This window comes from Enterococcus sp. AZ197 (assembly GCF_050556405.1).
Classification (GTDB): Bacteria; Bacillota; Bacilli; order Lactobacillales; family Enterococcaceae; genus Enterococcus; species Enterococcus faecalis.
On the sequence record NZ_CP187873.1, the window covers coordinates 2,103,602 to 2,161,272 of the forward strand.

A 57,671-nucleotide genomic window follows, 5' to 3' on the forward strand; every position below is an offset into this window, starting at 1 on the left:
TTGTTTTAAGATTGAGCTATTGTAGCCACCAACTAACCCTTTGTCAGAAGTGATAACGATATAGCCTGTTTTTTTGACAGGTCGTTGTGCTAACATCACATGATAGTTCCCTTCACTAAGAGAAGATTGTTCTGTTTCACGTAATTCACTTAACTGAGCAGCTACTAAATGCGTAACGACACTACGAATTTTTGAAGAATATTCTTGAAAGCTTTTAGAGGCGCCTTCTGACTTGGTCAATTTGGCTGCAGAAACCATTTGCATCGCTTTGGTAATTTGGCTTGTCTTTTTTGTTGATGCAATGCGTTGTTTGATTTCGTTTAATGAAGCACCCAATGTCGCTCACCTCTCTTATGCGTTATCGATTTTTTCTAAAGCTTCTTTGGCTGAATCTCCGCTATTGTTTGCCGCTGCAAACATTTCAGAAAACTCTGTAATCGCTGCATCTAATGCATCAGTATCTGGTAAGTCTTTCGTTGTACGAATGGTTTCCAATAAGTCTGCATGTTTGCCATCAAAATAATCGAATAAATCTTGTTCAAAGTGTAAAATTTTATCTACGCTCACGCTATCTAAAAAGCCGTGTGTTAACGCATATAAAATTAAGACTTGTTTTTCTACAGGCAGTGGCGCATGTAGTTTTTGTTTTAAAATTTCTACCGTACGACGACCACGGTTTAATTTAGCTTGTGTTGCCGCATCTAAATCAGAGCCAAATTGTGTAAAGGCTTCTAACTCACGGTAACTAGCTAAGTCTAAACGAAGCGTTCCGGCAACTTTTTTCATTGCTTTGATTTGCGCTGATCCTCCGACCCGAGAAACAGATAACCCAGCATCAACGGCTGGACGAGTGCCTGCATAGAACAAGTCGCTTTCTAAGAAAATTTGTCCATCAGTGATTGAAATAACGTTTGTTGGAATATAAGCAGAAATATCGCCTGCTTGTGTTTCAACGAATGGTAAGGCTGTCATTGAACCGCCACCTAATTCATCACTTAATTTAGCTGCACGTTCTAATAAACGTGAGTGTAAATAGAAGACATCCCCTGGATAAGCTTCACGACCTGGTGGACGGCGTAATAGTAGAGAAAGTTCACGATAAGCCACGGCTTGTTTTGATAAGTCATCAAAAATAATTAAGACATGTTTGCCGTTATACATGAATTCTTCACCCATTGCAGTTCCTGCATATGGTGCAATGTAAAGTAATGGTGCTGGTTGTGAAGCCCCTGCAGTCACAACGATTGTATAATCTAAGGCACCAAATTTACGAAGTGTTTCTACTTGGTTACGAACAGTAGATTCTTTTTGACCAATCGCTACATAAATACAAATTACATCTTGTCCTTTTTGGTTAATAATTGTATCAATTGCAATCGATGTTTTCCCTGTTTTACGGTCTCCAATAACTAATTCCCGTTGTCCACGACCAATTGGTACGAGGGCATCAATGGCTTTTAAGCCAGTTTGCATTGGTTCAGCAACAGATTGACGTTGCATAACACCGGGAGCTGTTGCTTCCACAGGACGTGTTTTGTCTGTTTTAATTTCGCCTAAACCATCTAATGGTTGACCTAATGGATTAACAACACGGCCAATCAAAGCTTCCCCAACGGGTACTTCCATGATTTTGCCTGTGCGTTGTACTTTATCTCCTTCACGAATGGTTTCAAAATCGCCAAGGATAATAATCCCTACATCATTTGTTTCTAAGTTTTGTGCCATTCCGTATGAACCGTTTGAAAACTCAACAAGTTCTCCACTCATGGCATTTTCTAAACCGTGGGCGCGGGCAATTCCGTCACCGACGTAAGTGACTGTTCCAACTTCTTCAACAGCAAGCTGTTGTTGATAGTTTTCGATTTGTTCTTTAATCAAGGCACTGATTTCTTCTGCTTTGATAGCCATTCAATTCACCTCTTTGTAGTCCTAAAGATTATTTTAATAACTTCTGCTGCATATGTTCTAATTGTTTGCGGATGCTGCCATCGATTACTTGATGGTTTGCTTCAATAACCACTCCGCCGACAATTGACGGGTCAATTAAATTGACTAAATGCGCTTGTTCATACCCTAATAATTGGGCAGCTTTTTCTTCCATTGCTTGATGTTGTTCTTTTGATAAAGGAATGGCTGTTGTCACTGAACCCAAAATTAGTCCTTGGTGCTCATCATAACGTCGTTCATATTCATCAATCATCAAGAGCAGATCGTACATGCGACGATATTCGTAAACCACTCGCAAAAAGTTTTGCATCATTTCACTAAAACCTGTTACTAGTTTTTCCATGATGCTGTCTTTTTCATAAGGCTCTAAGCGATCATCACTTAAAATATCGCCAATACCAGGTACTTGGTGATAGACTTCGCGAAGCGTCAATAATTCTTGATAAATTGCTTCAGCTTGGTTCTTTTCAACTGCCAACTCAAACAAAGCCTTGCCGTAGCGTTTACCAACTGTATATTTATCTAGTTTCATTTGCTTTACCTAAACTTTCAATATAAGAATCAATCAATGCTTCATGTGCATCTGGTGTTAATTCTTTATTTAAAATTTTGGCTGCAATTTGAAGAGAAAGATCTGCCACTTCATTTTTTACTGAAGACAATGCTTCTTCACGTTCTTGAGAAATATCTGTCCGAGCTTTTTCGCGTAAGCGAGTAACTTCCGCAGTTGTTTCTTTTAATGTTTTTTGGCGAGTCTGTTCTCCACTTTCTTTCGCGTTTTTAATAATTTCAGCTGCTTCTGATCTGGAAGAAAGTAATTGTTGTTGACGTTCTTTTTCCATTTTCGCTGCTGCTACGCGAGATTGTTCTGCAGAGTCTAAATCGTTGGCAATTTTTTCTTCACGTTGTGTCAAAATATCTACGATTGCTCCCCATGCATATTTCTTTAATAAGAGCATCAAGATTAAAAATGCACCACTGACAACAATCATCGTGCCTAGTGTGGTACTAGGAGCCGTTTCACCGACTACCAATGTAGTAAGTAGCATGAAGTCTCAACTTCCTTTCCTGCAAAAATCGATTTAGCTTCTTCAACTGCTTTATCACCAGCTATTGAAAAGACTAAAGATAGAAGAAAGCAGTGACGGTCCCGATAATAATCAGCGTCCTGCCTCCATTTTATTGCTTATCTGAATAAAAGTAATAAAGAAACAACGACACCTAAAATTGGCACAGCTTCGATTAAAGCGACCCCGATAAACATTGTTGTTCTTAATTGACCAGACATTTCTGGTTGACGAGTCATTGACTCGATTGTTTTTGAAATAACTTGTCCGTTACCGATAGCGGCTCCGATAGCTGAACCGAAAATTGCAATTGCTGCTGCGATAAAATTTAATCCTTCCATTGTGTAAAATCCTCCTAAAAGATAATTTTTGTCCTTCGTATTTCTTGATTATTCTTCTGTTTCAATTTTGTGTGACATATAAACCATTGAAAGTGTCACAAAGATAAACGCTTGGATACATCCAATAAAGATTGAGAATGCTACCCAAATCATTTCTAGCGGAATTGCTAGTGGGATAACCCATAATCCGACGCTTGCTACGGTTCCAGCAATTAAGCCCAATAGAACTTCGCCGGCAAAAATGTTTCCGTACAAACGCAAGCCTAATGTTAATAGATTCGTGAATTCTTCCATTAATTTTACCGGTAGTAAGAAACCAACGGGTCTTAAATAACTATTAACTAGATAGCCTTTAAAACCAAAGCGTTTCATACCAAAGAAGTGTGTTAAGACAATCATCATCATCGCTAACGTTAAGGTTACGATTGGATCGGCGGTTGGACTTTTCCAAACGCTGAGATCGTCGCCCACAACGATTTTTGTAACGAGACCCAAGATGTTTGAAACAAGTACAAACATGAAGAGGGTAAACGCCATTAAATGAAAATTGCTCACTTCTTTACGAGGTAAATTGTCTGTAATGATTCCACGAATAAAATCCACTAACCATTCGATGACCGTTTGTTTGCCTTTAGGTCGTAGCTTCATATTTCTCGTACAAGCATAGACAAAGGCGAAAACAATGATACACGTCAACAGCACCATCAAAACAATGGTTCCATCAAACCAAATTGGTCCGATATTGAAGAGTAATTTCTTCTCTTCCAAATCAATTCACCTCTTTTCCAACAATCTTTCAGAAGTTTCATCCTACTCCTGAGTGATAATCCCTGGCAAAGCTATCGTACCACCACTTGTTGATAATTTACAAATAGTTTACTTTTAAAATTTCATGTGTTGAAAATTGGTTGGAAAACCTTTTCCATAAACCAATCTAATGCAGGGTGGTACTGCTTTCCGAAGCGATTAAAAAATGAATCATTTACATTCATTTACTCAACACTTACCAGATTTTACACCTAATCCGAAGAAAGGCAAGCAAATATGCGAAAAAGAATAAATTTACATTTTTAACGTCGGTTATTTTTTAATGTTCGGCTGATTTGTCGGTCAACTTCCTTACGTTTCAAGTCTTCACGCTTGTCGTACTGCTTTTTCCCTTTAGCTAAACCAATCAAAACTTTGGCATAGCCGTCTTTAATATAGACCTTCAAAGGTACTAATGTGATACCTGTATTTTTGGTTTCGCCGATTAACTTATTAATTTGTTTTTTGTGTAATAATAATTTTCTGGTACGTAATGGGTCATGATTAAAAATATTGCCCTGTTCATATGGACTAATATGAACATTATACAAAAAGGCTTCTCCGTTTCGAATTCGTGCAAAACCATCTTTTAAATTGATACGACCATTTCGAATAGATTTGATTTCTGTTCCTTGTAAAACAAGCCCAGCTTCAACCGTATCGATAATTGAATAATCATGTCTAGCTTTGCGGTTTTGTGCGATTAATTTTCCTTCCCCTTTTGGCATAAGCGACCTCCTCTACTTCTTCTTTTTCCCTTTTTTATTTTTTTGTTTCATTGCTTCTTTATAAAAAGGTTGTTTTTTGCCTTTGCCTTTTTTCTTATTTTTCTTTTTCTTACCATCAAATGATTCATCTTTTTTATTTCTTCGTTGATTATTTGAACGAGTTGAAGAATTGGCTTTACCTTTTTTACGTCCTTTTGGTCCTTCGACTGGCGCGACTTCCTCAGCTGAAATCAATTCAAAATCAACTTCTCTTGTTTCTGGATCAGCTTTTTCAACACGGATTTGAACTTTCTGACCAATTTTCAAAGTCATTCCCGTCCGTTCACCAACTAACGCCATATGATTTTCAATAAAGTGGAAATAATCTTGTTTTAAGTTGTTCACGTGAATCAAGCCTTCTATTGTATTAGGCAGTTCCACAAAGATACCAAATTTTGTGACTGAGCTGATGATCCCGTCATACGTCTCTCCCACTTTATCTACCATAAATTCGGCTTTCTTCATGGCGTCCACTTCACGCTCTGCATCAACTGCGCGACGTTCCATACTTGAACTATGGTTGGCAATTTCTGGTAATGCTTCGTTCCATTTTTCTTGATTTTTTTCAGATTGATCTTGGCTATAGCTGCGAATCAAACGATGCACAATTAAATCTGGATAACGACGTATTGGTGAAGTGAAATGCGTATAATATTCAGCAGCCAACCCATAGTGTCCGTAGTTGTCTTCTGAGTATTTCGCTTGTTGCATACTTCTTAGCAACATCGTATTGATAACCACTTCTTCTGGCTTATTTTCAACTTGCTCTAAAACTTTTTGTAAATCTTTCGGTGAAATGTTTTCTTTTGTTCCTTTAACAAGAATGCCAAGTACTGCAGCAAAATCAAAGAAACGTTGCATTTTTTCTTCTTTTGGTTGTTCATGAATCCGATAAATAAATGGCAGTTTTAAGTCATGATAATGACGTGCCACAGTTTCATTCGCTGCCAACATAAAGGATTCAATTAATCGTTCACCCACGCCACGCGTGCGTAAAAGAATATCTTGGGGATGACCATTTTCATCAACTAGGACTTTGGCTTCACGATCTTCAAAAGAAATCGCACCACGGCGCATACGCATCTCTTCTAATATATGGTGCAGCTTGCCCATCTCTTTAAACATGGGAACTAGCTCTTTGTAGCGTTCTAACGTTTCAGATTTTTGCTCTTCTAAAATTTCATTGACTGCTGTATAGGTCATTCGCTCCGTTGTTTGGATTACACTTTGGAAAATTTCATGCGAAATAACTTCTCCTTCTGGTGTAATTTCCATCTCACAACTCATGGTTAAACGTGGAACATGTGGGTTTAGCGAACAAATCCCATTCGATAATCGCTGCGGAATCATTGGCACAACTCGGTCTGTCAAATAGACACTTGTACCACGTTCATACGCTTCCATATCCAATTGGCTTCCTTCAGTTACATAATAAGAAACATCTGCAATATGCACCCCTAAAAAGAAATTGCCATTTGCTAACTTTTGTACCGTTACTGCATCATCTAAATCTTTCGCATCTTCTCCATCAATCGTCACAATCAACTGATCACGTAAATCCCGACGACCGACTAAATCGCTTTCTGCAATAGTTTCTGGTACTTGGTCCGCTTCAGCTAAAACTTCGTCAGGAAATGCTGTGGGAATTCCATGAGCCACCACGATTGATAAAATATCCATTCCTGGATCATTTTTATGACCAATCACTTGTTTGACTAGTCCTTCCATACTCGTTGGATATTCTTGATCTGGATAATAGGTAATTTCAGCAATGACAATGCTACCATCTACTGGCTTAATCCCTTCAGGTGCAATTGATACAGTATACTGATTCAATTTCTTATCTTTGGGAATCATGTAGCCATACAGTCCCATTTCTGCCATTTCTTCTTCACTATATGCCACAAATTCTCCGACAACTTGGCTCACTGCTCGCTCTTTAATTTCTTTGACTTTACCTTCTGCGCCGCGATCTGAAAAAGGATCCGCATGTTGGATCACGTCAATTAAAACCGTATCTCCATCCATTGCAAAGTTCGTTGCCTCTTTCGGAATATAAACATCTGGTTCTTCAGGATCGATGGTTACAAAACCAAAGCCTCGTTCATTCGCACGAAACGTTCCTTCTATTAATAAGTCTTTCATTGGTAACAGGACTTTGCCTTTTTTGTTGAAACTAACTGACTTTTCTCGTTCCATTTGTGCAATGGTTTGCACTAAAATTTTAAAATCTGAACTTTTTTCTAAATTCAAGCCTTGTGCAATTTCTTCCATTGAAAAGCTTTTCTTTTTTTGGCTTTCCATGAAATGTAAAATTTGCTCTTTAATTGTTTGTTTTGTCATTATTTCTCCTCATTCCAAGGTAGTGTTGCTAAAAATTGCACCACATCTTGCTCTAATTGTTTGTGTTCTCCACTCACCGTAATGACATGTCCGCTGTTTGGGTACCATTGTAAGGTCACACGTGCTTGTGTTAGTGCTTGGGCCGTTTGATAGACGCCCATTGGCTCAATCATTTCATCTTTGCCAGCTTGCGCTAAGAAAAGAGGTGCGTGGATTTTGTTTAGTTTGTCAGCCGTCTGACTAGCAATCGTTTCAATCGCTCCTAATTGTTGTTTGACTCGTTGCTCAATCGATTGCAACCGGCTTTGTTGTTCCTCTGCAGGAACTTCTGCGATTTTCATCACGTTTTCTGCGTATAATACAAAATTTTCTGGGACTTTATTTTCGACAGGGTAGATCGGTGAACAGAAAAATCCACCACCAATTAATCCTGTTAATTGTTCCGTTAATGCATGCATACTGAAAATCCCGCCCATTGATAAACCAAAAATGGCAATTTCTTGGTAGCCTCTTTCTCTCAAAAAAGCGACTGCTTCTTGTGTATCTTGCCACCATTGTTCCGTTGTTTGATCTAAAATATCTTCAGGAACTAGCGTGCCATGTCCTGAAAAATTAGGCGAATAGACAGTATAATTTTCTTTTTCTAAACGTCTGCTTAACATCCGTACATCATTACTGCTGCCAGAATAAGCGTGTAATAAAAGGACCGCCCGTTTTCCTTTTTCTGAAAATAACGGCTTCGGTAAATTGATTTTTTTTGCCACTTCGCTCACCTCAGCTTCATTCTATCATATTCTCAAAAGAAAACCTTCCGAAATGATAAGTTTCAAAGACTTTTTCAGAAAGAAAAAGAACAGAAAAATAAGTGTCCGCACTCATCTCTCTGTTCTAAACTTGTCATTTTAAAAGATTACGTACTTATTTTGAAGATAAGAACGCCAAAACAAATAATAAAATCATCCAAATTGCGCCAAGAACTGCTGTTGAGCGTTGCATAACAGCTTCAAAACCGCGCGCTTTTTGCTTCCCAAATAATTTATCTGCACCGCCAGTGAAGGCACTTGCTGCACTGTTTTGTTTGCTTGGTTGCATCATAACAGTAATGACGATTAAAACAGATAAAATGATGACCAACGTTAAGATTAGATTATACATGCGTTAATTCTCCTTTTTATACAAATATGCGAAATTCATCTACTTTAATGTAGCATATTTTATCTGTAAACACCAGTGAAATTTAATGTCTTTCCTTATTTGTCTCTAATAGCAACAGCCGCAAGTAGGAATCAGATTTCTACTTGCGGCTGTTGCTAACTTATTTTTTATTTTCTCAACACGTCTCCGTATTCAGGTTTAGTATCAAATTCTTTTTTAGCAAATGGACATAGCGGAATAATTTTTTTATGCTCTTTTCTCGCTTTTTCAACACCGGCTAAAACAAGTTTTTCAGCTAATTTTTGTCCACGATAAGTTGGATCAACAAACGTATGGTCAATAATCATCATGCTTTCGCCAGCATCTGACCAAGTCATTTCACCAATTTCTTGGTTTTCATCGTTATATAGAGCAAAACGATTGTTTTCTTCTTTAATTTGCATATTCGTTCCCTGCTTTCCGAATATATTTTAGAGCACCACTTGGACATGAATCTACCACAATCATGTCATTTTCAACACTTCCGTTATCTGGAATAATCCATGGTTTCCGACCAACTTCAAAGACTTCTGGATTTCCGCGAACACAATTACCAATATGTTCACAAATATCTTTATTATAAAAGATATCAATTCCTTCCCCCGTATATTTACGGTAGCCTTCTTTTAATAGTTGTTCTTCCGTGACTGGTTGCCCCTCTATTTGGTTTCCTTTCATTGCACAATCTCTCCCCTGTAACTTATTAATATTAAAAACGTACCTTTATTTTACCACTAAGCTGGACATTCAGGCAATTAATTGTTCCACCTTACTGGCCAATTCGACGAGCTCGCAAAGCAGATAAGATTGACACAGTGTCCACAACTTCTTGTAGCATAGCCCCGATTAGCGCTGGAATAATCCCGGTACTAGCAATTAACATTAGTAAAACGCAGATAAAAATTCCGATTAACACAGATTGTTTGGCAATTTTCATGGTATCTTGGGCAATTTCGACCGCTTGGCTGACTTTACTTAAGTCATCTTTTAAAATAACAACGTCAGCAGTTTCACTAGCCGCAGTAGCTCCATGAGCGCCCATAGCAATACCTACGTCTGCAGCGGCAAGCGAAGGTGCATCATTTACACCATCTCCTACCATGATGACTGGATGATTTTCTTTAGGCAATTCTTTTAGAATAGTTAACTTATCTTGTGGTAAACATTCCCCATGTACTTCGGTAATTCCTACTTCTGCAGCAATCGTTTCTGCGACGGATTCTTGATCCCCCGTCAGCATTAAAATTCGTTGAAGATGTAATTGGTGTAATTTTTCCATAGTCTCTTTTGCTTCTGGGCGTACAGTGTCTGTAAAAGTAATTCGGCCTAAATATGTGCCATTACGTGAAATATGAATAGTCGTTTTATCAATTTTTTCAGTTTCTTGAGACTCTTGTGTCACAAAATTCTTTTTACCTACCCGTATCTCAGCACCATCCACAAATGCCTTCACGCCAGCACCAGAAACTTCCGCTAGATCTGTAATATTTTTTAATGGGACATCTTGCTTTCTGGCATAAGCAACAATTGATCTAGCTAAAATATGACTTGATTCTTGTTCCACGCTTGCTGCCAATCCCACTAATTCAGCAGCAGTTATTTCAGCATTGATTGGTTGGACTTGATCAACAGAAAGTTGTCCTTGCGTAATCGTGCCTGTTTTATCAAACGCAATCGTTTTTGCAGAAGCTAATTTTTCGACCATCGTTCCCGATTTAATAACGACCCCATGACGACTTGAACGACCCATCCCTGCCACTAAAGCAATTGGGGCAGATAGAATTAAAGGACACGGCGAAGCAACAACTAAAACTTCCGCAAAACGTGTCGGACTTTTCGAAACAAACCAAGCAACACCTGCAATTAGGTAGGCAACTAGTGTAAAAGGTACCGCATAGCGGTCTGCTAAACGTACAAAATGAGCTGGACGTGCCGCAGATTCTTTCACTAAGTTCACAATTGTTTGATATTGACTGTCTGCTACAGTTTTTTCAGCAACCATTTTCAAAGAGCCATCACCATTCACGGAACCCGACATTAATTCATCCCCAGGATTTTTTTCAATTGGTTTTGATTCTCCTGTTAATGAAGATTCATCGACTGTTGATGTCCCGGTTTTTACCAAGCCATCAACTGGAACTAGTTCCCCTGGTTTTACTACTAATTCATCGCCAACATTGATTTCCTCAACAGTAACATCTTCTAAATTTTCGCCATTCAAGCGATGAGCTTTTTGTGGCGAGTTATCCAATAATGACTTCAGCTCTTGGTTAGCTTTTCCAGCAGCATAGTCTTCTAATGAATCACCACCAGTCAACATAATTAAAATCATCAAACTGGCCCAGTATTCTCCCACAGCTAAGGTTGCAACGATAGCGGTAATCGCTAAAATATCGACACCATATTTTCCTTCACGTAAGGTTTGAATCATTTCCCAGAACATCATTAACGCCATTACAGAACCTGTTATTAAAATAATACCATACGCCCAATTCGGCTGATGTAAAATAAATTCAAATAATAATGCCAAAACTCCTGTTATAATTGTAATCCCCAATTTTGTTACATGCTTCATCTCTTTTTCTCTCCCATCATTCACTTTACATTATTGAGCGTACCTTTTCTGTTTTGAAAAAGAAAGTGAAAACGCCTAAATGAAAACGACTTTCATTATCATAGGATAGTTGCTGTAGCAACGTTTACTTTCTAAAAAGTAGTTATGTAAAAAAACACAGACCATCGTTCATTCGCCGATGGTCTGTGTTTTTATTTCCAAAAATCATCAAAAATTGTAATGGGTAAATGCCGTTTGTGTTGTCCTTTTTTATACCAGTTTTCAATTGTTTGTTGATCTGTTTCCGAGACTTTTTTGCCTTCCAAATAGTCATCAATGGCATCATACGTGACACCTAAGGCAACTTCATCTGCAACTAACGGTTTGTCATCTTCTAGATCAGCTGTTGGTATTTTTAAATACAAGGCTTCTGGTGCCCCAAGTTCTTTCAGCAAAGCTTTTCCTTGGCGCTTATTTAAACGAAATAACGGTAAAATATCCGCTCCGCCATCACCATATTTGGTGAAGAAAGCTGTCACATTTTCGGCTGCGTGGTCTGTGCCAATTACTGCGCCAGCATTTTCGCCAGCTACTGCATATTGTGTAATCATACGTTGACGTGCTTTCATGTTCCCTTTATTAAAATCGCTAATTTGAACGCCAGCGTTTTCTAGCGAACCAACCATTGCATCCACTGCTGGTTTAATATCCACTCGTAAAGAAACATCTGGCTGGATAAAGGCTAGCGCGGCTTGTGCATCAGCTTCATCTGCTTGCTCACCGTAAGGAAGGCGAATCGCAATAAATTGATACGACATATCTCCTGTTTCTTCGCGCATTTCAGTCATCGCTAATTGTGCTAAGCGCCCAGCCAATGTTGAATCTTGTCCGCCACTAATTCCCAAAACAAAGGTTTTTAAAAAAGGATGTTTAGTTAAATAAGCTTTCAGAAAATCAATACTTTTACGAACTTCTTCTTTTGGATCAATTGTCGGTAAAACACCTAACTCTTGAATGATTTTTTCTTGAAGTGTTGTCATTTCTAGGCCTCCTTATTCACCGTTTCCGTTAAATGTTTAACGTCTTTACGCACTTTTTCCAATAAATTCATTTTGTGGTTCCAACAATCTGTTGAAAGGTCCACTGGATATTTTTGCGGATTCAAGTCCCGCTTGTATTCTTCCCAAAGTGAATCTAAATTTTCTTTTGCATATTGTTTAATTTCATCTAAAGTTGGTAATTCATACACACGTTTTCCTTCAACGAAAATATCTTGGAGTACTGGCCGTGCTTCAAAATCACGGACATACTTATTAATAAAGGTATGAACGGGATGGAACATATAAATTTCTTCTTCTTGGCGAGGATCTTCGTTCCAAAGTGTCACATAGTCCCCTTCTGACTTTTTATCAGATTTACGTGTAATGCGCCAGACTTGTTTTTTTCCTGGTGTTGTCACTTTTTCAGCATTGCTAGATAGTTTAATGGTATCTTTCATTTGACCATCTTCACCTTCAATTGAAACTAATTTAAACACCGCTCCTAAAGCCGGTTGATCATAGGCGGTAATCAGCTTGGTACCAACACCCCATACATCAATTTTTGATTTTTGCATTTTTAGATTCAAAATCGTATTTTCATCTAAATCATTCGATGCATAAATTTTTGCTTCAGTAAAGCCAGCTTCGTCCAGTTGTTCACGAACTCGTTTAGAAATATAAGCCATATCGCCACTATCAATCCGCACACCTAGGAAATTAATTTTATCACCCATTTCTCGAGCTACTCGAATTGCGCTTGGCACTCCCGCTTTCAAAGTATCATACGTATCAACAAGGAAAACGCAATCCCGATGTGTTTTGGCATACGCCATGAATGCTTCATAATCATTTCCATACGACTGAACCAATGAATGGGCATGAGTCCCACTAACCGGAATACCAAAAATTTTACCAGCACGAACATTACTTGTCGCGTCCGCCCCACCAATATAGGCGGCTCTTGTGCCCCAAATGGCAGCATCTAATTCTTGTGCCCGGCGTGTTCCAAATTCCAATAAAGGATCATCGCCTATCACGGATTTAATTCGAGCCGCTTTTGTCGCAATTAATGTTTGGAAATTCACCATATTTAGCAAGGCAGTTTCTACCAATTGACATTGTGCCAAAGGACCTTCAATTTGAATTAACGGTTCATTATTAAAAACCAAATCCCCTTCTAAAGCAGAGCGTACAGTACATTTAAATTCAAAATTTGCTAAATACGTCAAGAAATCTTCTGGATATTCTTCAACTTCTCGGAGATATGCAATATCAGATTCTGTGAACGTTAAATTTTCGAGATAATTGACTAAACGTTCTAAACCTGCAAAAATTGCGTAGCCATGATTAAAGGGCATCTCTCTAAAGTAACATTCAAAAACAGCATGTAAATCTGCTCTCCCTAATTCCCAGTATGTTTGCATCATATTGATTTGATACATATCTGTATGCAATGTCAAACTATCATCTGCATATGTATAGTCCATCGTTTTCTACCTCTATTCTTTGTATTAAAAACTTGTTTATATTATAACAAAAAAATTTTTTTTAGCCTAAAATCTGCTTAGACCTCTTTTTCTTTAAAAATGAAAAATTTACTGAAGAAATAATTTAAAATCACTACTACAACTTGTGTAATCATTTTCGCCCAAAACGATGAAAAATGAATGCCATCAATTAGGAGAATCATTAAACCCATATCAGCCACAAAAGATAAAATTCGGTACCAATAAAATAAGCCCATTTCTTTAAAAAAACCAGCTATGCTTTCATGCTTACTTGCGAATACCCAATATTTATTCGTGAAAAAGGCAAATAGAACAGATAAAAACCAACTAATTGTGTTACTTATCTTGTAATCCAGCCCTAACACATTTTGACAAACAAAAAACACAACTAAGTTGACGACAGTCGTTGCACCACCAAAAAATAAATAAGCCAGTACTTCTCGGTATTTACGAAATAATTCTTTCAATTTTCACGCATCCTTTCAACTAATCATTTTATCAAACTTCGGCAAGAAAACCTATCTATTTTGTGTAAAGACACAATTCTCTTGCTAATTTTACTATTTATTAAGTATTTATGAAAAACATAATAAGAGTAGAGGAAAAGTTCATCCATGAATGAACTTACCCTCTACTCTTACTCTAATAATATATTGACTCCATCGACCGATAAGTTAAATCAGCATTAGTCCTTTAGCTTAGGAAGTGCTATCGTTTGTCCTTCGGTTAATACAGAATACGTTAAGTCATTTGCCTGCTTGAGGGCGGTTAAGGAATAGCCCGTTTTTTTTGCAATTTTTGCGAGTGTCTCTCCTCTTTTTACTTCATAATACTCAGTAGACTCTGTTTTTGAGTCATTCGCTTTACCATTTGATTGCTCTGCTGTTTTCAAAGCATTAGTCACCGATTTACTGATTATTAGTGATTGAAGTAACGCTTGTTCTTTCGGTTCTAGAGAAGTCGCCGCTGTATGCTGAGGAATCGTGATCTTTTGGCCAATATAAAACATTTCTTGAGTCTTTGAATTTTGCTTTAAAATGGCTGTTGCTGACACACCAAACGTCTGGCTAATGGTGGCGAGAGAATCTCCTTTGCTTACTTCATAGATGACTGCTTCTTTTTTTAGCTGTTCTTTGACTGCTTCCTTATCAAACGAAGGTTTCTTTTCTTCTGCCAAATTAGTCACTACTGGTTTCTTCTTTTCTTGATCGTATTCAGTTAATTGATAGGTTTCAATCAACGCGTTTAATTTTTTATCGTAATATGTATCCGTTGCATAACGACCTGTTAAAAATTTTGTTGCCTGCTGATAATTCGTCGTGTTTGCTTTCAAAACGCCGTGATAAAACGTTGGATTACCCGCCAGCCCATTGATGATTAATTTACTATAGTCTGTTAATGACTCTTTATAGGAAGGATACTGACGAAAATCGGCATGAATGGTGGTCATCTTCCCTTTACCATCATCTTCTTGTGTGGAAAAGCTGACACTTTGACCTTGATAAGCGCCTTTAATGCCAAACAAATTATAATTTGGCGGCGCCGCTAACGCACTATTGCCCGAGCCACTTTCTAAAATAGCTTGAGCTATCATGACAGAAGCGTATAGACCATGTCGCTGACCAATAACTCGTGCTTCTTCACCGATTTTTATAATAAACTCAGAAGTAGAAGCATTCTCTTGGACAAAAAAATTTGCCTCGGCTTGTTGTTGAATTCCTGCTTGCTTTTCCTTTTCTTGACTATTGTCTACCTCTGAATGTACCAACGGCTCTTTGGTCTTTTCAGTTAATGTAGAATTTTGTGGTTCCTGATTATGAGGCGGCTTTTCAGTGAGTGCTTTACGCTCTTCAGACGCTGGTTGCTCACTTTGTAACGATTCGGTTGGTTTAGTACTAGCAATTGTCTTTTCTTGTGGCGGTAAACTATTTTCAGATTCTGAAGGTTCCACATTATTTTCCTGATGGTCACTGCTGTCATTTTGTATCGAACTTTCTTGTTGTTCAGACGAACTTATTATTGTTTCGTTCAGCGTTGAAGAAGTAAGGGTTCCTTGATCTTGATTGGCTTGGTCCGCTCTTTTTTCTTCCAGCGATAGCTGTCGACTTTCGTCCCTCGTTTCGGTCTCTTCTTGAGCGATTAATGGTTCCGAATTGTAGTAACTGGCGCCCGCATAAATCCCTAAAATTCCAATACATACCAACTTCAAATATCTTGCCTTTCTTTTTTTCATCGCATTTCTCCTTCATTTACCTCTTTATTTCTGCTAATAACTGCTCTATCTGTCGGTACGTTCCTGTTGATTCATTCTTGATTGTCAGCATTTGTTCACAATAAGCTTGGTACTCTCTTGCCACTTGCTTCATGCGTGTTAAAGTTGCTAAACGTTGTTCCATTTCTTCATGAACTGTTGCAACTTGTTGGTTGGCTTGACTAATTGTTTCTTTTGCTTGACGTTTGGCTTCTAATAACACTTCGCCAATTTCTTTTTGAGAAAGCGTAACGGCTGTGTCTAAATTCTCTTCACTGGTCTGTCTCTGTTGCATCTTTTCTTCAGACAATTGTTTCTGTAAAGAAGTGATAGTTGTTTCTTTATCACTTAATGTTTCTTTAACATGTTTAAGTTGAACATCTTTTTCGACTACTTGTTTTTGTAATGCTTCCACTTCATTGGTTTGCATTAATAATTGCTCCGTTAACTTTTTAATGGATTGCTGATATAGTTGATTTTCTTCTTCTAGTTTTTCAACAAAAGAAAATGACTCTTCTGACAGTTCAGTCGGCACTTGTTGCTGGACCTGTTTTACTTTTGCGGATTGCTCTTTTGCATAAACAACCTCGTCATCAAAGCTTGCTTCCTCTGTTACCTTTGGTTGTGCTTTCATCGATTGTTCATTTTCAAAATCCGGCATCTTCTCATACTCCTCATCTTCATTGTTTTTAGTCAAAAATTGCAACATTTGTTTCTCCTCCTTCGTACCTTTTACACCGTTAACATATAGCCTTTTGAGCGAATTGTTTTGATATATTGTGGTTTGTTCACATCTTGTTCAATTTTTTTACGCAAATGGAAAATCACATTAGCGACACGATATTTTCGTTCATTCGCAGTATCTTTCCAGACATTTTTGTAGAGTTCTTCATATGTAATTGTTTGTCCTGCGTGTTTGTATAAATACTCTATTGTGAAAAATTCCAATTTTGTTAAAAGAATTTCTTCTCCACTTCCCAAGCAAACACTCAAATTTGGCGCAATTAAATACAATCTCTCAGAAAGATTCTTAGTAACTGTTTGTTCCTCGTTTGCAATAGCTAATTTAGGATAAAAACGTCTTTTTACACGTTGCAATAAATTACTCATGCTTAACATGCATTCTTGACGATCATAAGAATGATCAAAAACGCCATCTGCACCTAATTGTAAATAAATAATTCGATTGACTTTACTAATTACTTCTGTCCGAGAAAATAACCAAATCGGTAAATCTGACTGCTTGCGAATCGTCATTAATAACTCACAACAAGTATTTACTTGCTGGTGGTCAGTAACTTCAATCACTAATCCATCAATATGGTGCAAATGAAGAAGTATATTTGTTCCTTGGATGATCTGACATTCTACTTGATTACTAACAAACCAATTTTGACAGTATTCTTTTGTTTCAATTGTCAAAGGAACGACACCAATTGTATATTTTTCCATTTTTCCACCTCAATCTTCCTAATATTCCCCTTCAAAATATAATAATTTTTATTTATATTCTATTAATAAATAAAAATTACCAACTACTAGTTTTCAAAAAATGATTGTTATTACTAAATTTTATCGAATAAAAACAAGGCTGTCTAGCTAAAACGAAGCCTTTAAATTATCATCTTTTTTGTTAATTGAGTAAATATTTGAGAAAACACCATAAGCAAAGATATTATTTAGATTATTTATTCTTTATGTAAAAAAAAGCTTACGATTTTTCAATCGTAAGCTTTTAGAATACTTTTTTATTTTTACATCATACCGCCCATGCCCATTGATGGATCCATCATAGGAGCTGGTGCAGCTGGTTCTGGTTTGTCTGCAACAACTGCTTCAGTTGTTAATAATAAAGCTGACACAGAAGCTGCATTTTGTAAGGCAGAACGAGTTACTTTTGTTGGGTCAACAATACCGGCTTCAACCATGTTTACCCATTCACCGTTAGCTGCATTGAATCCGATACCTAAGTCAACATTTTTTAGTTTGTCAACAATCACTGATCCTTCATAACCAGCATTTTCAGCGATTTGACGGATTGGTTCTTCTAATGCACGAACGACAATCTTGATCCCTGTTGCCACATCGCCTTCAGCTTCTAGCGCAGCGACTTTACCAATTACATTGACAAGTGCGGTACCACCACCAGAAACCATGCCTTCTTCTACAGCGGCACGTGTTGCGTTTAATGCATCTTCAATTCGTAATTTTAATTCTTTTAATTCTGTTTCAGTTGCAGCACCGACTTTAACGACAGCAACCCCACCAGCTAATTTAGCTAAACGTTCTTGTAATTTTTCACGATCAAAATCAGACGTTGTTTCGCCGATTTGGTTTTTAATTAAATGAACGCGGGCATCAATGGCTTCTTTTGAACCAGCACCTTCAACAATTGTTGTGTTATCTTTGTCGACAACTACTTTGCTAGCATTTCCTAAGTTTTCAATAGTTGTGTCTTTTAACTCTAACCCTAAGTCGTCAGTGATTACTGTACCACCTGTTAAAATAGCAATATCTTCAAGCATCGCTTTGCGGCGGTCACCAAATCCTGGCGCTTTTACTGCGACAACATTAAATGTACCACGGATTTTGTTCAATACTAATGTTGGTAGAGCTTCCCCATCAACATCATCCGCAATGATCAATAGTGGACGGCTTTGTTGTAGAATTTGTTCTAATAAAGGTAAGATATCTTGAATATTTGAGATTTTTTTGTCGGTAATTAAGATATATGGATTTTCTAAAACAGCTTCCATTTTATCGTTGTCAGTAACCATGTATTGAGATAAATAACCGCGGTCGAATTGCATTCCTTCAACCACATCTAATTCTGTTTCAATCCCTTTTGATTCTTCAATGGTAATTACGCCGTCGTTACCAACTTTTTCCATTGCATCAGCAATTAATTGGCCGACTTTTTCAGAACCTGATGAAACAGCAGCGACTTGTGCAATCGCTTCTTTTGAATCAACTACAGATGAAATATTGTGTAATTCTTCTACTGCTGTTTTTGTTGCTAATTCAATCCCACGGCGAATACCTAATGGGTTAGCTCCAGCAGTTACGTTTTTTAAGCCTTCACGAACAATGGCTTGTGTCAAAACAGTCGCTGTTGTTGTTCCGTCACCAGCAATATCATTCGTTTTAGAAGCAACTTCTGAAACTAATTTTGCGCCCATGTTTTCAAAATGATCTTCCAATTCAATTTCCTTAGCAATTGTTACTCCATCGTTAGTAATCAATGGTGAACCAAATGATTTTTCTAAAACAACGTTACGACCTTTAGGGCCTAATGTCACTTTCACTGTATCTGCTAATACATCTACTCCGCGTAGCATTGCTGCACGTGCATCTTCTGCAAATTTAATCTCTTTTGCCATGATTTCTTCACCTCATAATTTTTTTCTTCTATTATATTATTCTGTAAAAGTTGTTTATTATTCAACAGTGGCAATAATGTCTTTGGCTGATACAATTAAGTATTCTACGCCTTCGTATTTCACTTCTGTTCCTGAATATTTTTCAAACATTACTGTGTCACCAATTTTTACTTCCATCGGAACTTTTGTGCCATTTTCAAGCACACGACCTTCACCTACTGCGATAACTTCACCTGTTTGTGGTTTTTCTTTTGCAACGGATGCAAGAACAATTCCTCCAACAGTTTTTTCTTCTTCTTTCGCGACTCTAATTACGACGCGATCGCCTAATGGTTTTAACACAATAAATCCCTCCAAATAAAAAGTTTTCGCTTATTTTAGCACTCGATACATAAGAGTGCTAACTCACACTATTTATAATACTCATTTCACTCTAAAAATGCAAGTCTTTTCTCTCTTTTTCTTGTCAATTATAAGATACGCATTTTTTATTGAGTATTCTTTTTTCATGGAATGTTTTTCCAATCCTTTAATTCATGGTAAAATAAATTGACTACGATTGGAGGCGAATAAAATGAAACAACGTTTACTTACAGCACTAATAGCAACATTCGTTTATTTTGTGATAGCGAATTTAGGAAATCTTGTTTTCAGTGTCACAGAAGGAATTGTTTCGACACTTTGGGAATCTCTTTTCTTTTTCTTATTCGTTTTTCTTTTATTAGGATATCGCAATAATCGTAAAAAATAATTATAGAAAGGATTAACCATGACCTTAAGAAAATCAAGTTTATTTATTTTAGTCACATACATTATCGCTTTTTTCGGGCCGTTACTTTTTTCGGGTATTTCCCCCAATGCAGCGATTAATGTGACAACTGCTCTCTACATTATTGGCGCCCTTGTAATGATTGGCATCTTTTTAAAAACAACAGAACCTTCTCCTTTAGAGGAAACAGCAACCTTGAAATCACCTATTTTTATTTTTTTACTAGGTGTTAGTGGGATTTTCATTGCCATGCTGATTCAAGGGGTTACTTTTGCCATTGAAGTAGCCATCACAGGAGAACAAGCTACTTCTCAAAATACACAAGCTATTGTAGCGGTGATTTTGGCAAATCCTTTATTTATTTTGGCAACTACTATCGGTGGTCCGATTATGGAAGAATTCGTCTTTCGTTATGCATTTATCCATTTAATCCAGCCTTTTACAAATTTCTGGATTGCGGCTACTGTTAGTTCGGCGATTTTTTCACTCGCACATGCCGATGGTCACTTTTTTGTTTATTTCTTTATGGGATTTTTCTTTGCTCTTTTGTACAAGCAAACTGGAAAAATTTGGACCTCAGTTATTGCCCATTGCGGCATGAATACGATTGTGATTATTGTTCAACTACTTTTGCATAATGGTACAATTCAATAAGAAAAGGGCCTTCGTCTAAACGACTAGGCCCTTTTCTTTTGCTTATTCTTCTTCGTCAATCAATTCGTTGTCATGATGTAAGAAATAAATTAATGTTTGTAATTCGTTGGTTAAGTCAACATTTTGAATTAATACTTCAGGTGGCGCTACTAAACGCGCAGCCGTAAAGTTTAGAATTCCTTTAACCCCTGCTTCGGCAAGTTTGTTCACAACTTCTTGCGCTTTGCGAGCTGGAATAGTTAAAATAGCTACTTCGATTTGTTGAACACGGATTTGTTCCATCATATCTTCCATTGGATAAACCGGAATACCGTCAACAATGCGTCCCACAATATCTTCATTCACATCAAATGCGCAACTTACACGAATACTGTTGCTTTGATGGAATTTGTACTTTAATAAAGCACTTCCTAAATTACCAACCCCGATTAATGCGACATTGGTTAACTCATCTTCATTCAATGTTTTTGCAAAAAAGTTCATTAAGTTTTCAACATCATAGCCGTACCCACGTTTACCTAATTCACCAAAATATGAAAAGTCACGACGAATAGTCGCACTGTCTACTTGTACCGCTTCACTTAATTCAGTTGATGAGACTTTATTTTTTCCTGTATCATGTAACATTCTTAAGTAGCGATAATATAAAGGAAGGCGTCGCGCCGTTGCTTTTGGAATAACTTGATCTTTCACAATTGGACCTCCAATACTTTCACTTAAATCTTATCCATTAACATAATAGCAGTTTTTCACAATAAAAAGCAATTCTATGGCTCAAAAATAGCATTTTTCTTCAAAAGTTTGTGATAAAAGGTATAAACCTTCACAAAGCATTTTTTGATACGTGCTATTTTAGCAGATTTTATGCTACACTAAGGGCAATGAATTTAGAAATGAGGACTACTGATGATTTTATTACAAGCAAATCAAGTTGCCCGGCATTTTGGCTCGGAAACATTGTTTGAAAACATACATTTAGAAATTGCAACAAAAAGTCGGATTGCCTTAGTTGGTCGTAATGGTGCTGGAAAATCGACTTTTTTAAAAATCATTGCAGGCATTGATGCTCCCGATAGCGGAACCATTGCCAAAAATAAAACTGCTACGTTAGGTTATTTAGCTCAAAATACCGGCTTAGAATCAGATAAAACCGTTTGGGAAGAAATGACAAAAGCCTTTGCTGACATCCTAGAAATGGAACAGCGTATGCGAGAATTAGAAACTAAAATTAGTGAAATGGATCCAACCACTTCCGTTTATGAAGGAATTTTAAAAGAGTACGATCAATTGCAACATACGTTTTCTGAAAAAAATGGCTACGGCTATGAAAATGAAATTCGTTCAGTCCTTCACGGCTTTGGCTTTGATGAATCCTTTTACACGAAAGATATTCAAACCTTATCTGGTGGTCAAAAAACCCGGCTTGCATTAGCGAGAATGCTTTTACAAAAACCAGACATTTTAATTCTGGACGAGCCTACAAACCACTTAGATATCGAGACGCTTTCTTGGCTGGAATCTTATTTGCCAAGTTATCCCGGCGCCCTATTAATTGTTTCCCACGATCGTTATTTTTTAGATAAGGTAGTTAATGAAGTTTATGAACTGAGTCGCAAAAAAATGACTCACTACAAAGGAAACTATTCCAAATACTTAGAGTTAAAAGCAGAACAATTAGCCAGTGAATGGAAAGCGTATGAAAAGCAACAAGAAGAAATCAATAAGTTAGAAGATTTCGTTGCCAAAAATCTGGTTCGTGCATCTACAACGAAACGTGCACAAAGTCGCCGAAAAGTATTAGAAAAAATGGACCGTTTAGACCGACCTCAAGGAGATGAAAAATCGGCGCATTTTCTTTTCGATAGTGAAAAAGTCTCGGGAAATGTTGTTTTACAAGTCGAAGATGCCGCCATTGGTTACGACCAAGAACATATTTTATCCGAACCTATTCACTTGGATATTCGTCGCAAAGAAGCCATTGCCTTAGTCGGACCGAACGGAATTGGTAAATCCACTCTCTTGAAATCAATTATTGATCGCATTCCTTTCATTAAAGGAAGTAAAACTTTTGGCACCAATGTTTCTGTAGGTTACTATGACCAAGAGCAAGCCAATTTACATGGCAATAAAACGGTCTTAGCGGAATTATGGGATGAACACCCAACCACACCTGAAAAAGAGATTCGAAGTATTTTAGGCGGCTTTCTCTTCAGTGGAGACGATGTTGAAAAAACGATTCCTTTATTAAGCGGTGGCGAAAAAGCCCGTGTGGCATTAGCAAAATTAGCGATGGATCGTGACAATTTCTTGATTCTCGATGAGCCAACCAACCACTTGGATATCGATAATAAAGAAGTTTTAGAAAATGCGCTGATTGATTATGAAGGAACCATCCTCTTCGTTTCTCATGACCGTTACTTTATCAATCGAATTGCAACAAAAGTTGTTGAGCTTTCTGAAAAGGGCAGCAAACTTTATTTAGGCGACTATGATTATTATTTAGAAAAGAAACAAGAGGAAGAAGAAATCGCTGCCCTCTTAGCTAATGAAGAAGCGGCGAAAAAACCCGAACCAGTTACAGCCAAAAATACCTTTTATCAAAACAAGGAGCAACAAAAATTACTCCGTACTTTGCAAAGAAAAATAACACAAGTCGAAGAAAATCTTGCTCAGTTAGATACGACAATTGCACAATTAGAAGCACAAATGAGTCAACCAGACATTCTAGAAAATCATGTTGAATTGCTGGCTTTAAACCAACAATTAGATGACGCTCGTCAGCAACAAGATGAACTACTTGAGCAATGGGAAAATTTCAGTTTAGAATTAGAAGAAATGGAAAATAACAATTAACGGAGGGATTCACTATGGCTTCCAAAAAAATCAGTTTAACGAAGCCCAAATATCAACAAATCGCCGTTGATGTTGCGGAAAAAATTGCAGAAGGCAAATTACATGTTGGAGATAAAATCCATGCCCGTTCCACCCTAGCTAACCAATACCAAGTGTCGCCAGAAACAGCTCGCAAAGCCATTATCGTTTTAGTCGATTTAGAAATCGTTAAAGCCAAACACGGCAGCGGCTTCTATGTGGCATCAAAAGAAAAAGCACAGGACTTTGTGACACAATATCAAGACGTTCAAACGATTGCTGAAATTAAAGAAGAATTGCTAGATAGCGTAGCGAAACAAAAAGAAGAACTTACTCATTTTTCTAGCATTCTAGATACTCTTGTTGAACAAACAAAGCGTTTTGATTCTTTCAATCCAATGAATCCTTATTCATTAGTTTTAACAGAAGAAGCTGCTTATCTTGAGGCGACGATTAGCGAAATGAATTTTTGGCAAAACACTTCGGCAACGATTATCGCCATCAAACACAAAGAAGAGCTGCTGGTCTCACCTGGTCCATATGCAAAGATTTCGTTGAACGACACACTTTATTTTGTTGGACATGACGAATCAACCTTACAACGAGTGCAGAATTTCTTTTATCCTTAAACAAAAAAGTGACTACTTACCTTGCGGTAAATAGTCACTTTTTTTATTTATTATTTCTATTTTTCATAAAAAACCACTATAAAACCTAGTTAAAACACTGTTTTTCTTCATTTTCAGAAAGATTTTCATCTAATTTGACAAAGTGACAACTTTATAGTAGTCTGATGTAGTCACTTTTTTTTAATGAGGAGGAACAATGATTTGCCAAAAGTAAAAGTAAATCACCTTACCAAGATCTTTGGTAAGAAAACCAAACCGGCACTTGAAATGATTCGTGCCAACAAAAGCAAAACAGAAATTTTAGAAAAAACGGGTGCCACAGTCGGTGTTTATGATGTAAATTTCGAAGTTGAAGAAGGCGAAATTTTCGTTATTATGGGGTTATCAGGAAGTGGGAAATCAACATTAATTCGTTTATTAAATCGTTTGATTGAACCAACTTCAGGAAATATTTATATTGATGGACAAGATATTTCTTCTTTAGATAAAGAAGGATTACGTGAAGTACGTCGAAATAAAATGAGCATGGTTTTCCAAAACTTTGGTCTTTTCCCCCATCGAACTATCTTAGAAAATACGGAATATGGTTTAGAAATTCGTGGTGTTCCTAAAGAAGAACGCCAAGCAAAAGCTGAAAAAGCCTTAGAAAATTCTAGCTTAATTGCTTTTAAAGACCAATTACCAAGTCAATTATCTGGTGGGATGCAACAACGTGTCGGCCTTGCTCGTGCCTTGGCTAACGATCCAGAAATTTTATTAATGGACGAAGCGTTCTCTGCTCTTGATCCGTTAATTCGTCGTGAAATGCAAGACGAACTATTAGATTTACAAGAAAATGTCAAAAAAACCATTATCTTTATCACACATGATTTGAATGAAGCTTTACGAATCGGCGACCGGATTGCTTTGATGAAAGATGGTCAAATTATGCAAATTGGGACTGGAGAAGAAATTTTAACCAACCCAGCTAACGAATATGTGCGAACCTTCGTGGAAGATGTGGATCGTTCAAAAGTCTTAACTGCCCAAAATATTATGGTACCTGCTTTAACTACTAACATTGAAATTGATGGCCCAACTGTTGCTTTAAAACGGATGCGTCAAGAAGAAGTGAGTATGTTACTTGCCGTGGATAAAAAACGCCAACTAAAAGGCGTTGTACGCGCAGAAAAAGCTTTAGAAGCGCGTAAAAACGGGACTTCTCTTGTAGAATGTGTGGATCCAGAAATTCAAACAATCGACAAAGATATGTTAGTGAATGATATTTTTCCACTGATTTATGATGCACAAACGCCTCTTGCTGTGACTGATAACGGCAAACTATTAGGCGTGGTCATCCGTGGTAGCGTACTTGAAGCACTTGCAGAAACAGAGGTGAACGAACATGAATAAGTATCAATTACCTGTCGCGTCTTGGGTTGAAAGTTTTACTGATTGGTTAACTTCAACATTTGCTGGATTATTCAGCTTTTTACAAACAATTGGTCAAAGTGTAATGGACAACATTACTGCCTTACTAACAGCCGTACCACCACTTGTGCTGATCGTGCTATTAACGATTGCTGCTTTCTTTATTTCTAATAAAAAAATTGGCTTAAGTTTATTCACGTTTATCGGCTTAATGTTTATCTATAATCAAAACTTATGGAACGATTTAATGAGTACCGTTACGTTAGTTTTACTTTCTAGTGTTATTTCCATTATCATTGGTGTGCCACTAGGGATTTTAATGGCGAAAAGTGAAAAAGCCAAGAGTATTATTACACCGATTTTGGACTTCATGCAAACAATGCCTGGTTTCGTTTACTTGATTCCAGCCGTTGCATTCTTCGGAATTGGTATGGTTCCTGGGGTCTTCGCCTCTGTTATCTTCGCTTTACCACCAACCGTTCGCTTTACGAACTTAGGAATTCGACAAGTGCCAAATGAACTTGTTGAAGCAGCTGATTCTTACGGTAGTACTGGATGGCAAAAATTATTCAAATTAGAATTACCTTTAGCCAAAAACACGATTATGGCTGGTGTTAACCAAACAACCATGCTAGCTCTATCAATGGTAGTTATTGCTTCAATGATTGGTGCGCCTGGATTAGGACGTGGCGTCCTTTCCGCTTTACAACGTGCACAAGTCGGGAACGGTTTCGTAAATGGTGTGGCTTTAGTTATTTTAGCGATTATCATTGACCGTTTTACTCAACATTTAAATAATAAAAAAGCAGCCCCTAAAGCAGCTGGTGCCACCTCTAAAAAGAAAAAATATGGGATTATTGCAGCGGTTATTGTAATTGTCGCTGGCTTAGTTGGTGCTTCAATTTTTACAACAACAAATGATAAGCAAATTTCCCTTTCTTATGTAGAATGGGATACCGAAGTAGCCTCCACACATGTGGTTGCCGAAGTCTTAAAAGATATGGGATATGATGTTAAAACGACTCCTTTAGATAACGCAATTATGTGGGAATCTGTAGCTAAAGGTGAAACAGATGCCATGGTTGGTGCGTGGCTGCCAGGAACTCACGCAGAGCAATATAAACAATATAAAGATAAATTAGACGACCTTGGTGAAAACCTTAAAGGTGCGAAGCTAGGAATTGTCGTCCCTTCTTATATGGATGTTGATTCTATCGAAGATTTATCTGATCAAGCTGGGAAAAAGATTACTGGAATTGAACCTGGGGCTGGTGTTGTTGCAGCAGCAGAGAAAACTAAAGAAGCTTATCCTAATTTGAAAGATTGGTCTGTTGAAACTTCTTCATCAGGTGCCATGACTGTCGCCTTAGGACAAGCAATTAAAAACAACGAAGACATCGTTATTACTGGCTGGTCTCCTCACTGGATGTTTGCAAAATATGATTTAAAATATTTAGCTGATCCAAAAGGCACTATGGGCGGCGAAGAAGCGATTCACACAATGGCTCGCCAAGGCCTAAAAGAAGATCAACCAGAAGCTTACAAAGTGTTAGATAATTTCCATTGGACAACTAAGGATATGGAATCTGTCATGTTAGAAATTAACGAAGGCAAAGACCCACAAGAAGCTGCACGCGATTGGGTTGATTCACATAAAGACCAAGTAGCAGAATGGAAAAAATAATTCTTAACAAATGACTTCCCCATCTATTAAAAGAGGACGTTGAACAAATTGTTCAACGCCCTCTTTTTTCGCAAAAAAAACCACTCAGTTGGGTAGACTGAGTGGAAAGGAGTTATTTTTACTTGAGGAGTAAAAATGAAAAGTGTTTATGTTGGGTGTTTTGTTGGTATGCTTATATATTAACGAGAACCTGTGAATAATTTGTGACGAAAACCTTGGAAATTTGCTACGAATTACTTAAAAAAGTTTAAATGTGTCTCACCCTAGTTAATCAATACAGCGATTATTTCTTTTTAGCATTTTGGATGGCTTTAAATAATGTTGAAAATTGTCCTTTGAAAGACATCACATCATCAAAGATATCAACACCATCGTTTAACATTTTGACGGTAACCCAGCCAAGCGCTTCCGTAATTGCTACTGCAACTGAAGCATTGACCATGCCACCAGTCACAGTTCCGACAACAGGAATCACTTTTAGAATATTTCCGACTGCGCTCTTACCTAAACTAACCACTACTAATTCTTTGGTTAAACTTTTCCCTAAGCTTTCAGACCAAGACTGACCAAAAATTTTATGCAGCCGTGACATCATAGTTAATTGAACAGGTACCAGTAAAAAAGCATCCGAAAATGGAATTGGTGAAAACCCAATAATTGCTGCTGACAATGCAGCAAAATGAATCGTTTGATGACTTTTCTTTTTCACGTCAGGTGAAACACCAGCCAAAAATTCATCAAATACTTTGTCGAGTTGTGTTTGACTGTTCGTCACTAATTGTTCTGCTTTACCTTTAGAAGTTGCGAAAGCATTCATTATGGCCGTAGATGTTTTTTGTGGAAATTTTTTCAAGACATCTTGAAAAAAAGAACGAAATTCTGGGTCTTCGATTTCTTCATTCAATTGCTTAGTTTCTTGTTCTGCTAATTCTTGTTTTTCAATCTCTTCAAAAAGTTCTTGTTTCTTTTTGTTTTTATGTTTTTTTCTTCTCATCTCATTAACTCCCTTATCTATCAATATGTAGAAACAAAGTATAGCATAGCCCCTGATTGATTCTCTTTTAGATGATTTGAAAAGCCAGAACTTATCTGTTTTTTAAACAAATAGAAATGTTCTAGCTTTTCTCAAAAAATCAGCTATTTTGTTTGTTCTTCACCGCAATACGCCGTCAAGTGTTTAGGTAAAATTTCCAGCGTAATTGGCAAAGCAGCTCCTTCATCACCATCCACATTAGTGGTTAATTCTTCTTGGTTTTCTAAGGAGATTGTTCCTTCTTTAAAGGTTAGGTAAACTAAATTATCAGTGGACTGGTCGACTCCTTTTAACAAATCTGGGACTGCTTTTACTGCATCCCACAATGATTGATCTTTTAAATAAACTAAATGAAGTTTGCCATCATCCACTTGGGCCTCTGGTAATAATGTTTCAAACCCACCGATTGAATTCGTTAAGCCAACTAAAACGGTACTACTTTCAATGGTTTGTTCTTTTTGATCCAAGCTTAAATGAAAAGGATACGTTTGAGCATTCGCTAAATGTTTGGCACCTGAAATAAAATAAGCGAGTTTTCCTAACTTCGTTTTTTGTTCAACGTCCACGTCGTTAATTGACTCTGGAATCGTCCCAATCGCAACGACATTCATAAAGTAGTCGTCATTGATTTTCCCCACATCTAAAGCACTGGTTTTTTCTAAATCTAATTGTTGAATCGCTTCTTCAGGGTCCATCGGTAAATTCAAGGCTCGCGCTAAATCGTTCACCGTTCCTAAAGGAAAAAAGCCAAATTTTGGGCGGTAAGCTTGTTCTGCCAACCCGCTAATTCCTTCATTAACGGTTCCATCTCCCCCCATTACGAAAACACTGTCGAAGTGACTTTCCGCAGCTTCACGGGCAAATTGTTCTGCATCGCCGCCTTTTTCTGTTTGTTTCACTACAACTTCATCAAATAACTGCTTTAATTTTTCTTCTGCTAACGTTTCAAATTCTTTGGCTTTTTCACCACCAGAACTGGGGTTAACAATTAAAACTGCTTTTTTCACTGGTACCACTCCTCATTGATATCTAAATCGTTTGATTCCTTACAATTATTATAAAAGATATTTTTGATTCTGGCGAAAAATATGCTGACACTTGCTTAACAAACAAGCATTCCTGCTCCTCACTACTTTTCAAAACGTTCTTTAAAGCAATAGGCAAAATAATAGAACAATTTCCAAAAATCTTGCCAAACTTTTGGATCCATCCCCGTCAATTCATGAATTCGTTTCAAACGGTAATTCAATGTATTTCGATGGATATGTAATACTTGTGAGGTTTCATTGATGTTTAAGTTATGATTGGCGAAAAAAATAACGGTTTCATAGTATTCATCATAAATCGTCTGGATGGTTTCAAAAAAATCCAATTCAATATGAAAAGGAAAATTAAAAATTCCTTGAATGAAAAAATCTTCTGCTTGGTAAAACTTAGCCATTTCTAATTGGAGAAACGATAGAAGTAAATACGTGTTTTGTGCCTCTTGGACCATTTGTTGAATCGTGGCTTTTTCCGAACTTATCACAAGGTATTCTGTTACTGGCTTTGTTATCTGAGGTGGTTCAGAAGTAATCACCAGATAACAATTTTCCCATTCAAATATTTCATGTCCAGGATAATAACTGGATAATAAGCGCTTGTCCTTGGTCAGTACACAATGATTCTGGTCATCTAATTGAAGGTTATATAGTTCCAACGCTTCAAGTTTTAAGGCTTCTGAGTAAGCAGAATCAACATGCATTAAGTGCTGGATAAACTGATTTTTTTGTTTCTTCTTTTTTTCGCGTTCTTGTTGTGTATTTAATTCTTCTGTCAGTAAAAGAACAATCGAGCGCACAAGCTTGGTAAATTTGCGCACCTCGTCTGGTTCTCCTGAAATGCCTACGACACCTAAAATGTGATTATTCAAAATAATCGGTTCATTGGTGCCTTTTTTCTCTAAAGAAGTATCTTTATAAATTTCAATATTTTTTCGTTCATTGATGGCTCTTTCTGCACCACGATGGCGCTCCCCAATTCGAGCAGAATCTCCACTCGCAATAATTTTTCCTCGTTCATCCATAATATTGATGTTATAAGGAATATCTGCCATCAACTTTTCAACAATTTTATTTGCTTGGATTTTGTCTAATTTTAACATTGCTATCGCCAACTTTCTAAAAAGCGAGTAGCGTTTGGGACATAAGCCGCAATGACTTATGTCCCAAACGCTTAATTCTTCAGATCAACGACTGAACATTTTTATTTCAGCTTTCATTACTGATGATACCATGGTTAGTTCTTAGTCACAAGGCACCAGCTGTAATGTACGAGCAATATTTTCAACGGTTCTTTCTAAATTAACTGGTCCATTTTTCAATGCTGCTTCCAATGGTTCGGCTTTGGCCAAAATTCCAAAAATAGCCGTCATCCCTTCTTCATAGAGGACATCCACATCTTTGCCGATATAGCCAGCACAAGCGAAAACCGGTTTTTGATACTTCTTGGCCAAACGCGAGACGCCATAAGGGGCTTTGCCGAATTTTGTTTGAAAATCCATACCGCCTTCACCAGTAAAGACATAATCAGCGGCTTTTATTTTTTCTTCTAATTGATTCACTTCTACGACAATATCAATTCCTGGGCGTAACTGAGCTTTTGTGAATGCTAGTAACCCTGCACCCAAACCACCAGCAGCTCCTGCGCCTGGCATCATCTCAACATCAATGCCGATCTCTTTTTTGATGATCGCTGCATAATGGGCTAAGTTTTTATCTAATTGAGCCACCATTTCTTCTGTCGCACCTTTTTGCGGACCAAAGACATGAGACGCCCCTGTTGGCCCTGTTAGTGGGTTATTCACATCACTTGCTACTAGAACTTCGGTAGCAAAAATGCGTTGATCAAACTGTGTTAAATCGATCTGCGCCAGTTTATCTAATGCACCACCGCCACGTGTCAATTCTTGCCCTTCCTTGTCTAACAAACGCGCACCAAGTGCCTGAATCATACCTGCACCCCCATCATTTGTCACGCTACCACCAATGCCGATAATGATTTTTTTTGCCCCATGATTGAGCGCATGTTGAATCATCTCTCCTGTACCATAAGTAGAAGTGATCAAGGGATTGCGTTCTGCTGCTTTAACCAATTCAATTCCGTTGGCTTTCGCCATTTCAATGACCACCGTTTCTTGGTCACCTAATAAGCCGTAATAGGTTTCAACGATTTGATCAGGAAGCGGTCCTGCCACGCGCACTGGTACTCTTGTACCTCCTGTTGCATCCACTAAGGAATCCACCGTTCCTTCCCCGCCGTCTGCCATCGGGACATGTTGAATGTCTGCATCTTTAAATACAGCTAAAATCCCTTTTTCCATTGCCAGACAGGCTTCTTTTGCACTCATACTTTCTTTAAATGAGTCTGGAGCCAAAACAAATTTTTTCGTCATCTTTTCGCGCCTACTTTCCAACTAGTTTAAAATAAAGCCATATAAAATGGTTGCAACAATCGTCATTACCCCACCGACACACATTTCATAAGGAATCACTCGAATTCTTTCTTTAATCGTCATATTCATACTTTGTGCCGTAATATGGAAATAATTGCCTTGAGGAACACTATCAATCACAGTTGCACCAGTATGCACCATGACTGCTGCTGAAAGTGAAGATGTGCCCATATCTAAAATCGCTGGTCCAAAAGAACCTGTCGCTAAAATAACCGCTGTGGATGTTGAACCAACTGCTAAGCCCATTAAAATACCAGAAATCGGTGCCAAGAAGGTTCCAGAAATTCCCATAACAGAAATTAAGTGGACAATTTGTGTTGATAAATCAGAAACAGAAATTAATCCAGCAATTGCACCTGCACCAATTAAAATTAAAACGGTATCGGTTACTCTCTTCAAGCCAGAAGATGCATAAAAGGCCAGTTGTTTTGTTTGCCCAATCGCAATTGTCCCAACAACTGAGGCGAACGGCAAAATATACAGAGCATCAATATTCAAACTTTTGATGAAAGAAATATTTAAAACGGCGCCAATCGGATTAAGTAATAATAAGACAATCGCTAACACTGGCGCGATCAACGCCTTTTTCAAAGGTAATAATTCTTTTGTTTGTTCCTCTACAAGATCTGTTTCTTTGACCATTGATCCTTTGTTTCTCATGATATTTGCAAGAACAACAGCTGTAATTAAGCCAAATACGGCTGGAATAAAGCCAGCAATCATAACGTCACTTAGAGGTAAATCAAAGCCATTCGCCGCTGCAATAGTATTTGGATTAGGCGAAATAATATTGCCCGCTTTGCCGCCACCTGATAAGGCAATCAATAATGATAACTTACTGATACCCGTACTTTTCCCAACAGATAGAGCAATCGGGGCAACAATCAACACTGCAACAGGAATGAATACGCCCACTGCTGTAATTACCATTGTGGATAATGCCAAAGATAAAATAGCTTTTTTCTCGCCAAGCTTTTGTACAATGGCGTTGGCAATTGATTCTGCCGCACCAGATTCCATCATCACACCCGCCAACATGCCGGCTGCTAAGACACGGATTGCGGTTCCCATAATACTTTGTGTTCCGTTTAATAGAACAGCGACTGTATCTGACAGGGAAGCGCCTCCAATAAGACAACCAACAATTGCACCAAAAAACAAGGAATACACAGGATTAAATTTTTTCAAAATTAATACTATCGCTACAACTAATCCTAAAATTGCAGCAACCCAAGATATTGTAATATCTGGCATTCAAAATCAGCTCCTTAAATTGTTTACGCTTTCATTCTATCAAAGTCCTTTCTTTTTAAAATTGTAAATTTAACAGGATTTATTGTTCAAATGCACAAAAAAACCGTTCTTAAAGAACAGTTTTTTGAAATCTTTTTCTATCTTTCTCAATAATGACCACCAATCCAACGAACAAAAGAACACTCACAATTAACAATACTGCCGTTTTATTATATCCATGAAATAGCGCTTCGCCTCCACATGCGTAAAGTATTGAGGAAGGAATTACACCAATGAATATAGCGGCTATTAAATTTTTTAATGGCAACTGCATAGTATCTGCAGCAAAATTAATCACAGAAGAAGGAATAATTGGAATCATGTAGCCCACCATAATCCCAATTTTTGGATGCTTCATCCGTCGAATGGACTGGACCCAATGATTGGTCTCCGTTTTTTTATCTAAAAATTTTATATGATGCATCAAAAAGATTGCAACCAAATTTCCCATACTATTCCCTAAAACGTTAATGAGTGTGCCGCTGAAGGGACCAAAACTCAATCCTGCAATCACACCAATTACTGAGGTCGGAATCCCTGGTACTGCACACATGATCGCGGTCAAAAAAACCAACAATAGCGCTGCTGAAAAACCATGTGAACGAATTCGCTCTAATAATTGTGTCTTACTGGCTTTAGGATTCAAAAATAATTGAATATCTGTTTGATATTCTAGATACAAACGGTAACCTACCAGCAGGATTAAAATAAGCCCGCTACTGATTAGTAGTATTCGGATTGTTTTCCTCTTCATTTTCTTTGCTCCTTTTATGCTTTATACAAAGTGTAGCACAGGATTCTTTGTGCCTCAATTAGAAGCTTGTATGAATAAAAGCCGCCCCTAAAAGTTAGACTAAAAATCTAACTTTTAGGGGCGATTCGAAAGTTACGAAGATACTTTTTTTATTTCCGATACATCTTAAACTCCAAGAACAGATCGTTATAAATTCCTAAGTATTCTTGACCTAAGTCTTGGTAAACTTCTAAATGTTTGATAGTTTCATCATCTGGATAAAATTGTTTATCTTCGGCAACTTCTTTTGGTAATAGTTTTTTAGCTTCTTTATTTGGTGTGGAATAACCAATATATTCTGCATTTTGTGCCGCATTTTCTGGTCGTAACATAAAGTTCATAAATGCATAGGCACCCTCTTTATTTTTGGCTGTCTTAGGCATCACAATGTTATCAAACCAGAGATTAGAGCCTTCACTGGGAATCACATAATGTAGATGTTCATTGTTTTCTAGCATTTCAGCAGCTTCACCAGAGAAAGTTACAGCAACTGCACTTTCTTCATTAGCCATGTACATTTTGATTTCATCGGCAACAATTGCTTTGACATTGTTCGTTAATCGGTTTAACTTATCGGTAGCCTGACGTAATTGTTGGTCGTTTTTACTGTTTAACGAATAGCCTAAACTGTTCAAAGATAATCCTAACACTTCGCGAGCGCCATCAATCAGCATGACATTATTTTTTAATTCCGGGCGCCATAAATCATCCCAATGTTGGATCTGACGGCCGTCAATAAATTTATCATTATAAATAATCCCCAACGTACCCCAGAAGTACGGAACGGAAAACTTATTTTTGGGATCAAAGGATTGATCTAAAAAGCGTGCATCAATGTTTTCTAAGCCTTTTAATTTGCTGTGATCAAGTGGTAAAAGCATCTTCGCTTTCATCATTTTTTGAATCATATATTCAGAAGGAATGGCAATATCATAGGCTGTACCACCTTGCTGAATTTTTGTATACATAGCTTCATTAGAATCAAAGGTTTCGTAATTGACTTTATAGCCTGTTTCTTTTTCAAATTTCTTAATCAAGGCTGGATCTATATAGTCCCCCCAATTGTAAATGGTCAAGGTATCTGCTCCTGCCATGCCACTTGCTTTCTCCAATTGGCGGACGCCAAAAAACAAGATGACAATAATAGCGATAATTCCAATAAAAAGTGACTGTAATTTTTTCATTTTAACTTGGCCACCTCACTTTGTTCCCGACGCATTTTCTTTAAACGTTTTGGCGTATTGTCTTTACTGATAAAGTAATAACCGACAACTAGAATCATTGAGAATAGGAATACTAACGCACTTAAGGCATTGATTTCTAAACTAATTCCCTGACGTGCTCGTGAATAAATTTCAACAGATAATGTTGAAAAACCATTGCCTGTCACAAAGAATGTTACGGCAAAATCGTCCAACGAATAAGTAAAGGCCATAAAGTAGCCAGCAATAATTCCTGGCGCTAAAAAAGGCAAAATAATATTTTTAATCACTTGAACATTATTGGCCCCTAAATCCCGTGCCGCATCTACCATAGAATCGTTCATCTCTTGTAGTTTTGGTAAAACCATTAAAACAACAATTGGAATACTAAAGGCAATATGCGACAATAACACACTTGTAAAACCTAAACTGATAAACCCTACTGCCGTGAAGAAAATTAAGAAACTGGCTCCAATAATAACATCTGGTGAAACGAGTAAAATGTTATTAAAGCTAAGCAACGTGTTCCGGTTTTTACGACGTTTTGTATAATAAATCCCCATCGCGCCAAATGTTCCAATGATGGTTGCTATTAAAGCCGATAAGAAAGCTAGCAAAAACGTATTCAGAACAATGGTTAACAAGCGTGTGTCTTCGAAAACGTTCCGATAATTATCTAACGTAAAACCAGTAAACTGATTCATCGTTTGCGTGTCGTTAAACGAATAAAAAATCAAATAAAAGATTGGTGCGTACAGTAGCGCAAAGACAACGAATAAATACACATAAGACCATTTAAACTTTTTCTTTTGCATTATTTGCCACGCCCTTTCTTCTTCTCACCCGTCAGCAACATCACAATAAACATGGCAACAATTAAAATCACACCTATTGTTGAACCCATGCCCCAGTTTTGCGTTACTAAGAAGTGTTCCTCAATCGCCGTTCCCAACGTAATCACCCGATTGCCGCCAATTAAACGCGTTAACATAAAGAGCGAGAGCGAAGGAATAAAGACAGCTTGAACGCCACTTTTCACACCGTTTAGGGAGAGAGGAAAAATGACACGACGGAACGTTTCCGCACTGCTAGCTCCTAAGTCCCGACTAGCACTAATCAATGAAGGATTCATCTCTTCTAAGGCATTAAAAATCGGCATAATCATAAATGGAATTTCAATATACGTTGCGACAAATAAAAAACTGAAATCTGTAAACAGAATTTGGTGCGTACCCAAACCCATAAAACTCATAAACTGATTGATACTCCCATGAATACTGAAAATCCCAATAAAGGCATAAGCTTTTAATAATAAATTCACCCACGTTGGTAAAATAACGAGCATTAACCATAACTGTTTATGCTTGAGCTTTGTCAAAAAATAAGCCGTAGGATAACTTACCAATAACGTAAAAATGGTAATCAGAAAAGCATACCAAACCGAATTAATGGTCATACTTAAATACGTTCCTGATGTAAAATACGTTTGGTAATTCGCCAAAGTAAACTGGCCATTCATATCGAAAAATGATTGATAAATAATCATTAGCACTGGCGCAATGACGAATAAAAGTAACCACATTACATAGGGAATCGAATAAATTCGACGCATTGTTTTCATTTTATTTTCCCCTTTCGTTTACTCGTCGTAACTTTCTAAACGGGCATCAAAGTCTTCTTCTGATTCATTGAAGCGCATCACGTGAATATCTTCTGGCTCAAAAGAGAGACCTACTTGAGCACCTTCTTTGGCTTTTCGAGTGGAATGCACCATCCATTCGTTTCCTTGTTCATCAAAACAAATAATTTCATAATGAACGCCGCGGAATAACTGCGTGTCCACCGTTACAGTTAGCTTGCCTTTTTCAAGCGTGGTAATCGTTAAGTCTTCTGGACGTAAAACGACTTCTACAGGTTCATTTTTCCGCATGCCGCCATCGACACATTCAAACTTTTTGCCCACAAATGAAACTAAATTATCTTCCAGCATCACGCCATCCACAATATTACTTTCCCCCACAAAGTCAGCAACAAAGTGATTAATCGGTTCATCATAAATATCGACTGGTGTGCCACTTTGCACGATATGACCTTTATTCATGACAAAAATTTCATCACTCATCGCTAATGCTTCTTCTTGATCATGGGTCACAAAAATAAAAGTAATTCCTAAACGTTGTTGTAAATCACGTAGTTCATATTGCATCGCTGTGCGTAATTTCAAATCTAAAGCGGATAACGGCTCATCTAAAAGCAATACTTTTGGCTCATTGACAATCGCTCGTGCAATTGCGACCCGCTGACGTTGGCCCCCAGACATTTCACTAATTTCACGTGTTTCGTAGCCGGGTAATTGAACCAAACGTAATGCCTCTTTCACTTTTTTTTCAATTTCTGCTTTGGATAGTTTTTTGATTTTTAAACCAAACGCAACATTATCAAAAACATTCATGTGAGGAAACAAAGCATAATCCTGAAACACGGTATTGACTTGGCGTTTATTGGCAGGTACATCATTTATTCTTTTACCATCAAAATAAACATCGCCAGAAGTCACGTCATTGAATCCCGCAATAATACGCAAAATCGTTGTTTTACCACATCCTGAAGGTCCTAATAACGTATAAAATTTTCCTTCTTCAATTTCAAAGCTGACATTTTTTAATACTGGTTCATCGTCAAATTGTTTGACAACATTTTCAAATGAAATCACATGGTTTCTCACTGGATAAACTCCTCCATTTCGTCCTTTATAAATACGATTCTGTCGCCACAATTAACGCACGACTTTTTCCTCGACCATTGTTGCTAATTTGGTGAGGTTCTGTTGCTTGGTAATACATGGTTTGACCTTTTTTAGCAATATACGTGGCTTTCCCTAATGTCAAACGAATGGAGCCATCAATCACATAAATAAATGTTTCTGATAGAGAAGGTTCAAACGTTTTGTATTCGCCATTTTTATCAAAAGTAATAATGACAGGTTCCATTTCTTTTTCATTTGAGGCTGGAATTAACCATTTTAGTTCATAGCCATGTTCTTCATCATAATAGAGGGTACTTTCTTCTTCATTGTAGACAATTTTCTGTTCAAGCGGTTGCTGACTAAAAAACTGCTCTGGCGTCACGCCTAGTACTTCTAAAATTGAGAAAAATGTTTCCATTGATGGTGAGCTTAAATCCCGCTCCAATTGGGAAATATAGCCTTTGGATAAATCCGTTCTTTCGCCTAATTCTTCTTGTGTTAAATTTTTCTGAATGCGTAAATTTCTCAACTTCTCACCAATTTCCATGGCACACCTCGTTTCTATTTTCAGCTAATCTTTTCAACAAAAGTTTTGTAATACTAAACTTACAGTTTAGTTTTACCTTTTTTAGTATACGAACTTTTTGAAAAATTTCAACCATTTTTCTTTATTTTTCTAGTCTAATTGTCACACAATCTTTCTTTTCTGTATAACTTACTGTTTATAAGAAGAAAAATGATACGAAAAAATCAGAATATGATAAAATAAGACGAGTTGCTTTTTTACATAATTGGAAGGAGAGTTTTTATATGAATTCATTTCAAGCATTTACGTTAAGAGAACAAGATACATCTGTTATTGGTCAACTAGAAACCATTACTTTAGACGATTTATCAGAAGGCACTGTAGTAATCAAAGCAGCCTACTCCTCAGTTAACTTTAAAGACTCTTTAGCTTCAAAAAAAGACGGCGGTGTGATTCGCAATTATCCAATGATTCCAGGAATTGATGTCAGTGGCACTGTTGTCACATCGGAAGATCCTCGTTTCAAAGAAGGCGATAAAGTGATCGTAACAGGCTATCAATTAGGGGTTAGTCATACTGGTGGTTATTCTGAATATGTGCGTGTTCCTGGCGATTGGGTAGTTCCACTTCCTGAAAAAATGAGTCTCAAAGAAGCAATGATTTTCGGAACTGCTGGCTTTACGGCCGGATTATCTGTCACAGCTTTAGAAGACGATGGCTTACGCGACGACAAAGAAGCCCCCATTATTGTAACTGGTGCGACAGGCGGTGTTGCGACATTGTCTATTGCGATGTTGCATCAATTAGGCTACACTTCAATCACTGCATTAACTAGAAAGCCAGATTCTTTTGAGCTTTTAAAAGAGTTAGGTGTTAGTGAATGCTTATTAGTAGAAGATTTCTTAGCAACTCCTGTTAAAGCATTAATGAAACAGCGTTTTGCTTTTGCAATTGATACCACTGGTGGGGAAATTACTTCTGCTGTTTTACCACAACTTCGTTATGATGGCCGTTCAGCCATTTGTGGCCGCGCTGCTGGAATTACATTAGAGACAACCGTTTTACCCTTTATTTTACGGGGCGTTCATTTATTGGGCATTGATTCGGTTAATGTTGGTATGGACAAACGAAAAATAGTTTGGCAACGTCTTGCCACTGATTTAGACATCACTGAAAAAGCTGTGTATCAAGAGATTACTTTAGAAGAACTTCCCCCTGTTTTTGAAGCATTACAAGCAGGCCAACATATTGGACGGACCATTGTCCGAATTTCTTAAGGAGGCGTTTTGATTATGGATGTTTTAGTTACTGCTGGTGGAACGTCAGAACCGATTGATAATGTTCGTTCGATTACCAATCATTCTTCTGGCGGACTAGGAAAAGCAATTGCTGAAAGTTTTTTAGCTGCTGGACACACCGTAACCTACGTAACAACCAAACATGCATTACGTCCAACCCAACAATTGGACTTATTAATTAAAGAAATAGAAACAACGGTTGAATTAGCCACTACGTTAGAACAACTCTTTGCTGAAAAGCAATTTGATGCGATTGTTCACGCAATGGCAGTCAGTGATTTTACGACGGAAACCGCGCAAACGGAAGAACAATTTATTGATTCTTTTGCTCAACAATTAAGCGAACAAACATTGCCAAAGACCAAAGAAGCCTTGGTAACTATCGTTCAAAACACATTGAATCAGATTGCTGATATTCCTCAAACAGCAACAAAAATTTCATCTGATACGGACCGATTATTAATTTTTCTAAAGAAAAATCCTAAAGTCATCCAAATGATTCGTGACAAGCAACCCCAAACTGTTTTAGTGGGCTTTAAATTACTTGTCGACGTTTCACAAGAAGAACTTGTCCAGGTTGCACAAGCCGCTTTGGTTAAAAATCGGTGTGACTTTGTCTTAGCCAATGACTTGATGAACGTTCATGAAACAGAACACGAAGGATTATTAATTAACGAAACGGGCATTGTCCAAGAAGCTTGTTCAAAACAAGGGATTGGTTCAATGATCGTTAAAAATGTTGAAAAGAAATGGAGAGAACAACAATGAAAACTATTTTATTAGGCGTCTCTGGCAGCATTTCTGCATATAAAGCAGCAGATATTACAAGTCAACTAGCTAAGCTTGGCTACAATGTGGAAATTTTAATGACTAAAAGCAGCACAGCGTTCATCACTCCGCTGACGTTACAATCACTTTCTAAGAATCCAGTGCATACGGATGTCATGATGGAAATTGATCCCAGTAAAATTAATCACATTGAATTAGCTAAAAAAGCGGATTTATTTTTAGTAGCACCTGCTTCGGCCAATACAATTGGGAAATTAGCCCATGGGATTGCCGACGACTTATTATCAACAGTTGCTTTGGCACTTTATCCTGAAACACCCAAAATTATTGCGCCCGCGATGAATACGTATATGTACCAAAACCCCATTGTCCAACGAAATATTGGCATTTTAAAAGAAGTCGGCTATCAAGAAATAATCCCACGTGAAGCTCTATTAGCTTGTGGCGATTATGGTCGTGGCGCACTTGCCACTGTTGAAGATATCCTTCAAACAGTGATGAAAATTTTAGCATCTGATAACAAGGAGTAATTTATGAATAACACGAAAAAATTTACGTTAACAGCAATGTTCTTAGCTATCTTACTTTTACTGGCTTTAACCCCGCTAGGATTTATCACATTAGGTCCTTTAAATTCGACCACGATGCATATTCCTGTAATTATTGGTTCCATTGTTTTAGGGCCAAAAATCGGTAGTATGTTGGGCGGCACGTTTGGGATCATTAGCTTAATTAAAAATACGACAGCACCAACACCTTTGTCGTTTGTTTTTTCTCCATTTATTCCTGTGATCGGTACCGATCATGGTAGTTGGAAGGCACTTTTAATTGTGCTCATTCCGCGGATTTTAATTGGGGTCGTTCCTTATTTCGCTTACAAATGGCTAAATAAATTAACGAAGGAAAAAGCGCAACCTGTCTCCTTATTTGTGGCTGGTGTTTTAGGCTCAGCAACGAATACCATTTTAGTCATGAACATGATTTATTTTCTTTTTAATTCAGCTTATGCTGAAATTATTGGTAAAGCTGGAACTGCTGTTTACCTAGCTATTATTGCGACGATTTTCAGTTCTGGTGTGCCAGAAGCTCTTGTTGCTGGTGTAGCTGCTTCAGCAATTGCTAGCGTTTTGCTTCGCTTAATGAAACGGAATGCAACGCAAAAACTATAGAAAAAAAACACAGGGACTAAAAATCAAGTTTGATTTTTAGTCCCTGTGTTTTTTATTTATTTTTTTTGTTTTCGTAATTTATAGGCATATTCACTGGCTTTAAATAATAATTTATTAACCGGTAAATCGAATTCCCCAATAAATTCATTAATCGTTGGGTTGAAGTTCGCTTTAAACTTAATTAAGCCATCATTTAAACTACCTTCTAAGCCGCCCATATTACAGCTTTCGCAGCCACGGTTAAAACATTCTTGAATGGCATCTCGCCAAGTCACATATGTTGGCATGTAGCGTTTATAACGATCATCTAAGCCAGCATAAAGGATTTCACTTGTTGGACCAAATGTCACAGCCAAAGCGCCAGCAACCGTGACGATTTCACCAGCTTCTGCGATATTTTCTTCTAATTCTTTTAGTTCCCGAGTCAAGGAAGCATCTAATTCTTCTAAATTATGGCGCTTTTTCACTTGATTTTCTTTCAAATTACTCAAGTCTTTTTGATTTTTGTCATAGCGTTGTCGCGTGCTATCTAAGCGTTCCTTTAAATTGACTTGCGCCAGCATAATAAAGGAGTCTTCTGGGTAAATGTTCAACAGCTTCTTAAAGTAATCACTATTCCGCAAAGAAATATGTTGGCGTTCCATGGTTGATTGAATGACTTTTTCAAATTCATCAACAAAGTCAACATGCCCTTGCTGCACAACGACCCCTTTTTTTTCAGCTGTTTTAATCATTTTCTTGGTACTTTTTGACAATTGTTCCTCACTAAAATCTTCACGATAAATATTCGCTTGGAAGCGAGGCTGGATGGTGGCCCCCATATCCATTGTCAGTCCTTGATATTTGGCACCTGCTTCTTTCAAGGTCTCAATAATAGATGTCGCTTCAGCATGCGGTTGGTGTTCTTCTCCCAAATGAAAATCTTGATAATGAACCGCTGGATCCATTTTTATAAATAAAGCTCGTTTTTTCTTGCCAAATTTTTTCAATTCAGCCATAAAGTAGCTGACCAAACGTTCATTTGTATAGTCCATTACTGGACCTCTTGGTGTATATAACATCGTAAAACCGGCTGGTAATGGTTTGATTAAAACTAAACTTGATGCAACTAATGTATCCTTTTCATAAACCCCAACAATTTCAGAACCCCAGTTATCCTTGACTTTTGCCCATGAAGATGACTGTAGTAAATTACATAATGGGTGATTTTTAACAAATGTATCGTGTACTTCTGCCGGAATACCGATTTTAAATGTGTACATGTTCAAACTCCTCTGCTGTGACTTTCCAATAGTCCGTTTATCTTACACTATCATAGTGTATTCCAACAGACTAGTAAAGTTTTACATGAAAATTTTTAGAAAAAATGTAGATCTTATTCTTTATGTAAAAAAGACGAGGTAGAAACAATTCATTCTATCACTTAGCTCACTAATAGCAACGACACTTTTCTTCACTGCCATTCAAAGGATGAATCATTTCTATCCACATCTTTTCAATTAAATACGTGTTTCAAATTTTAATGACTTGTTGATAAAATACATGATTGGTGCTGAAATCGTCATAATAATCGCTTCACTTAATGCTAACCAACCATAAGTTGTCCAAAATGCTTGACCGCCACTTGGTACTAGCATAAAGGCAATAAAAAACATACTTACAGTAAAAAATAGACTATTTAGACACATTCTAACAGGAATACTTGGTACCTTTTTTTGTAAAAAAGCTGTTAAGCTCAACGCAAATAATGTTTGCGCTCCACCAAACAGAGCATCCATTACACCGAAACCAAAAAATAAGTTAAAAAAGATAACGCCGCCTAAAACACCCCACATCAATTTGCGATTGAAAACGACTAGGTGATTCAAACTTTCTGAAATTCTAAATTGAATCATACCAGAAGAAACTGGCCGAACCAATAAAGAGAGGACAATATATAAGCCCATAATGATACCATTGGCTAAGACTGTTCTTAGCTTTCGATTGGCTTGAAACGAATTTTGCATACTTTTTCCTTCTTTCTCCGAGTTTTTTTACAAGGGATGGTTGATGAACCTTGGTTACAATTGCAACAGTTCACATTCTAATATGGAACGTCAAAATAGTCAATGAAAGCCCTGTTTTACTTTGCACTTATTTGCAGTTTTCACCTCTCATGCATTATTTCGTGCCTTTTTCTAGTCATTTTTTACTTTTTTAAGCAATCTTTATTCGCAGAAGTTCCTCCCTCTGGTATAATGGACAATAGCGATTCAAAGGAGGAGCTCAATGAACATTCACTACTATCTTATTATCAACGAGCAGGCAAGTAGCGGCAATGGCCGAAAAGTCGCTAGAAAAGTGATTCAACAACTCAAGCAACAAGAACTTAAATATACGGCTCTTTACACTGATTACGCTGGACATGAAAAAGAATTGACGAAGGAACTTGCAGAAACAACTTTACTTCCTTGGTCTGAAGACTTAGACGTTTCAACTTTTCCAATCCTAGTCGTGCTAGGCGGCGATGGCACACTACATAATGTCATTAATTCATTACTTCCATATGATTCAGCTATTCCTTTAAGCTATATTCCATGCGGCTCTGGAAATGATTTTGCACGAGGGGTGGGATTATCAAGAAATATTGATAAAGCATTGCATCAAATCCTGCGCACCAGACGACCAAAAGAAATTCAAACGATTCATTATGTAGAAGCCAACCAAGAAGAAATCGGCTTAGCCACCAATAATGTTGGCTTAGGGTTAGATGCGGCAATCGTGGAAAAAACCAACGAATCGTCATCAAAAAAAGCCTTAAATAAATTTAAGCTTGGCTCGCTTTCCTATATTTCTTCAATCATTCATGTCTTTTTTAAACAAAAAGGCTTTCCAATTTTAGTTGAAATGAATGGTAAACAATACACATTTAATCGTGCTTTCCTATGTACGGTCACAAATCATCCTTATTTTGGCGGGGGTGTATCAATTATGCCGACGGCCAATCCTCGCAAAGCAGTCGTGGATTTAGTTGTCGTGGAACGAATCAATATTTTTAAAATTTTGTGGCTTATTTTCCTATTGCTTCGTCAAAAACAAGGGAAATCTAAGCATTTTCATCATTTTCAATCAAGCAAAATTCGAATTGTTTCGACGATTCCACAAACCATTCACGCAGATGGCGAGATTTTAGGCAAACGAAGTATTGATATGGTTTATACCACACAAAAACGTTTGTTTTGGTTTTAACTGAGTCCCTTAAGGTTGAAAAAGAGTGCCATAAGTCAAAACGACTTATGGCACTCTTTCCTTTTCTCACATAAATTGATAAGGCGTCGTATCCTTCATTCCAATCATTGGATCAACAGCATTTGTTTGAATAATTTCGACTGTTAGTCGTGGTTCTTTTGATAATGATTCTTCGACAACTTTTGTCGCTTTATTTGCTGTTTCTGGGGTTGACTCTTCCCCTTCATCAGCAAATAGTGAAACTTCTTGTACCGTTGTGTCAACTAATTGCTCGTCTGTTTCTTTTATCTGATCGGCTTTCGTTGATTGCTGTTCAGTTTCATAAGAGACAGCTTTTGTTTCCTTTTCAGTAAATGGATGGTCTGCCGTTAAACCTTCTTCATAGGCTTCTAACTGAGTTCTAGTCGTTAAGGTCATTTGTTCTGCGTTCACGATTCGTTCTTTTAGCATCGTCATGCGACTAGCCGATTCGTTTTTGACACATGTTTCAAAAGCAGAAACCTCACCTAGTAGAATTAATAATTCTTTACTACGTGTCACTGCTGTATACAGCAAATTTCGTTGCAGCATTCGGCTATACTGATGAACCATTGGCAGTAACACCATGCGGAATTCACTACCTTGCGCTTTATGAATCGAACAACAATACGATAGCGTAATTTTATTCCATTCATTTCTTTTATACGTTACTTCATTATTATCAAACTGTAAAACCAACTCGTCCACTTTGTCCTCTGAGTCTTTGGCTAAAGTAATTCCGACGATTTCTCCCATATCTCCATTGAACACATTTAATTCTGGCGTATTGACTAGTTGCAAAACTTTGTCCCCGATCCGATAGACGATGTCATTCCACTTGACTTCTTTTTTCTTCCCCTCATTTGGATTGAAGATTTCTTGCATCATCTTATTCAAGGCATCAATGCCAGCTGCGCCACGATACATTGGCGCTAAAACTTGGATATCTTGTGGCGTAAACCCTTTTGCTTTTGCCTTTGTGACGATTTGTCGAATGTATTCTTCAATATGACCAATATCACTTGCAAAGAACGAGCGATCCTTTTGATTTTTTTGAAAATCAGCAGGCAACTTTCCTTCTTTAATTTCATGGGCAAGAGGAATAATACTTGAACCGTCTCCTTGACGATAAATTTCGTTTAGCTCACATTTGGGAATTTCGTTAATTTGCAATAAGTCATGTAAGACTTGACCTGGACCGACAGACGGTAGCTGATCCTTATCACCAACAAAAATCACTTGCATGTTTGTCGGAATAGCTTTTAATAACGTATTGGCTAACCAAGTATCCACCATTGACATTTCATCTACAATTAGCAAACCACCTTCTAATTCTTTGGCGGTTAAACTCGGATTTTTTTCACGACCTGTCAAGCCTAACAAACGATGGATGGTACTTGCAGGTAAACCTGTCGTTTCGTTCATACGTTTCGCTGCTCGCCCAGTTGGCGCCGCTAGCAAGATTGGAAACATCTCCTGCGTATAGTCTTTGAGATCTAATGAAAGACCATTTAGTTCCGCAAACAACGAGACAATCCCATTAATAACAGTTGTTTTCCCTGTTCCGGGCCCTCCAGTTAAAATAAATAACGGCGATTTAATCGCTTCTTCAATCGCTGCTTGTTGCGAGTCGCCATACTGAATATTTAAACGTTTCTCAATCATTCGGATATTTTTTTGGACTTCTTCTTCCTCATAATGAATTTCTTTTTTACGAGAAAGTAAACGCTGAATCGAAGTACCAATGCCCCATTCAGAAAAATAGAGACTGTTCTCAAAAAGTTTAGTCTCTTCTTGTTGGATTTTTCCATGTTCGACTAACGTAATGATTTCATTGGCCACTTGATCAGGTGAGATTTCCACTGGGCGACTTGCTTCCAAGGTCCGAATCGCTTCTTCTAACAAAACATCTGCTTGAACATACGTATTGCCTGAACGAATAGAGTGTTCAAACACTTCATGTAAAATCGCCGCTCGAATTCGAACAGCAGAATCCGCCTGAATGCCGATTTGTTCAGCAATATTGTCCGCTCGTTTAAATCCGACTCCCTCAATATCTTCAACTAACTGATAAGGATTTTCTTGAATCACAGAAAGGGTTTCTTCTTGATAGGTTTGATAAATTGAAAAAGCTAACTGACTACCGAAGCCGTATCGATTTAGTCCCACAATCACTTGCTCCATCCCGTGATTCAAGCGAATTGTTTCGACGATTACTTGACGTTTTTTTTCATTTAAAACAGTAACTTCTTCCAAAACACTCGGGTCATCAATAATTCGGTCAATCGCACTTTCCCCTAATACTTCAACAATTTTTTCAGCTGTTCGTTTACCAATGCCAGGAAATTTATCACTTGATAAATAGTTAACCACCCCACTAGCCGAAGTCGGTCTTTCTTGCTGATAACTATCCACCTGAAACTGTCTGCCATAACGAGGATGGTCCACAAAATGACCAAAGAAACGATAGGGTTCCTCTTCTTGAACTTGGCCAAAACTTCCAGTTACTACAATTTCTTTTTCTAAATAATCTGTATTTGTATCGGTCACATTTACAAGAACGACTTTATAAAAATTACTGGGATTTTCAAAAAAGATTGCTTGTACAGTCCCAACAATAAAGGCTTTTTCTTCGTCCTCACCAAAAAGTGTTACCACTACAAGCCCTCCTTTCTGTTGTGCGCTTATTGTGCTTTTTCTTTAGCTAAAAAAGACGTATCATTCCATAACGTTAAGTCGTACGGCATGTTCCTTGATGCCTCTTTGGTTTCAAGGATTGAAAGGCTATTGTTTAACAGCCCGCCCATTGTCCGTAATTCTGATAATGGTTTACCAGCCATCGCTTGGATTGCCGCCGTCAGGGCTGCTCCGTGTCCGACAAATAGAACTGGACCTTCGTGCTGCTTCGCCGCTTCAGCAACTGTTTCTGAAATCCGTTGAATCGCTTGCTCGATTGGTTCACCATCAAAAATTGTTGGATCATACAAATCTAAACGATGCCTTAAATGATCTAATTCTTCTCCATAAAAATTACGCATTTCTTCAATATATTGTCCTTCTAAACTACCTAAACCTAATTCTTTTAAGCTATCTGTATAAACAATTTCAACTGGACGATTCAATTCTTGTTGAATTCCCCGCGCAGTATTTTTGGCACGTAATAGCGGACTAGAATAAATTTTTTCAAACGGAATATCTTGTAAATATTGGCCTAATTGTTTAATTTCATCATAACTAGTTGGTAATAACGGCGAATCTCCTGTCATTCCTTGAAATCGTTTCTGTTGATTCCATTCAGTTTTTCCATGTCGTGTAAAATATAATTTCATGTAACTTCTCCAAACTTCTTTATCTCTTCATATGTCTTTCTAGTTTATCACTTCCCTGCGAAAATATCCATGGAAGTTTCTAGTAATCCAAGCAAAATAAGCCTAGAACAAAAATCTAAATTATTTTTTGTTCTAGGCTCGGAAATTGGGCAACAGTAAAAATAAAACCACTTTCTCCTGACATTTTTGAAAAAAAGCGCTACTGTCTTAACTTTTTTTAATCTAATTTATCATTTTCATAATGATGCGTCAGTTCTAGGTTTGGAAAATTTTGCTGACGTAAGGCTTCATAAACAATTAGTGCGGCAGTGTTAGAAAGATTCAATGAGCGCACATGTTCATCATTCATAGGAATTCGGATACACTTTTCTTCGTTTTCTCGCATAAACGTTTCTGGTAAGCCCGTTGTTTCTTTTCCAAAAAGGAAATAATGGTCCTCGCCATCATTATAATTGACCTCGCTGTATGTTTGGTGAGCAAATTTGGTTACTAAATGCAAGTGTTTGCCTGCCACATGGGCTAAAAAGGCAGCCAAATCTTTATGATACGTAATATTTACATCATTCCAATAATCTAATCCAGCACGTTTTAAGTGTTTATCATCTGTTGAAAATCCTAAAGGTTCAATTAAATGCAACGGTGTATTCGTCGCTGCACATGTCCGTGCAATATTTCCAGTATTTGCTGGAATTTGTGGTTCAAATAAAACAATATGGTTCGTCAACTATCTTCAGCTCCTCAAATATCAATCGTGTTCATTTTAGCATAAATTCAAAATAAATAGCGCCCACAATACTTATTTTCAAAAAAAACCGCATGACGCGATGATGTCAGGCGGCAGCTATTCTAACCAATAAAAAAAACGTACCGTCTCGGTGTCTAGCACGGCGAGTCGTTACGTTAGTGAAGGTCTCTTCACTAACTTTTATCAGAACAGGACCCTGATAAAAACCAATGAAAAAACAACTTGTAAGTAATATAACACCAATGTCACTTTATTGCAAGACTTTTTTAGGATTTTCTTCACAAAAAAGTCTATCTTTTACGACCTACTAACAAGCGGACGTCAATCGTGATTTTTTCCAATGGTCGCTGTTGTAGTTTGGCTTTAACTTCTTGAGAAACTTGCCACTCTAATGGCGACATTTCTAATAAATCCAACCGTCTTTCCTCGGGAATGTCAAAGCAATAAGTTATTCGTTCATCTACTTCCACAGCTAATTCCTCGGCAAAACGTTGGACTACTTTTTGATTGGAATAACTTTGTTTCTTTTCGTCATTGGGATAAAAAGCCGCTCGTAATTCCTTTAAGTAATTATCTTCAGGAATAATTTTAATCACAGTCCCGTCAGCTTTTAGTACTCGCCGAAATTCTTGATAATGTGAAGGGGAAAAAATATTTAAAATCGTATCAAGCCCTTCATTCGCAAATGGCAAATTCGTTAAATCCGCCACACACCAAAACGCATCAATTGGCTGATTACTTGCTAAATAGATTCCTTCCTTTGATAAATCAAACCCGATTTTCAGTCCAGATAAGCCTGCTTGACTTAACTCAGCAAGAAAACTCCCTTCACCACAACCAACATCGACTACTGTTTTATTTTGAGGAAGATAGTGCATAATTTTGTTTAAAACAGGCGCGTACATGCCACTTTGAATCATTTTTCCTCGAGAAGTAAACATTTTTTTATTATATTCTGTCTGAACGCCATGATTTAGAAAGTATAGCGTGCCTTTCTTGGATAAATCAAATTGATGCCTCTGTTGACAAATCAGACCAACCCCTTCTAAATGCATTGGTTCATGACAAGTTGGACAGCGAAAAACGGCTGCTTCTTTTTTCAATAATTGTTGTGCTCGTTCAATTTTCTTTAACATTTAAAACTCCTTACGTTCATTAAATGAACATTTTCTCTTATAAAAAGTTGCACTCTTTTTTTCAGGGCTATGGTAGTAAGCAGAATTATGGTACAATGCCTGTGAAGAAAAAGCAAGGAGCGATAAGAAATGATTAAAGAATTCTGTGCCGAAAATTTCACTAAGATTCCCCAAGCCATTCAAAAAGGTGCGAATCGCATCGAATTATGCGATAACTTAGCCGTGGGTGGAACGACGCCAAGTACTGGTGTTATTGAAGAAGTCTTAGCATACGCTGGCGAACATTCTGTACCAGTGATGACAATCATTCGTCCTCGTGGCGGCAATTTTGTCTATAATGATATTGAATTAAAAATTATGCATACCGATTTAATCGAAGCAAAGAAATTAGGAACCGACGGCATTGTTATTGGCTGTTTAACTGAGGACGGTTGGTTAGATGAAGAAGCTTTGGACTTATTCATTGAAACGGCTGAAGGCTTGCAAATCACTTTCCATATGGCTTTTGATGCCTTGTCGAAAGAAAATCAATTTAAGGCGATCGACTGGTTAGCTGAGCGTGGTGTGACGCGTATTTTAACTCATGGCGGGCCAGCTGGTACCCCTATCGAAGACAACTTTGATCATTTAAAAGAATTAATTGTCTACGCAGATCAACGGATTCTTATTTTACCAGGTGGCGGTATTTCCACAGAAAACGTTCAAACTGTGATGGACACTTTAAAAGTCACAGAAGTCCATGGCACAAAAATTGTTTAATTTCTTGTATCTAAAAAAGTGAGGTAGCCGTCGTATTAACGGCTATCTCACTTTTTTGATTTCAAGCAAACCAACGAATCCTTTTACCTCAGTCTCATGATAAATAAGTGCAATTTTTTAAACAAAATAACGCATAAACATGCTGGCAATATTGAAATAAATTAATACACTGGTTAAATCACTTAAGGTAGTAATAAACGGGCCACTGGCAACTGCGGGATCAAACCCTAATTTATCCATTAACATTGGGATTAAACTCCCTGCTAAATTCGCCACAGTAATTGCACAGAGCATTGCCATCCCAATCACAAATCCAAGCGGAAGATTATGTTGCCACACGCCAACCACAATCATAATGGTTAAACCTGTCACAGCCCCCGTCACTAGTCCCGTGAGCACTTCACTTAAGATTAAGCGACCAAAATTACTATCCTTTTCATCTTTCATAGCCAAACGGCGTACCGCGACCGCCAATGATTGTGTCCCGGCATTGCCGGCTGTTCCGGTAATTAAAGAAATAAAAACGGCTAAAATACTCGCTTCGCTAACTAACGACTCATAATTACTGATTAACGAGGCCGTAGACATCCCTAAAAACAGCAGCGTAATTAACCAAGGTAATCGTTTAGAAGCGGCTTTTAAAGGGTTCTCACTAACTTCTTCAACGTCGACCCCGGCTAAACCAGAGTAGTCGCTAGCGGCTTCATCATCGATAACATCAATAATATCATCAACTGTTACAATCCCCAACAAATGATCATCATAATCTGTAACTGGCACAGCTAAGAAGTCATAGTCACGAATTGTTTGCGCGACATCTTCTTGGTCATCGCCAACATGAACTGAAATAACCCGTTCATTCAAAATATCAGCAATCAAGGTATCATCATCATTAACAATTAAATCCCGCAACGAAATAACGCCGACTAAATGATTTTCTTGGTCGACTACGTAAACGTAATAGATTGTTTCCGCCATGTCCGCTTGATTCTTTAAGACGTACATCGCAGAACGCACTGTTTGATTCGCCACAATCGAAACAAATTCGGTGGTCATAATCGCCCCAGCAGTTTCATCTTCGTAATGAAGTAACTCTTTAATTTCGCCTGCTTCTTCACTACTTAACAAACTAAGATATTTCGCCTTTTGACTCTTATCTAACATATTTAGTAAATCCACCGCATTATCGGTATACATCTCAGCTAACATATCGGCTGCATAACTTGGGCGCATTTCAGCTAAATAATCTTTCATATTCTCATTATCTTCTTCGATAACATCAAACATATCCGCTAGTTCTTTCGGAGATAGGTAATTGTATAAATGTTGTCGGTCTTTTTCATCTAACGATTGGTAAAATTGTCCTTGTTCATAAATGTGTAACGCTAAAAATAGCTCACGAAATTCGTTCATTTGTTGATTTTTTAGCGTTTCTAAAAGAAGGGCAAATTGCTCTTCCATTTCTTGGCCTTCATTCATCTTACACTTTCCCCTCCTGCCTCTTTATTATTATAACGTATCATCTACACTTTTCATATCCTCCGCTAGTGGGGAAATCAGATGAACCGTTTCTTTGGTAAAAGGATGAGTAAAAATTAGTTCCATGCAATGCAACGCTTGCCGCTCAATTCCTTGATCCATCTTTCCATGATACATCTCATCCCCTAACAATGAACAGCCAATTGCTTCAAAATGTACCCGAATTTGATGTGTTCGTCCTGTATGGAGCTGAATGCGCACAGCTGCTGCTTGGGCTCCTCTTTTTGCGAGCCAATATTCTGTACTAGCAAATTGACCTGTTTCGATAACTTGGCGTTTTAATAAAGAGGACAAGTCGCGCCCAATTGGCTTTTCAATCAATTGATGCTCGCTTAACTGCTCAATCGCTCCACCAACAAGGGCATAATAAATTTTTGTCACCTTTTTTTCTCGTAATTCTTGGTCAATTAAAGCATGAGCAAAGCCGTGTTTCGCAAATAACATCAGCCCAGAAGTATCTCGATCTAAACGAGTCACGACATGAATAACTTGATTCACGTAATTTTGACGCTTGTAATAGCCCTTAACACGATTCGCCATCGTTCCTGAAGGATGATACTGAGCAGGTATCGAGGCAATGCCAGCAGGCTTATTAACTACTAAAAAATGATCATCTTCAAACACAATTTCAATCGGTTCATCATCTGTTAATAATGTCTCATGTTCCGCTTCATCTGGAATCGTCATTTTAACGACATCGCCAGTTTGTAAAGGATAGATGGCATTTTGAACGGTCCCATTCACTTGAATTTTACCACCCTGAAATTTCACCTTTGCTAATAACCCTTTTGAAACACCTTGTTCCTTTAAAAAATATTTCACTTGTTGTGTTGTTTCTTTGTCATATGTCCATTGAAATTCCATCGTTTAATTAATCCTCACCAATAAAGGCATCTTTCACTCGATGCCAAAAATGCATGTGCCGATAAGAGGCAAAATGAATCCGTTCGTCTGCAATTCGATAGCAGACAGAAGCGATATTTTCTTGATAAATATCTAATTGGTCCACCGTGACAAAATAATCATCACTTTCCTGTAATTTAATCTCCAGCCACTCCGTATGTGCGATTACAATCGGTGACCCCAATGTTCGAAAGACACGATTGTTTAAGGAGGCGATTTCGGTTAACTGAAACGCATTAATGCTAGGATGCAAAACAGCCCCACCAATACTTTTATTATACGCAGTAGAGCCGGTTGGGGTCGAAATCGACAACCCATCACCACGAAATCGTTCAAACAGTTCGTCTTTAATAAACACATCGCCCACCATCGTCCGGTTTCCTCGTTTAATTGTTGATTCATTTAATGCTAAAAAATGTTTATCTGGTTTCCCATCTCTAAACCGAATCCGCACATCTAATAATGGATAACTCGTACTTTTTTCACGATGAATACACAAACTCTCAACTAGTTCTTTTAATTCATAATCACGCCAATCTGTATAGAAACCCAAGTGTCCGGTATGTACACCTAAGAAACTTACTTCGTTTAACAGATGATTAAATCGATGAAAAGCGGAAAGAAGCGTACCATCTCCGCCGACTGAAATCACAAGTTCAGGTTGACGATTGTCTATTTGAATTTGGTTTTGCTCTAATAGTGTTGTCAGTTGTTTTGTGACTTGTTTCGATTTTTCTTCCGAGTTATGAACAATCGCCACTTTCATAAGCAGACTCCTTTACTGATTTTCTGGTGTTTCGTTTTTAATTTGCTTATAGTATTCGTTTTCTAGCAATCCACGGCCATGAGAGAAGTAATGTTGTGCTTCTTGAATTTCTTCACGAATAGATGACATTTCTTCATCTAATAAATAGGCTGCCTCTGCCGCTCGCTGAAGGCGTTCTTTCATTTCTTCAGGAAAGACACCTTGATATTTATAATTCAAAGAATGTTCAATCGTTGCCCAAAAATTCATGGAGAGTGTCCGAATTTGGATTTCGGCCAAAATAATCTTTTCCCCGGTGACTAATTGCACAGGATATTCCACTACCACATGGTACGAACGATAGCCACTTTCTTTTTTATTTTCAATGTAGTCCCGTTCTTCCACAATTTTTAAGTCTTTACGATTTCTTAAAAGTGCGACTACCTGGTAAATGTCTTCCACAAATTGGCACATAATCCGCAAACCAGCAATGTCTTGCATTTCTTCTTCAATCCGATTTAAAGGAATATGCCGAATAGCCGTCTTTGTCAAAATACTATCTACTGGTTTCACACGTCCTGTAACGAATTCAATTGGTATGTGTTTATCTTGCTCCCGAAATTGTTTACGAATACCTCGTAGTTTTACTTTTAATTCGCTGACCGCCTGTTCATATGGCGCTAAAAACAGCTCCCACTCTCGTTCCATGGTAGATCCCTCAATTTCCTTGAATTTCATTCACTGATTATTTTACCACAGTCCTCCCTAAAATAGGGTGTTATTCGCTATTTGATTTCCAAACGCCTTTCATTAGAAAAATTTTTCACAGAGAAGACCACTTTTCTTGACGGAAACCTATATAATATGTGAAAATTGGAGTGATTTAAGAAAGAGAGAGAACCCCATGAGTGAGCACTTAGAAATTGAATTTAAAACATTAGTTAGTCCGCAAGATTTCAAACGATTAATCGACCATTTTGCTATTCAAAAAACGGACTTTTTTACGCAAACAAATCATTATTTTGATACGGACGATTTTCAATTAAAAGCACAACGAATGGGCTTAAGAATTCGCGTATTAGCAGATCGTGGTGAGTTAACCTTAAAAGTTCCTGCGCCAGAAGGATTATTAGAAATCAATGACCCTTTATCGCTTGAGACGGCGAACCACTTTATCAAGAGGAATCACCTCCCTACTGAGGGGGCTGTGGCGAAGAAATTACAAGAATTAGGTATTGAAATCGCCTCGATCCATTTAATTGGTTCATTAAAAACAGCACGTGCAGAAAAACAAATTCCTCAAGGACTACTTGCGTTAGACGAAAGTTGGTATAACCAACAGCACGATTTTGAATTAGAGTTAGAAGTTACTGAAGCTGAAAGCGGCAAGCAAGCGTTTCAAACATTAATGGCTGATTTGAACATTCCCATTACGCTTGCACCTAACAAGATTCAACGCATGATGCGGACCACTGCCCCTTAGTATTCGAAGCACTGACGTTCTGGCACCTGTATTTGAAAAAGCATGGCATTGGAGGAAGTATGAATGGTTGAAATTTATTTGTTCGTCAATCCTTTAGGCGGCGTCTGTTTAGAAATTGAAAAAGAAATTATACAATTGTCTGTTAACGACAAGAAGAAAATACAATTGCGCTTTATTCCTTTATTAAATATGAAAACGATCAATGAATTTTTGAGTCGTCAACATATTCCGATTAATGACATTAAACGACGGAATCGAATTTTTGAAGATTTATACTCAGCCGCTCTTGACTATAAAGCAGCACAGTTACAAGGCCGAAAAAAAGGCCGACAATTGTTGATTGGCTTACAAAAAGCAGTAGCTGAAGACGGTCTAGCTTACTCTCCTGAGTTATCAGAAGAACTACTTCTAGCGGCTGGCGGGGATATTGATATGTATCGTAAAGACCGACAATCCGATTTTGTCAAAGAATCTTTCCAAACCGACCAAAAAGTTGCTCGAGAAATGGGGATTAAACAACACCCTACCGCAGTCGTTTACAACTATACTTGCGAGAACGATTTCGGCATTTTAGTCGAAAATTTTGAAAACATGGATGAAATTAAACAACTTTGTCGTGTTCATCCACATAACGAACCGTTGCTGAACCAAGGTGACGCAACCTTTGAATTTAAACGTCGCTCCAATTATCATTTTCCAAATGGACATTTACATTTATTATAAAAAAGATGCTGCGACGAAAGCTGTTAACCAATTATCTTAAGAGTTAAAAAGTGGGATATAAGTCATCTGGACTTATATCCCACTTTTTTGTCTATAATTTTTCAACCAAAGCTTCTAATTCCGTTAAACGTTCTTCAAAAACTTTCATTGCATCTTCGATATACGCGGCTTGTGTCATATCCACGCCCGCTTTTTTCATCACTTCAATTGGGAAGTCACTACTTCCTGCTTTCAAGTAGTTAAGATAATTCTCTAAAGCTCCCTCTTCTCCAGCTAAAATATGTTTAGACAATGCCGAAGCGGCTGAGAAGCCAGTTGCATATTGATAAACATAGTAATTGTAATAAAAATGTGGAATTCTCGCCCATTCGTAACTGATTTCTTCGTCTCTAACTACTTCTGGTCCATAATATTTAGCATTGAGCTCGCCATAATACTCACTCAAATATTCACTTGTTAATGGCGTGCCTTTAGCATCTTCCGTGTGAATAAAATGTTCAAATTCCGCAAATTGCGTTTGACGGAAAATGGTTCCCTTAAAGCCGTCTAAATAGTGATTTAAGACATACGCACGTACTTTAGGATCTGTTTCTGTTTGTAATAAATATTCTGTTAAAATATTTTCATTTGTGGTTGAAGCAATCTCAGCTAAGAAAATTGAATAGTCGCCATAAACATACGGCTGATTATTTCTTGTATAGTAACTATGAACACTATGGCCCATCTCATGGACTAATGTAAATAGTTGATCCAAACTATCATGCCAATTCATTAAAATGTATGGGGCTGTATCATAAGCTCCTGAAGAATATGCGCCGCTTCGTTTTCCTTGATTTTCAATCACATCAATCCAGCGACTTGAAAAAGCTTCTTTAACAATAGATAAATAGTCTTCACCTAGTGGTTTTAAAGCCTCAATTGCTTTTTCTTTTGCTTCTTCATAGCTGTAACGAATTGGTGCTTCACCTAGCAAAGGCGCATACAAGTCGTACATGTGTAATTCTTCTACGTTTAATAATTTTTTTCTTAATTTTACATAACGATGTAGCAAAGGTAAATGTTTATTTACTACAGCTACTAATGTTTCGTGAACACTTTCAGGGATATGATTACTTGCTAAAGAGGCTGCTCGAGCAGAATCATAATTTCTAATTTTTGCTTTATAATTATGTGTTTTAACATGTGCACCTAAAGTTGAGGCTAATGTATTTCTAAATTGTTTGTATACTTTGTACAAACCTTTAAATGCTGCTTCACGAACAGATGGATCGACACTTTCCATTAACTGACCATAAACGCCATGAGAAAGTTGAATCGTTTCGCCTTCAGCATTTTGCACAGTTGGAAATTCTAAGTCTGCATTATTTAAAATTGAAAATGTATTACTTGAGGCACCAAAAATTTCACTAGCCCCCGCCAGTAAAGCTTCTTGTTCCATCGATAAAACATGGGGACGTTCATCTAAAATATTTTGAATATAGTGACGATAAACAGCTAATTTCGGC

The 57,671-nt window shown here is 37.5% G+C and carries 58 protein-coding genes (2 of these 58 running past the window's edge); 14 read left to right on the forward strand and 44 right to left on the reverse strand.

Features of this window, described 5'->3' with window-relative positions:
* The 21 genes from IGK82_RS10065 to groES form a co-directional block, all read right to left on the reverse strand.
* Window positions 1–336 carry the 5' end (the start) of a F0F1 ATP synthase subunit gamma gene (locus IGK82_RS10065; RefSeq protein WP_002359606.1) on the reverse strand. The gene continues 573 nt to the left of window position 1, outside the view, so only the first 336 of its 909 coding nucleotides appear in the window; the start codon lies at window positions 334–336; its stop codon lies beyond the left edge, outside the window.
* Between the two features lie 15 nt (window positions 337–351).
* Window positions 352–1,908 (reverse strand): F0F1 ATP synthase subunit alpha, encoded by a 1,557-nt coding sequence (gene atpA, locus IGK82_RS10070; protein WP_002356555.1) that lies wholly within the window; start codon window positions 1,906–1,908, stop codon window positions 352–354.
* A 28-nt stretch (window positions 1,909–1,936) separates the two neighbouring features.
* Window positions 1,937–2,479 carry an ATP synthase F1 subunit delta gene (atpH, locus tag IGK82_RS10075; protein WP_002356554.1) on the reverse strand — a complete coding sequence of 181 codons (543 nt, stop codon included), beginning with the start codon at window positions 2,477–2,479 and terminating at the stop codon, window positions 1,937–1,939.
* Window positions 2,466–2,996, reverse strand: a complete 531-nt coding sequence (gene atpF, locus IGK82_RS10080) for a F0F1 ATP synthase subunit B (protein WP_002365031.1) — start codon at window positions 2,994–2,996, stop codon at window positions 2,466–2,468. Before atpF ends, atpH begins: the two co-directional genes overlap by 14 nt.
* A 137-nt stretch (window positions 2,997–3,133) precedes the next feature.
* Window positions 3,134–3,355 carry an ATP synthase F0 subunit C gene (gene atpE, locus IGK82_RS10085; protein WP_002356552.1) on the reverse strand — a complete coding sequence of 74 codons (222 nt, stop codon included), beginning with the start codon at window positions 3,353–3,355 and terminating at the stop codon, window positions 3,134–3,136.
* 48 nt (window positions 3,356–3,403) lie between these two features.
* Window positions 3,404–4,123 (reverse strand): F0F1 ATP synthase subunit A, encoded by a 720-nt coding sequence (gene atpB / locus IGK82_RS10090; RefSeq protein ID WP_002356551.1) that lies wholly within the window; start codon window positions 4,121–4,123, stop codon window positions 3,404–3,406.
* A 302-nt stretch (window positions 4,124–4,425) separates the two neighbouring features.
* Window positions 4,426–4,890, reverse strand: coding sequence for an SsrA-binding protein SmpB (gene smpB, locus IGK82_RS10095; RefSeq protein WP_002356550.1), 465 nt, complete (start codon window positions 4,888–4,890; stop codon window positions 4,426–4,428).
* 12 nt (window positions 4,891–4,902) lie between these two features.
* The gene (gene rnr / locus IGK82_RS10100; RefSeq protein WP_002379722.1) at window positions 4,903–7,272 is read right to left on the reverse strand and encodes a ribonuclease R; all 2,370 of its coding nucleotides are present in this window, start codon (window positions 7,270–7,272) and stop codon (window positions 4,903–4,905) included.
* On the reverse strand, window positions 7,272–8,045 hold the full coding sequence (locus tag IGK82_RS10105) for an alpha/beta hydrolase (protein ID WP_002384145.1): 774 nt from the start codon (window positions 8,043–8,045) through the stop codon (window positions 7,272–7,274). Before IGK82_RS10105 ends, rnr begins: the two co-directional genes overlap by 1 nt.
* 145 nt (window positions 8,046–8,190) lie before the next feature.
* Entirely contained in the window at window positions 8,191–8,427 is a 237-nt protein-coding gene (gene secG / locus IGK82_RS10110) for a preprotein translocase subunit SecG (RefSeq protein WP_002356546.1), read from the reverse strand.
* Window positions 8,428–8,594: 167 nt separating this feature from the next.
* Window positions 8,595–8,870 carry a GNAT family N-acetyltransferase gene (locus IGK82_RS10115; RefSeq protein WP_002356545.1) on the reverse strand — a complete coding sequence of 92 codons (276 nt, stop codon included), beginning with the start codon at window positions 8,868–8,870 and terminating at the stop codon, window positions 8,595–8,597.
* Window positions 8,860–9,144 (reverse strand): (4Fe-4S)-binding protein, encoded by a 285-nt coding sequence (locus IGK82_RS10120; RefSeq protein ID WP_002394100.1) that lies wholly within the window; start codon window positions 9,142–9,144, stop codon window positions 8,860–8,862. The genes IGK82_RS10115 and IGK82_RS10120 overlap by 11 nt, the downstream gene beginning before the upstream one ends.
* Before the next feature lie 91 nt (window positions 9,145–9,235).
* Window positions 9,236–11,065 (reverse strand): heavy metal translocating P-type ATPase, encoded by a 1,830-nt coding sequence (locus tag IGK82_RS10125; protein WP_002394101.1) that lies wholly within the window; start codon window positions 11,063–11,065, stop codon window positions 9,236–9,238.
* A gap of 167 nt (window positions 11,066–11,232) precedes the next feature.
* On the reverse strand, window positions 11,233–12,060 hold the full coding sequence (gene nadE / locus IGK82_RS10130) for an ammonia-dependent NAD(+) synthetase (protein WP_002356540.1): 828 nt from the start codon (window positions 12,058–12,060) through the stop codon (window positions 11,233–11,235).
* A 2-nt stretch (window positions 12,061–12,062) separates the two neighbouring features.
* Window positions 12,063–13,547 carry a nicotinate phosphoribosyltransferase gene (locus IGK82_RS10135; RefSeq protein WP_002356538.1) on the reverse strand — a complete coding sequence of 495 codons (1,485 nt, stop codon included), beginning with the start codon at window positions 13,545–13,547 and terminating at the stop codon, window positions 12,063–12,065.
* Window positions 13,548–13,624: 77 nt separating this feature from the next.
* The gene (locus tag IGK82_RS10140; RefSeq protein ID WP_002356537.1) at window positions 13,625–14,035 is read right to left on the reverse strand and encodes a GtrA family protein; all 411 of its coding nucleotides are present in this window, start codon (window positions 14,033–14,035) and stop codon (window positions 13,625–13,627) included.
* Between the two features lie 218 nt (window positions 14,036–14,253).
* Window positions 14,254–15,801, reverse strand: coding sequence for a glucosaminidase domain-containing protein (locus IGK82_RS10145; RefSeq protein WP_016622324.1), 1,548 nt, complete (start codon window positions 15,799–15,801; stop codon window positions 14,254–14,256).
* 16 nt (window positions 15,802–15,817) lie between these two features.
* Window positions 15,818–16,528 (reverse strand): hypothetical protein, encoded by a 711-nt coding sequence (locus IGK82_RS10150; protein ID WP_010709848.1) that lies wholly within the window; start codon window positions 16,526–16,528, stop codon window positions 15,818–15,820.
* 23 nt (window positions 16,529–16,551) lie between these two features.
* Window positions 16,552–17,271, reverse strand: coding sequence for a response regulator transcription factor (locus IGK82_RS10155; RefSeq protein WP_002356534.1), 720 nt, complete (start codon window positions 17,269–17,271; stop codon window positions 16,552–16,554).
* Between the two features lie 302 nt (window positions 17,272–17,573).
* Window positions 17,574–19,199, reverse strand: a complete 1,626-nt coding sequence (gene groL, locus IGK82_RS10160) for a chaperonin GroEL (protein WP_002362559.1) — start codon at window positions 19,197–19,199, stop codon at window positions 17,574–17,576.
* Window positions 19,200–19,256: 57 nt separating this feature from the next.
* The gene (gene groES / locus IGK82_RS10165) at window positions 19,257–19,541 is read right to left on the reverse strand and encodes a co-chaperone GroES (RefSeq protein ID WP_002356531.1); all 285 of its coding nucleotides are present in this window, start codon (window positions 19,539–19,541) and stop codon (window positions 19,257–19,259) included.
* A 232-nt stretch (window positions 19,542–19,773) separates the two neighbouring features.
* Here groES and IGK82_RS10170 point away from each other — a divergent pair, with 232 nt between their 5' ends.
* On the forward strand, window positions 19,774–19,950 hold the full coding sequence (locus IGK82_RS10170; RefSeq protein ID WP_002356530.1) for a hypothetical protein: 177 nt from the start codon (window positions 19,774–19,776) through the stop codon (window positions 19,948–19,950).
* 18 nt (window positions 19,951–19,968) lie between these two features.
* Window positions 19,969–20,622, forward strand: coding sequence for a CPBP family intramembrane glutamic endopeptidase (locus tag IGK82_RS10175; RefSeq protein ID WP_010709849.1), 654 nt, complete (start codon window positions 19,969–19,971; stop codon window positions 20,620–20,622).
* 42 nt (window positions 20,623–20,664) lie between these two features.
* On the opposite strand, the gene IGK82_RS10180 is transcribed toward IGK82_RS10175, so the two are convergent.
* Window positions 20,665–21,315, reverse strand: a complete 651-nt coding sequence (locus IGK82_RS10180; protein ID WP_002356528.1) for a redox-sensing transcriptional repressor Rex — start codon at window positions 21,313–21,315, stop codon at window positions 20,665–20,667.
* A gap of 213 nt (window positions 21,316–21,528) precedes the next feature.
* Between IGK82_RS10180 and IGK82_RS10185 the strand changes: the two genes are divergently transcribed.
* From IGK82_RS10185 to IGK82_RS10200, 4 genes are all read left to right on the forward strand, one after another.
* Window positions 21,529–23,475: an ABC-F family ATP-binding cassette domain-containing protein gene (locus IGK82_RS10185; RefSeq protein ID WP_002394106.1), complete on the forward strand. Its 1,947-nt coding sequence runs from the start codon at window positions 21,529–21,531 to the stop codon at window positions 23,473–23,475.
* A 14-nt stretch (window positions 23,476–23,489) separates the two neighbouring features.
* Window positions 23,490–24,122 (forward strand): GntR family transcriptional regulator, encoded by a 633-nt coding sequence (locus IGK82_RS10190; RefSeq protein WP_002356525.1) that lies wholly within the window; start codon window positions 23,490–23,492, stop codon window positions 24,120–24,122.
* Window positions 24,123–24,323: 201 nt separating this feature from the next.
* Window positions 24,324–25,514, forward strand: a complete 1,191-nt coding sequence (locus IGK82_RS10195; RefSeq protein WP_002388977.1) for a quaternary amine ABC transporter ATP-binding protein — start codon at window positions 24,324–24,326, stop codon at window positions 25,512–25,514.
* Complete coding sequence (locus tag IGK82_RS10200; RefSeq protein ID WP_002394107.1) at window positions 25,507–27,216, forward strand: ABC transporter permease/substrate binding protein; 1,710 nt, start codon at window positions 25,507–25,509, stop codon at window positions 27,214–27,216. The genes IGK82_RS10195 and IGK82_RS10200 overlap by 8 nt, the downstream gene beginning before the upstream one ends.
* Before the next feature lie 283 nt (window positions 27,217–27,499).
* Here the strand turns inward: IGK82_RS10200 and IGK82_RS10205 are convergent, their stop codons facing one another.
* From IGK82_RS10205 to IGK82_RS10255, 11 genes are all read right to left on the reverse strand, one after another.
* The gene (locus IGK82_RS10205) at window positions 27,500–28,234 is read right to left on the reverse strand and encodes a YcjF family protein (protein ID WP_002384134.1); all 735 of its coding nucleotides are present in this window, start codon (window positions 28,232–28,234) and stop codon (window positions 27,500–27,502) included.
* A 119-nt stretch (window positions 28,235–28,353) separates the two neighbouring features.
* The gene (locus IGK82_RS10210; protein ID WP_002356519.1) at window positions 28,354–29,256 is read right to left on the reverse strand and encodes a diacylglycerol/lipid kinase family protein; all 903 of its coding nucleotides are present in this window, start codon (window positions 29,254–29,256) and stop codon (window positions 28,354–28,356) included.
* A 122-nt stretch (window positions 29,257–29,378) separates the two neighbouring features.
* On the reverse strand, window positions 29,379–30,392 hold the full coding sequence (locus IGK82_RS10215; RefSeq protein WP_016622323.1) for a CdaR family transcriptional regulator: 1,014 nt from the start codon (window positions 30,390–30,392) through the stop codon (window positions 29,379–29,381).
* Window positions 30,393–30,533: 141 nt separating this feature from the next.
* On the reverse strand, window positions 30,534–31,682 hold the full coding sequence (locus IGK82_RS10220) for a glycerate kinase (protein ID WP_002367172.1): 1,149 nt from the start codon (window positions 31,680–31,682) through the stop codon (window positions 30,534–30,536).
* A 21-nt stretch (window positions 31,683–31,703) separates the two neighbouring features.
* Entirely contained in the window at window positions 31,704–32,996 is a 1,293-nt protein-coding gene (locus tag IGK82_RS10225) for a GntP family permease (RefSeq protein ID WP_002379729.1), read from the reverse strand.
* 109 nt (window positions 32,997–33,105) lie between these two features.
* Window positions 33,106–33,789, reverse strand: a complete 684-nt coding sequence (locus tag IGK82_RS10230; protein WP_002362276.1) for a TVP38/TMEM64 family protein — start codon at window positions 33,787–33,789, stop codon at window positions 33,106–33,108.
* A 149-nt stretch (window positions 33,790–33,938) separates the two neighbouring features.
* The gene (locus IGK82_RS10235; RefSeq protein WP_002376560.1) at window positions 33,939–35,012 is read right to left on the reverse strand and encodes an ABC transporter substrate-binding protein; all 1,074 of its coding nucleotides are present in this window, start codon (window positions 35,010–35,012) and stop codon (window positions 33,939–33,941) included.
* Window positions 35,009–35,845 carry an ABC transporter permease gene (locus tag IGK82_RS10240; RefSeq protein WP_002356512.1) on the reverse strand — a complete coding sequence of 279 codons (837 nt, stop codon included), beginning with the start codon at window positions 35,843–35,845 and terminating at the stop codon, window positions 35,009–35,011. The genes IGK82_RS10235 and IGK82_RS10240 overlap by 4 nt, the downstream gene beginning before the upstream one ends.
* Window positions 35,845–36,651, reverse strand: coding sequence for an ABC transporter permease (locus IGK82_RS10245; RefSeq protein WP_002356510.1), 807 nt, complete (start codon window positions 36,649–36,651; stop codon window positions 35,845–35,847). The genes IGK82_RS10240 and IGK82_RS10245 overlap by 1 nt, the downstream gene beginning before the upstream one ends.
* A gap of 18 nt (window positions 36,652–36,669) precedes the next feature.
* Window positions 36,670–37,755, reverse strand: a complete 1,086-nt coding sequence (locus tag IGK82_RS10250) for an ABC transporter ATP-binding protein (protein ID WP_002356508.1) — start codon at window positions 37,753–37,755, stop codon at window positions 36,670–36,672.
* 25 nt (window positions 37,756–37,780) lie between these two features.
* Window positions 37,781–38,323 (reverse strand): helix-turn-helix domain-containing protein, encoded by a 543-nt coding sequence (locus tag IGK82_RS10255; RefSeq protein WP_430605089.1) that lies wholly within the window; start codon window positions 38,321–38,323, stop codon window positions 37,781–37,783.
* 263 nt (window positions 38,324–38,586) lie between these two features.
* Between IGK82_RS10255 and IGK82_RS10260 the strand changes: the two genes are divergently transcribed.
* The 4 genes from IGK82_RS10260 to IGK82_RS10275 are packed head-to-tail and all read left to right on the forward strand — an operon-like array spanning window position 38,587 to window position 41,558.
* Window positions 38,587–39,579 carry a YhdH/YhfP family quinone oxidoreductase gene (locus IGK82_RS10260; protein WP_002356506.1) on the forward strand — a complete coding sequence of 331 codons (993 nt, stop codon included), beginning with the start codon at window positions 38,587–38,589 and terminating at the stop codon, window positions 39,577–39,579.
* Between the two features lie 15 nt (window positions 39,580–39,594).
* Entirely contained in the window at window positions 39,595–40,368 is a 774-nt protein-coding gene (coaB, locus tag IGK82_RS10265) for a phosphopantothenate--cysteine ligase (protein ID WP_010709854.1), read from the forward strand.
* Window positions 40,365–40,919, forward strand: coding sequence for a phosphopantothenoylcysteine decarboxylase (coaC, locus tag IGK82_RS10270; protein ID WP_002359573.1), 555 nt, complete (start codon window positions 40,365–40,367; stop codon window positions 40,917–40,919). Before coaB ends, coaC begins: the two co-directional genes overlap by 4 nt.
* A gap of 3 nt (window positions 40,920–40,922) precedes the next feature.
* Window positions 40,923–41,558 (forward strand): ECF transporter S component, encoded by a 636-nt coding sequence (locus tag IGK82_RS10275; RefSeq protein ID WP_002356501.1) that lies wholly within the window; start codon window positions 40,923–40,925, stop codon window positions 41,556–41,558.
* Window positions 41,559–41,614: 56 nt separating this feature from the next.
* On the opposite strand, the gene IGK82_RS10280 is transcribed toward IGK82_RS10275, so the two are convergent.
* A complete protein-coding gene (locus IGK82_RS10280) occupies window positions 41,615–42,820 on the reverse strand; it encodes an aminoacyltransferase (protein WP_002387163.1) in 1,206 nt (401 codons plus the stop codon).
* Window positions 42,821–43,057: 237 nt separating this feature from the next.
* A complete protein-coding gene (locus tag IGK82_RS10285; RefSeq protein ID WP_002356499.1) occupies window positions 43,058–43,564 on the reverse strand; it encodes a QueT transporter family protein in 507 nt (168 codons plus the stop codon).
* Window positions 43,565–43,826: 262 nt separating this feature from the next.
* Between IGK82_RS10285 and IGK82_RS10290 the strand changes: the two genes are divergently transcribed.
* Window positions 43,827–44,786, forward strand: a complete 960-nt coding sequence (locus IGK82_RS10290) for a diacylglycerol/lipid kinase family protein (RefSeq protein ID WP_002356498.1) — start codon at window positions 43,827–43,829, stop codon at window positions 44,784–44,786.
* Between the two features lie 66 nt (window positions 44,787–44,852).
* Here IGK82_RS10290 and recD2 read toward each other — a convergent pair whose 3' ends face one another.
* From recD2 to IGK82_RS10310, 4 genes are all read right to left on the reverse strand, one after another.
* Window positions 44,853–47,462, reverse strand: coding sequence for an SF1B family DNA helicase RecD2 (recD2, locus tag IGK82_RS10295; protein ID WP_010709855.1), 2,610 nt, complete (start codon window positions 47,460–47,462; stop codon window positions 44,853–44,855).
* Between the two features lie 26 nt (window positions 47,463–47,488).
* Window positions 47,489–48,133: a histidine phosphatase family protein gene (locus tag IGK82_RS10300; RefSeq protein ID WP_010709856.1), complete on the reverse strand. Its 645-nt coding sequence runs from the start codon at window positions 48,131–48,133 to the stop codon at window positions 47,489–47,491.
* Between the two features lie 217 nt (window positions 48,134–48,350).
* Window positions 48,351–48,857 (reverse strand): tRNA (uridine(34)/cytosine(34)/5-carboxymethylaminomethyluridine(34)-2'-O)-methyltransferase TrmL, encoded by a 507-nt coding sequence (gene trmL, locus IGK82_RS10305; RefSeq protein ID WP_002356493.1) that lies wholly within the window; start codon window positions 48,855–48,857, stop codon window positions 48,351–48,353.
* 311 nt (window positions 48,858–49,168) lie between these two features.
* Complete coding sequence (locus tag IGK82_RS10310; protein WP_016622210.1) at window positions 49,169–50,014, reverse strand: methyltransferase domain-containing protein; 846 nt, start codon at window positions 50,012–50,014, stop codon at window positions 49,169–49,171.
* Between the two features lie 129 nt (window positions 50,015–50,143).
* On the opposite strand from IGK82_RS10310, the gene cutC reads away from it, so the two are divergent.
* Complete coding sequence (gene cutC / locus IGK82_RS10315) at window positions 50,144–50,773, forward strand: copper homeostasis protein CutC (RefSeq protein ID WP_002356490.1); 630 nt, start codon at window positions 50,144–50,146, stop codon at window positions 50,771–50,773.
* A gap of 117 nt (window positions 50,774–50,890) precedes the next feature.
* On the opposite strand, the gene mgtE is transcribed toward cutC, so the two are convergent.
* The 4 genes from mgtE to IGK82_RS10335 are packed head-to-tail and all read right to left on the reverse strand — an operon-like array spanning window position 50,891 to window position 54,668.
* Window positions 50,891–52,252, reverse strand: coding sequence for a magnesium transporter (gene mgtE / locus IGK82_RS10320; RefSeq protein WP_002362548.1), 1,362 nt, complete (start codon window positions 52,250–52,252; stop codon window positions 50,891–50,893).
* Between the two features lie 30 nt (window positions 52,253–52,282).
* Entirely contained in the window at window positions 52,283–53,176 is an 894-nt protein-coding gene (locus tag IGK82_RS10325) for an RluA family pseudouridine synthase (protein WP_002356487.1), read from the reverse strand.
* Between the two features lie 7 nt (window positions 53,177–53,183).
* Window positions 53,184–53,981 (reverse strand): NAD kinase, encoded by a 798-nt coding sequence (locus IGK82_RS10330; protein ID WP_002356486.1) that lies wholly within the window; start codon window positions 53,979–53,981, stop codon window positions 53,184–53,186.
* Between the two features lie 12 nt (window positions 53,982–53,993).
* Entirely contained in the window at window positions 53,994–54,668 is a 675-nt protein-coding gene (locus IGK82_RS10335) for a GTP pyrophosphokinase (protein WP_002356484.1), read from the reverse strand.
* 196 nt (window positions 54,669–54,864) lie between these two features.
* On the opposite strand from IGK82_RS10335, the gene IGK82_RS10340 reads away from it, so the two are divergent.
* Together IGK82_RS10340 and IGK82_RS10345 are read left to right on the forward strand one after the other, a co-directional pair.
* Window positions 54,865–55,443 (forward strand): CYTH domain-containing protein, encoded by a 579-nt coding sequence (locus tag IGK82_RS10340; RefSeq protein WP_002356483.1) that lies wholly within the window; start codon window positions 54,865–54,867, stop codon window positions 55,441–55,443.
* 63 nt (window positions 55,444–55,506) lie between these two features.
* Window positions 55,507–56,166, forward strand: a complete 660-nt coding sequence (locus IGK82_RS10345; RefSeq protein WP_002368840.1) for a ClpXP adapter SpxH family protein — start codon at window positions 55,507–55,509, stop codon at window positions 56,164–56,166.
* 91 nt (window positions 56,167–56,257) lie between these two features.
* On the opposite strand, the gene pepF is transcribed toward IGK82_RS10345, so the two are convergent.
* Window positions 56,258–57,671 carry the 3' portion of an oligoendopeptidase F gene (pepF, locus tag IGK82_RS10350; RefSeq protein WP_016622211.1) on the reverse strand. Its footprint extends 398 nt past the window's final position, so the window shows 1,414 of its 1,812 coding nt (coding positions 399–1,812); the start codon falls outside the window, past its right edge; the stop codon is at window positions 56,258–56,260.

Coding starts and splice junctions, on each gene's coding strand:
- atpA (WP_002356555.1), bottom strand. CDS start 1,908: ATGGCTATCAAAGCAGAAGAAATCAGTGCCTTGATTAAAGAACAAATC.
- atpH (WP_002356554.1), bottom strand. CDS start 2,479: ATGAAACTAGATAAATATACAGTTGGTAAACGCTACGGCAAGGCTTTG.
- atpF (WP_002365031.1), bottom strand. CDS start 2,996: ATGCTACTTACTACATTGGTAGTCGGTGAAACGGCTCCTAGTACCACA.
- atpE (WP_002356552.1), bottom strand. CDS start 3,355: ATGGAAGGATTAAATTTTATCGCAGCAGCAATTGCAATTTTCGGTTCA.
- smpB (WP_002356550.1), bottom strand. CDS start 4,890: ATGCCAAAAGGGGAAGGAAAATTAATCGCACAAAACCGCAAAGCTAGA.
- rnr (WP_002379722.1), bottom strand. CDS start 7,272: ATGACAAAACAAACAATTAAAGAGCAAATTTTACATTTCATGGAAAGC.
- secG (WP_002356546.1), bottom strand. CDS start 8,427: ATGTATAATCTAATCTTAACGTTGGTCATCATTTTATCTGTTTTAATC.
- IGK82_RS10115 (WP_002356545.1), bottom strand. CDS start 8,870: ATGCAAATTAAAGAAGAAAACAATCGTTTTGCTCTATATAACGATGAA.
- IGK82_RS10120 (WP_002394100.1), bottom strand. CDS start 9,144: ATGAAAGGAAACCAAATAGAGGGGCAACCAGTCACGGAAGAACAACTA.
- nadE (WP_002356540.1), bottom strand. CDS start 12,060: ATGACAACACTTCAAGAAAAAATCATTCAAGAGTTAGGTGTTTTACCG.
- IGK82_RS10135 (WP_002356538.1), bottom strand. CDS start 13,547: ATGGACTATACATATGCAGATGATAGTTTGACATTGCATACAGATATG.
- IGK82_RS10145 (WP_016622324.1), bottom strand. CDS start 15,801: ATGAAAAAAAGAAAGGCAAGATATTTGAAGTTGGTATGTATTGGAATT.
- IGK82_RS10150 (WP_010709848.1), bottom strand. CDS start 16,528: ATGTTGCAATTTTTGACTAAAAACAATGAAGATGAGGAGTATGAGAAG.
- IGK82_RS10155 (WP_002356534.1), bottom strand. CDS start 17,271: ATGGAAAAATATACAATTGGTGTCGTTCCTTTGACAATTGAAACAAAA.
- groL (WP_002362559.1), bottom strand. CDS start 19,199: ATGGCAAAAGAGATTAAATTTGCAGAAGATGCACGTGCAGCAATGCTA.
- IGK82_RS10170 (WP_002356530.1), top strand. CDS start 19,774: ATGAAACAACGTTTACTTACAGCACTAATAGCAACATTCGTTTATTTT.
- IGK82_RS10175 (WP_010709849.1), top strand. CDS start 19,969: ATGACCTTAAGAAAATCAAGTTTATTTATTTTAGTCACATACATTATC.
- IGK82_RS10185 (WP_002394106.1), top strand. CDS start 21,529: ATGATTTTATTACAAGCAAATCAAGTTGCCCGGCATTTTGGCTCGGAA.
- IGK82_RS10190 (WP_002356525.1), top strand. CDS start 23,490: ATGGCTTCCAAAAAAATCAGTTTAACGAAGCCCAAATATCAACAAATC.
- IGK82_RS10200 (WP_002394107.1), top strand. CDS start 25,507: ATGAATAAGTATCAATTACCTGTCGCGTCTTGGGTTGAAAGTTTTACT.
- IGK82_RS10215 (WP_016622323.1), bottom strand. CDS start 30,392: ATGTTAAAATTAGACAAAATCCAAGCAAATAAAATTGTTGAAAAGTTG.
- IGK82_RS10220 (WP_002367172.1), bottom strand. CDS start 31,682: ATGACGAAAAAATTTGTTTTGGCTCCAGACTCATTTAAAGAAAGTATG.
- IGK82_RS10225 (WP_002379729.1), bottom strand. CDS start 32,996: ATGCCAGATATTACAATATCTTGGGTTGCTGCAATTTTAGGATTAGTT.
- IGK82_RS10230 (WP_002362276.1), bottom strand. CDS start 33,789: ATGAAGAGGAAAACAATCCGAATACTACTAATCAGTAGCGGGCTTATT.
- IGK82_RS10235 (WP_002376560.1), bottom strand. CDS start 35,012: ATGAAAAAATTACAGTCACTTTTTATTGGAATTATCGCTATTATTGTC.
- IGK82_RS10240 (WP_002356512.1), bottom strand. CDS start 35,845: ATGCAAAAGAAAAAGTTTAAATGGTCTTATGTGTATTTATTCGTTGTC.
- IGK82_RS10245 (WP_002356510.1), bottom strand. CDS start 36,651: ATGAAAACAATGCGTCGAATTTATTCGATTCCCTATGTAATGTGGTTA.
- IGK82_RS10255 (WP_430605089.1), bottom strand. CDS start 38,323: ATGGAAATTGGTGAGAAGTTGAGAAATTTACGCATTCAGAAAAATTTA.
- IGK82_RS10260 (WP_002356506.1), top strand. CDS start 38,587: ATGAATTCATTTCAAGCATTTACGTTAAGAGAACAAGATACATCTGTT.
- coaB (WP_010709854.1), top strand. CDS start 39,595: ATGGATGTTTTAGTTACTGCTGGTGGAACGTCAGAACCGATTGATAAT.
- coaC (WP_002359573.1), top strand. CDS start 40,365: ATGAAAACTATTTTATTAGGCGTCTCTGGCAGCATTTCTGCATATAAA.
- IGK82_RS10275 (WP_002356501.1), top strand. CDS start 40,923: ATGAATAACACGAAAAAATTTACGTTAACAGCAATGTTCTTAGCTATC.
- IGK82_RS10280 (WP_002387163.1), bottom strand. CDS start 42,820: ATGTACACATTTAAAATCGGTATTCCGGCAGAAGTACACGATACATTT.
- IGK82_RS10285 (WP_002356499.1), bottom strand. CDS start 43,564: ATGCAAAATTCGTTTCAAGCCAATCGAAAGCTAAGAACAGTCTTAGCC.
- IGK82_RS10290 (WP_002356498.1), top strand. CDS start 43,827: ATGAACATTCACTACTATCTTATTATCAACGAGCAGGCAAGTAGCGGC.
- IGK82_RS10300 (WP_010709856.1), bottom strand. CDS start 48,133: ATGAAATTATATTTTACACGACATGGAAAAACTGAATGGAATCAACAG.
- IGK82_RS10310 (WP_016622210.1), bottom strand. CDS start 50,014: ATGTTAAAGAAAATTGAACGAGCACAACAATTATTGAAAAAAGAAGCA.
- cutC (WP_002356490.1), top strand. CDS start 50,144: ATGATTAAAGAATTCTGTGCCGAAAATTTCACTAAGATTCCCCAAGCC.
- mgtE (WP_002362548.1), bottom strand. CDS start 52,252: ATGAATGAAGGCCAAGAAATGGAAGAGCAATTTGCCCTTCTTTTAGAA.
- IGK82_RS10325 (WP_002356487.1), bottom strand. CDS start 53,176: ATGGAATTTCAATGGACATATGACAAAGAAACAACACAACAAGTGAAA.
- IGK82_RS10330 (WP_002356486.1), bottom strand. CDS start 53,981: ATGAAAGTGGCGATTGTTCATAACTCGGAAGAAAAATCGAAACAAGTC.
- IGK82_RS10335 (WP_002356484.1), bottom strand. CDS start 54,668: ATGGAACGAGAGTGGGAGCTGTTTTTAGCGCCATATGAACAGGCGGTC.
- IGK82_RS10340 (WP_002356483.1), top strand. CDS start 54,865: ATGAGTGAGCACTTAGAAATTGAATTTAAAACATTAGTTAGTCCGCAA.
- IGK82_RS10345 (WP_002368840.1), top strand. CDS start 55,507: ATGGTTGAAATTTATTTGTTCGTCAATCCTTTAGGCGGCGTCTGTTTA.